This is a genomic window from Micromonospora sp. MA102 (genome assembly GCF_025460765.1).
Classification (GTDB): Bacteria; Actinomycetota; Actinomycetes; order Mycobacteriales; family Micromonosporaceae; genus Micromonospora; species Micromonospora halotolerans.
Map to the genome: position 1 here is coordinate 224,780 of NZ_JAMWEG010000003.1, position 55,009 is coordinate 279,788.

Annotated in this window: 54 protein-coding genes, 1 pseudogene and 2 riboswitches (1 of these 57 only partly in view); of the genes and pseudogenes, 32 read left to right on the forward strand and 23 right to left on the reverse strand. The window is 74.9% G+C overall.

All coding sequences use genetic code 11. From position 1 onward, the window contains the following. Nucleotides 1-1,182, reverse strand: the 5' portion of a protein-coding gene (locus NFX44_RS07585) for an APC family permease (protein WP_262282789.1). Its footprint begins 60 nt before the window's first position; 1,182 of the gene's 1,242 nt are visible here — the first part of the coding sequence; the start codon lies at nt 1,180-1,182; its stop codon lies off the left edge, out of view. A gap of 9 nt (nt 1,183-1,191) precedes the next feature. Further along, nucleotides 1,192-1,959, reverse strand: coding sequence for a phosphatase PAP2 family protein (locus NFX44_RS07590; protein WP_262282790.1), 768 nt, complete (start codon nt 1,957-1,959; stop codon nt 1,192-1,194). A gap of 111 nt (nt 1,960-2,070) precedes the next feature. On the opposite strand from NFX44_RS07590, the gene NFX44_RS07595 reads away from it, so the two are divergent. Then, nucleotides 2,071-3,282, forward strand: coding sequence for a DUF4032 domain-containing protein (locus NFX44_RS07595; RefSeq protein WP_262282791.1), 1,212 nt, complete (start codon nt 2,071-2,073; stop codon nt 3,280-3,282). Between the two features lie 15 nt (nt 3,283-3,297). On the opposite strand, the gene nagA is transcribed toward NFX44_RS07595, so the two are convergent. The 3 genes from nagA to NFX44_RS07610 all read right to left on the reverse strand — a co-directional run bounded on the left by nagA (nt 3,298) and on the right by NFX44_RS07610 (nt 6,439). Beyond that, the gene (gene nagA, locus NFX44_RS07600; RefSeq protein ID WP_262282792.1) at nt 3,298-4,407 is read right to left on the reverse strand and encodes an N-acetylglucosamine-6-phosphate deacetylase; all 1,110 of its coding nucleotides are present in this window, start codon (nt 4,405-4,407) and stop codon (nt 3,298-3,300) included. Beyond that, nucleotides 4,404-5,336, reverse strand: coding sequence for an ROK family protein (locus tag NFX44_RS07605; RefSeq protein WP_262282793.1), 933 nt, complete (start codon nt 5,334-5,336; stop codon nt 4,404-4,406). Before NFX44_RS07605 ends, nagA begins: the two co-directional genes overlap by 4 nt. Nucleotides 5,337-5,509: 173 nt before the next feature. Further along, nucleotides 5,510-6,439: an SIS domain-containing protein gene (locus NFX44_RS07610; RefSeq protein ID WP_262282794.1), complete on the reverse strand. Its 930-nt coding sequence runs from the start codon at nt 6,437-6,439 to the stop codon at nt 5,510-5,512. 198 nt (nt 6,440-6,637) lie between these two features. On the opposite strand from NFX44_RS07610, the gene NFX44_RS07615 reads away from it, so the two are divergent. The 4 genes from NFX44_RS07615 to NFX44_RS07630 all read left to right on the forward strand — a co-directional run bounded on the left by NFX44_RS07615 (nt 6,638) and on the right by NFX44_RS07630 (nt 10,086). After that, entirely contained in the window at nt 6,638-7,423 is a 786-nt protein-coding gene (locus NFX44_RS07615; protein ID WP_154228936.1) for a DeoR/GlpR family DNA-binding transcription regulator, read from the forward strand. A 122-nt stretch (nt 7,424-7,545) separates the two neighbouring features. Beyond that, nucleotides 7,546-8,553, forward strand: coding sequence for an ATP-binding cassette domain-containing protein (locus tag NFX44_RS07620; RefSeq protein ID WP_262282795.1), 1,008 nt, complete (start codon nt 7,546-7,548; stop codon nt 8,551-8,553). Continuing rightward, entirely contained in the window at nt 8,550-9,566 is a 1,017-nt protein-coding gene (locus tag NFX44_RS07625; protein ID WP_262282796.1) for an ABC transporter permease subunit, read from the forward strand. Before NFX44_RS07620 ends, NFX44_RS07625 begins: the two co-directional genes overlap by 4 nt. Nucleotides 9,567-9,666: 100 nt before the next feature. After that, complete coding sequence (locus tag NFX44_RS07630) at nt 9,667-10,086, forward strand: DUF3263 domain-containing protein (protein WP_262282797.1); 420 nt, start codon at nt 9,667-9,669, stop codon at nt 10,084-10,086. 5 nt (nt 10,087-10,091) lie between these two features. Here NFX44_RS07630 and NFX44_RS07635 read toward each other — a convergent pair whose 3' ends face one another. Continuing rightward, complete coding sequence (locus NFX44_RS07635) at nt 10,092-10,304, reverse strand: hypothetical protein (RefSeq protein ID WP_189198519.1); 213 nt, start codon at nt 10,302-10,304, stop codon at nt 10,092-10,094. 148 nt (nt 10,305-10,452) lie between these two features. Here NFX44_RS07635 and NFX44_RS07640 point away from each other — a divergent pair, with 148 nt between their 5' ends. From NFX44_RS07640 to NFX44_RS07695, 12 genes and pseudogenes are all read left to right on the forward strand, one after another. Next, on the forward strand, nt 10,453-11,355 hold the full coding sequence (locus NFX44_RS07640; protein WP_262282798.1) for a hypothetical protein: 903 nt from the start codon (nt 10,453-10,455) through the stop codon (nt 11,353-11,355). Nucleotides 11,356-11,506: 151 nt separating this feature from the next. Then, nucleotides 11,507-12,016, forward strand: coding sequence for a GNAT family N-acetyltransferase (locus NFX44_RS07645; RefSeq protein ID WP_262282799.1), 510 nt, complete (start codon nt 11,507-11,509; stop codon nt 12,014-12,016). A 291-nt stretch (nt 12,017-12,307) separates the two neighbouring features. After that, nucleotides 12,308-12,781, forward strand: coding sequence for a hypothetical protein (locus NFX44_RS07650; RefSeq protein WP_262282800.1), 474 nt, complete (start codon nt 12,308-12,310; stop codon nt 12,779-12,781). Between the two features lie 2 nt (nt 12,782-12,783). After that, nucleotides 12,784-14,034, forward strand: a complete 1,251-nt coding sequence (locus tag NFX44_RS07655) for an SRPBCC family protein (RefSeq protein ID WP_262282801.1) — start codon at nt 12,784-12,786, stop codon at nt 14,032-14,034. Between the two features lie 35 nt (nt 14,035-14,069). After that, nucleotides 14,070-14,249: pseudogene (gvpJ, locus tag NFX44_RS33335) on the forward strand (gas vesicle protein GvpJ); the annotation flags it as partial. 208 nt (nt 14,250-14,457) lie between these two features. Further along, nucleotides 14,458-15,213, forward strand: coding sequence for a GvpL/GvpF family gas vesicle protein (locus NFX44_RS07665; protein WP_262282803.1), 756 nt, complete (start codon nt 14,458-14,460; stop codon nt 15,211-15,213). A gap of 3 nt (nt 15,214-15,216) precedes the next feature. After that, nucleotides 15,217-15,561, forward strand: coding sequence for a gas vesicle protein GvpG (locus NFX44_RS07670; protein WP_262282804.1), 345 nt, complete (start codon nt 15,217-15,219; stop codon nt 15,559-15,561). Then, nucleotides 15,558-15,905 carry a gas vesicle protein gene (locus NFX44_RS07675; RefSeq protein ID WP_262282805.1) on the forward strand — a complete coding sequence of 116 codons (348 nt, stop codon included), beginning with the start codon at nt 15,558-15,560 and terminating at the stop codon, nt 15,903-15,905. The genes NFX44_RS07670 and NFX44_RS07675 overlap by 4 nt, the downstream gene beginning before the upstream one ends. A gap of 1 nt (nt 15,906) precedes the next feature. Further along, a complete protein-coding gene (locus NFX44_RS07680) occupies nt 15,907-16,284 on the forward strand; it encodes a gas vesicle protein (protein ID WP_262282806.1) in 378 nt (125 codons plus the stop codon). Next, nucleotides 16,268-17,068 (forward strand): GvpL/GvpF family gas vesicle protein, encoded by an 801-nt coding sequence (locus NFX44_RS07685; protein ID WP_262282807.1) that lies wholly within the window; start codon nt 16,268-16,270, stop codon nt 17,066-17,068. The genes NFX44_RS07680 and NFX44_RS07685 overlap by 17 nt, the downstream gene beginning before the upstream one ends. Beyond that, on the forward strand, nt 17,059-17,280 hold the full coding sequence (locus NFX44_RS07690; RefSeq protein ID WP_262282808.1) for a gas vesicle protein: 222 nt from the start codon (nt 17,059-17,061) through the stop codon (nt 17,278-17,280). The genes NFX44_RS07685 and NFX44_RS07690 overlap by 10 nt, the downstream gene beginning before the upstream one ends. Next, nucleotides 17,277-17,630, forward strand: a complete 354-nt coding sequence (locus tag NFX44_RS07695; RefSeq protein ID WP_262282809.1) for a gas vesicle protein K — start codon at nt 17,277-17,279, stop codon at nt 17,628-17,630. Before NFX44_RS07690 ends, NFX44_RS07695 begins: the two co-directional genes overlap by 4 nt. Nucleotides 17,631-17,642: 12 nt before the next feature. Here NFX44_RS07695 and NFX44_RS07700 read toward each other — a convergent pair whose 3' ends face one another. The 7 genes from NFX44_RS07700 to NFX44_RS07730 are packed head-to-tail and all read right to left on the reverse strand — an operon-like array spanning nt 17,643 to nt 25,930. After that, nucleotides 17,643-19,865, reverse strand: coding sequence for an AAA family ATPase (locus tag NFX44_RS07700; RefSeq protein ID WP_262282810.1), 2,223 nt, complete (start codon nt 19,863-19,865; stop codon nt 17,643-17,645). 43 nt (nt 19,866-19,908) lie between these two features. Beyond that, nucleotides 19,909-20,382, reverse strand: a complete 474-nt coding sequence (locus NFX44_RS07705; protein WP_262283164.1) for a hypothetical protein — start codon at nt 20,380-20,382, stop codon at nt 19,909-19,911. 43 nt (nt 20,383-20,425) lie between these two features. Further along, nucleotides 20,426-21,178, reverse strand: coding sequence for an ATP/GTP-binding protein (locus NFX44_RS07710; RefSeq protein ID WP_262282811.1), 753 nt, complete (start codon nt 21,176-21,178; stop codon nt 20,426-20,428). Further along, nucleotides 21,156-21,605: a DUF742 domain-containing protein gene (locus tag NFX44_RS07715; RefSeq protein WP_262282812.1), complete on the reverse strand. Its 450-nt coding sequence runs from the start codon at nt 21,603-21,605 to the stop codon at nt 21,156-21,158. Before NFX44_RS07715 ends, NFX44_RS07710 begins: the two co-directional genes overlap by 23 nt. Then, a complete protein-coding gene (locus NFX44_RS07720; RefSeq protein ID WP_262282813.1) occupies nt 21,602-22,066 on the reverse strand; it encodes a roadblock/LC7 domain-containing protein in 465 nt (154 codons plus the stop codon). Before NFX44_RS07720 ends, NFX44_RS07715 begins: the two co-directional genes overlap by 4 nt. Further along, a complete protein-coding gene (locus NFX44_RS07725; protein ID WP_262282814.1) occupies nt 22,063-24,768 on the reverse strand; it encodes a nitrate- and nitrite sensing domain-containing protein in 2,706 nt (901 codons plus the stop codon). Before NFX44_RS07725 ends, NFX44_RS07720 begins: the two co-directional genes overlap by 4 nt. Next, on the reverse strand, nt 24,755-25,930 hold the full coding sequence (locus tag NFX44_RS07730; RefSeq protein WP_262282815.1) for a hypothetical protein: 1,176 nt from the start codon (nt 25,928-25,930) through the stop codon (nt 24,755-24,757). Before NFX44_RS07730 ends, NFX44_RS07725 begins: the two co-directional genes overlap by 14 nt. 375 nt (nt 25,931-26,305) lie before the next feature. Here NFX44_RS07730 and NFX44_RS07735 point away from each other — a divergent pair, with 375 nt between their 5' ends. The 3 genes from NFX44_RS07735 (at nt 26,306) to NFX44_RS07745 (ending at nt 30,616) form a co-directional block, all read left to right on the forward strand. Next, complete coding sequence (locus tag NFX44_RS07735) at nt 26,306-29,176, forward strand: alpha/beta fold hydrolase (protein WP_262282816.1); 2,871 nt, start codon at nt 26,306-26,308, stop codon at nt 29,174-29,176. Next, nucleotides 29,176-30,054: an ABC transporter permease gene (locus NFX44_RS07740; protein ID WP_262282817.1), complete on the forward strand. Its 879-nt coding sequence runs from the start codon at nt 29,176-29,178 to the stop codon at nt 30,052-30,054. Before NFX44_RS07735 ends, NFX44_RS07740 begins: the two co-directional genes overlap by 1 nt. Before the next feature lie 118 nt (nt 30,055-30,172). Next, a complete protein-coding gene (locus tag NFX44_RS07745; protein ID WP_262282818.1) occupies nt 30,173-30,616 on the forward strand; it encodes a DoxX family protein in 444 nt (147 codons plus the stop codon). Between the two features lie 81 nt (nt 30,617-30,697). On the opposite strand, the gene NFX44_RS07750 is transcribed toward NFX44_RS07745, so the two are convergent. After that, nucleotides 30,698-31,336, reverse strand: a complete 639-nt coding sequence (locus NFX44_RS07750; protein ID WP_262282819.1) for a DUF4232 domain-containing protein — start codon at nt 31,334-31,336, stop codon at nt 30,698-30,700. Nucleotides 31,337-31,389: 53 nt separating this feature from the next. Next, nucleotides 31,390-31,695: a helix-turn-helix transcriptional regulator gene (locus NFX44_RS07755; RefSeq protein ID WP_262282820.1), complete on the reverse strand. Its 306-nt coding sequence runs from the start codon at nt 31,693-31,695 to the stop codon at nt 31,390-31,392. 90 nt (nt 31,696-31,785) lie between these two features. Between NFX44_RS07755 and NFX44_RS07760 the strand changes: the two genes are divergently transcribed. The 4 genes from NFX44_RS07760 (at nt 31,786) to paaN (ending at nt 37,309) form a co-directional block, all read left to right on the forward strand. Further along, nucleotides 31,786-32,751 (forward strand): DMT family transporter, encoded by a 966-nt coding sequence (locus NFX44_RS07760; protein ID WP_262282821.1) that lies wholly within the window; start codon nt 31,786-31,788, stop codon nt 32,749-32,751. Nucleotides 32,752-32,830: 79 nt separating this feature from the next. After that, nucleotides 32,831-32,963: riboswitch (SAM riboswitch) on the forward strand. 12 nt (nt 32,964-32,975) lie between these two features. Continuing rightward, on the forward strand, nt 32,976-34,265 hold the full coding sequence (gene thrC, locus NFX44_RS07765; RefSeq protein ID WP_262282822.1) for a threonine synthase: 1,290 nt from the start codon (nt 32,976-32,978) through the stop codon (nt 34,263-34,265). Nucleotides 34,266-34,563: 298 nt separating this feature from the next. After that, nucleotides 34,564-35,583 carry a GNAT family N-acetyltransferase gene (locus NFX44_RS07770; RefSeq protein ID WP_262282823.1) on the forward strand — a complete coding sequence of 340 codons (1,020 nt, stop codon included), beginning with the start codon at nt 34,564-34,566 and terminating at the stop codon, nt 35,581-35,583. A gap of 52 nt (nt 35,584-35,635) precedes the next feature. After that, a complete protein-coding gene (gene paaN / locus NFX44_RS07775; RefSeq protein WP_262282824.1) occupies nt 35,636-37,309 on the forward strand; it encodes a phenylacetic acid degradation protein PaaN in 1,674 nt (557 codons plus the stop codon). A gap of 63 nt (nt 37,310-37,372) precedes the next feature. Here the strand turns inward: paaN and NFX44_RS07780 are convergent, their stop codons facing one another. Then, nucleotides 37,373-37,891 carry a GNAT family N-acetyltransferase gene (locus NFX44_RS07780; protein ID WP_262282825.1) on the reverse strand — a complete coding sequence of 173 codons (519 nt, stop codon included), beginning with the start codon at nt 37,889-37,891 and terminating at the stop codon, nt 37,373-37,375. Between the two features lie 225 nt (nt 37,892-38,116). Here NFX44_RS07780 and NFX44_RS07785 point away from each other — a divergent pair, with 225 nt between their 5' ends. The 3 genes from NFX44_RS07785 to groL all read left to right on the forward strand — a co-directional run bounded on the left by NFX44_RS07785 (nt 38,117) and on the right by groL (nt 41,576). Further along, complete coding sequence (locus NFX44_RS07785) at nt 38,117-38,320, forward strand: cold-shock protein (RefSeq protein ID WP_067305333.1); 204 nt, start codon at nt 38,117-38,119, stop codon at nt 38,318-38,320. A 117-nt stretch (nt 38,321-38,437) separates the two neighbouring features. Then, nucleotides 38,438-39,679 carry a hypothetical protein gene (locus tag NFX44_RS07790; RefSeq protein WP_262282826.1) on the forward strand — a complete coding sequence of 414 codons (1,242 nt, stop codon included), beginning with the start codon at nt 38,438-38,440 and terminating at the stop codon, nt 39,677-39,679. A 274-nt stretch (nt 39,680-39,953) separates the two neighbouring features. After that, nucleotides 39,954-41,576 (forward strand): chaperonin GroEL, encoded by a 1,623-nt coding sequence (gene groL / locus NFX44_RS07795; RefSeq protein WP_091317388.1) that lies wholly within the window; start codon nt 39,954-39,956, stop codon nt 41,574-41,576. A gap of 67 nt (nt 41,577-41,643) precedes the next feature. Here groL and NFX44_RS07800 read toward each other — a convergent pair whose 3' ends face one another. From NFX44_RS07800 to NFX44_RS07810, 3 genes are all read right to left on the reverse strand, one after another. Then, a complete protein-coding gene (locus NFX44_RS07800) occupies nt 41,644-41,886 on the reverse strand; it encodes a hypothetical protein (protein ID WP_262282827.1) in 243 nt (80 codons plus the stop codon). A gap of 85 nt (nt 41,887-41,971) precedes the next feature. Beyond that, nucleotides 41,972-42,901: a GNAT family N-acetyltransferase gene (locus NFX44_RS07805; protein WP_262282828.1), complete on the reverse strand. Its 930-nt coding sequence runs from the start codon at nt 42,899-42,901 to the stop codon at nt 41,972-41,974. 42 nt (nt 42,902-42,943) lie between these two features. Next, nucleotides 42,944-45,427 (reverse strand): S8 family serine peptidase, encoded by a 2,484-nt coding sequence (locus NFX44_RS07810; protein ID WP_262282829.1) that lies wholly within the window; start codon nt 45,425-45,427, stop codon nt 42,944-42,946. A gap of 79 nt (nt 45,428-45,506) precedes the next feature. Here NFX44_RS07810 and NFX44_RS07815 point away from each other — a divergent pair, with 79 nt between their 5' ends. Both NFX44_RS07815 and NFX44_RS07820 read left to right on the forward strand, forming a co-directional pair. After that, nucleotides 45,507-47,318: a glycerol-3-phosphate dehydrogenase/oxidase gene (locus NFX44_RS07815; protein ID WP_262283165.1), complete on the forward strand. Its 1,812-nt coding sequence runs from the start codon at nt 45,507-45,509 to the stop codon at nt 47,316-47,318. A gap of 62 nt (nt 47,319-47,380) precedes the next feature. Beyond that, nucleotides 47,381-47,890, forward strand: coding sequence for a hypothetical protein (locus NFX44_RS07820; RefSeq protein ID WP_262282830.1), 510 nt, complete (start codon nt 47,381-47,383; stop codon nt 47,888-47,890). A 3-nt stretch (nt 47,891-47,893) separates the two neighbouring features. Here the strand turns inward: NFX44_RS07820 and NFX44_RS07825 are convergent, their stop codons facing one another. Continuing rightward, nucleotides 47,894-49,294, reverse strand: a complete 1,401-nt coding sequence (locus NFX44_RS07825) for an FAD-binding oxidoreductase (protein ID WP_262282831.1) — start codon at nt 49,292-49,294, stop codon at nt 47,894-47,896. A 57-nt stretch (nt 49,295-49,351) separates the two neighbouring features. Here NFX44_RS07825 and NFX44_RS07830 point away from each other — a divergent pair, with 57 nt between their 5' ends. Then, a complete protein-coding gene (locus tag NFX44_RS07830) occupies nt 49,352-49,720 on the forward strand; it encodes a DUF4031 domain-containing protein (RefSeq protein WP_262282832.1) in 369 nt (122 codons plus the stop codon). Here NFX44_RS07830 and NFX44_RS07835 read toward each other — a convergent pair. After that, a complete protein-coding gene (locus tag NFX44_RS07835; RefSeq protein ID WP_262282833.1) occupies nt 49,692-50,327 on the reverse strand; it encodes a metal-dependent phosphohydrolase in 636 nt (211 codons plus the stop codon). The genes NFX44_RS07830 and NFX44_RS07835 overlap by 29 nt on opposite strands. 74 nt (nt 50,328-50,401) lie before the next feature. Between NFX44_RS07835 and NFX44_RS07840 the strand changes: the two genes are divergently transcribed. Next, the gene (locus NFX44_RS07840; protein ID WP_262283166.1) at nt 50,402-51,661 is read left to right on the forward strand and encodes an aromatic acid exporter family protein; all 1,260 of its coding nucleotides are present in this window, start codon (nt 50,402-50,404) and stop codon (nt 51,659-51,661) included. 202 nt (nt 51,662-51,863) lie between these two features. Here the strand turns inward: NFX44_RS07840 and NFX44_RS07845 are convergent, their stop codons facing one another. Next, a complete protein-coding gene (locus tag NFX44_RS07845) occupies nt 51,864-53,126 on the reverse strand; it encodes an aminotransferase class V-fold PLP-dependent enzyme (RefSeq protein ID WP_262282834.1) in 1,263 nt (420 codons plus the stop codon). Between the two features lie 52 nt (nt 53,127-53,178). Beyond that, nucleotides 53,179-53,299, reverse strand: a riboswitch (SAM riboswitch). Nucleotides 53,300-53,322: 23 nt separating this feature from the next. Between NFX44_RS07845 and NFX44_RS07850 the strand changes: the two genes are divergently transcribed. Beyond that, nucleotides 53,323-54,804, forward strand: a complete 1,482-nt coding sequence (locus NFX44_RS07850; RefSeq protein WP_262282835.1) for a PrsW family intramembrane metalloprotease — start codon at nt 53,323-53,325, stop codon at nt 54,802-54,804. 22 nt (nt 54,805-54,826) lie between these two features. Here NFX44_RS07850 and NFX44_RS07855 read toward each other — a convergent pair whose 3' ends face one another. Then, complete coding sequence (locus NFX44_RS07855) at nt 54,827-54,994, reverse strand: hypothetical protein (protein ID WP_262282836.1); 168 nt, start codon at nt 54,992-54,994, stop codon at nt 54,827-54,829. Nucleotides 54,995-55,009 lie beyond the last annotated feature (15 nt).

The following is a 55,009-nucleotide window of genomic DNA, read 5'->3' on the forward strand; positions in this document are numbered from 1 at the left end:
GAAGCCGGCGAGGGTGCTGGCGGGCGGCAGGTTGACCGCGAGCAGCAGGCAGCCGACCAGCCCCAGCGCGGCGAGCAGCTGCACCGGCAGCTTCCGGGCCGGGTCCCGGCCCAGGGTGAGCGCCGAGGCGTTGGCGATCGCGTAGTAGACCAGCACCGTGCAGCTGGAGAAGCCGATCGCGCCCCGCACGTCGGCCAGGGCCACCACGACGATCACCACGGCGGCCACCGCCAGCTCGGCGCGGTGCGGCACCCGGTACCTCGGGTGCACGGCGGCGAGCACGCCCGGCAGGTCCCGGCGGCGGGCCATCGCCAGCGTGGTCCGGCCGACCCCGGCGAGCAGGGAGAGCAGCACCCCGGTCACCGCCACGGTGGCGCCGGCCCGGACCAGCCAGGCCAGGCCGGGCAGCCCGGCGGCGGTCACCACCTCGGCCAGCGGCGCGGCGGAGGCGGCCAGCCGCTGCTGGCCCAGCACCCCGAGGGCCACCACGGCCAGCACCAGGTAGACGGCCAGCACCACGCCGAGCGCCAGCGGCACCGCGCGCGGGATGGTGTGTTCCGGGTCGCGGACCTCCTCGCCGAGGGTGGCGATCCGGGCGTACCCGGCGAAGGCGAAGAAGAGCAGGCCGGCGGCCGTGAGCACGCCCCGGACGCCGAGGTCGGCGAAACCGGCCAGCCGGTCGGGCGCGACGTGCGGCGCGCCGGTCACCGCCACCACGGCGAGGACGGTGAGGACCACGCCGACCAGCACCCGGGTGGCCGTCGCGGTCTTGCCCACCCCGAGCAGGTTCACGGCGGTCACCGCCACCACCGCGAGGACCGCCACGAGCCGCGCCCGCTCCGGCCAGAGGTACGCCCCGATGGTCAACGCCATGGCCGCGCAGCTCGCCGTCTTGCCGATCACGAAACCCCAGCCGGCGAGGAACCCGGCGAACGGGTGCAGCCGCTCCCGGCCGTAGACGTAGGTGCCGCCGGACTCCGGGTAGCGGGCGGCGAGCCGGGCCGAGCTGGTCGCGTTGCAGAAGGCGATGAGGCCCGCGAGGGCCAGCGCGGCCAGCAGGCCGGCGCCCCCGGCCGCCGCGGCGGCGGGGGCGAAGACCACGAAGACGCCCGCCCCGAGCATCGAACCCAGCCCGATGACGACCGCGTCGCGTACGCCCAGCCGGCGCGCCAGTTCAGCCACGATCGCAGGCTAGGCGGTGGAGGTGAACGGCCGGTCCCGATTGCGCAGCGGGCCGGGCAACGGCAGGTCGTCCCAGGGCACCCGGCGCAGCAGCCGGTCCAGCAGCAGGCCGAGCATCAGACCGGCGACCGAGTCGGTCAGCCAGTGCCAGCCCAGGTAGATGGTGGTGCAGAAGACCACCAGCGGCGGCACCACCCGGACCACGGTGACCAGCCGGGGCGGGACGGTCCGGCCGAAGGTGCGCAGCAGCGGGGCCAGGAGCAGGGCGAGCACGCCGTACCAGACGATCGCGTTGGCCACGTGCCCGGACGGGTAGGACTGGGCGAAGCGCACCGGCAGGTCCTGCTGGAACAGCGGCAGGGTCTGGTCGGGCGCCAGGAACGGCTCCTTCACGCTGGCGCTCGGCGCGGGCCGCGCGGTCCACACCTTCAACGGCCCGATGGTCAGGTAGGTGAGCACGAACGCGGTCACCGGCGGCAGCACCGGGCGGACCGAGCGGAGCCGGACCGCCAGGAGCACGCCCAGCCCGGCCGCGAGCAGGGTCAGCGGGGTGCCCTGGCCGAGCAGGTTGAGCCCCATGGCGGCCCACCGGGCGGCGGTCGGCCGGTGCGCGGCGGACCAGTCGGCGACGGCCCGGTCGAGCCCGAAGAGGTGCCCCTCGGCCAGCGCCACGGTGAGCGCCACCAGGGCGGCGAGCAGCAGCGCGTCCCACCACCAGCCGGCCGGCCGGACCGGCCGGAGGCGCGGCTGCCGGCGTACCCCGGTTGTCTCCCGCACGCGACCACGCTACCGGTCGCCCGCGGCGCCGGACCGGCGCGGGCATCGGCGGCTGTGGGCCCAACCACGAAGGGAAGCGCTGCCCGGGGGTCAGCGGTCACACTTGTCCCCGTGCGGATCACCTCGGCCCTCGTCGACCCGGCGCTGCTCGACCTTCCCTGGTCGACCCCGCTGGAGGAGTGGCCTGCCGAACACCTGGTGGCGCTTCCCCAGGGCATCTCGCGCCACATCGTGCGCTTCGTCCGGCTCGGCGGCTACGTCTACGCGGTCAAGGAGACCGGCGAGCGGGTCGCCGAACGGGAGTACGACCTGCTCCGGGCGCTGGAGCGGATCGACTTCCCGTCGGTCGAGGCGATCGCGATCGTGGCCGACCGGCAGACCGACGACGGCGAGCCGCTCGACCCGGTGCTGATCACCCGGCACCTCCAGTTCTCCCTGCCCTACCGGGCGCTGTTCTCCCGCACGCTGCGGCCGGAGACCATGAACCGGCTGCTCGACGCGCTGGCGGTGCTGCTGGTCCGGATGCACCTGACCGGTTTCTTCTGGGGCGACTGCTCGCTGTCCAACACGCTGTTCCGGCGGGACGCGGGCGCCTTCGCCGCCTACCTGGTCGACGCGGAGACCGGCGCGCTGCACCCCTCGCTCTCCAACGGGCAGCGCGGCGAGGACCTGGAGATCGCCCGGGTCAACATCTTCGGCGAGGCGCTGGACCTCCAGGCCGCCGGCCTGCTGCACGAGTCGATCGACCCGGAGGAGGTCTGCGAGCAGGTCGTGCAGCGCTACGAGCGGCTCTGGCACGAGATCACCTACGAGCAGCAGATCGAGCGGGAGGCCCGGCACGACATCGAGGGCCGGATCCGCCGCCTCAACGAACTGGGCTTCGACGTCGCCGAGGTGGCCATGTCGACCGTCGACAACGGGCGCTACCTGGTCCGGCCCAAGGTCGTCGACGCCGGCTACCACACCCGGCGGCTGCTCCGGCTGACCGGCCTGGACGCCGAGGAGAACCAGGCCCGCAAGCTCCTCAACGACCTGGACGCGTACCGGGTGGAGAGCGACCTGACCGACGAGCAGCAGGCCGCGCACCGCTGGCTCACCGAGGTGTTCGAGCCGGTGGTCCGTGCGGTACCCGCGCACCTGCGCCGCAAGCTGGAGCCGCAGGAGCTGTTCGCCCAGATCATCGAGCACAAGTGGCTGCTCTCCGAGCGGGCCGGCCGGGACGTCGGGATGCGCCAGGCCGTGCAGTCCTACCTGGCCGACGTGCTGGTGCACCGCCCGGACGAGCAGGCGGTGCTCGGCGTCGAGGTGCCCGCCGCGGGCTGAGCGCAGCCCGCCGCGTCACTCCACCCAGGCGCCGGCGCGCATCACCCGTACCACGTTGAGGTCGTCGTCGAGGACGACCAGGTCGGCCCGGAGGCCGGTCTGGAGCGCGCCCACCCGGTCGCCCAGCCCGATGGCCCGGGCCGGCGTGGTGGCGACCATCCGGCAGGCGTCCGGCAGGGCGATCCCCGCGTCGACGGCGTGCCGCAGCGCGGCGTCCATGGTCAGCGTGCTGCCGGCGATCGCGCCGTCCCGGCTGAGCCGGGCCACCCCGTCGGCCACCGTGACGGCCTGGCCGCCCAGCTCGTACTCGCCGTCGGGCATGCCGGCGGCGGCCATCGCGTCGGTGATCAGGGCGGCCCGCTCCGGGCCGGCCACCGAGGTGGCGAAGCCGAGCATGCCGTCGTGCAGGTGCACCCCGTCGGCGACCAGCTCGCACACCACGTTCGGGGCGTCCAGCAGGGCCACCACCGGGCCGGGCTCGCGGTGGTGCACCGGGCGCATCCCGTTGAACAGGTGGGTGCCGACGCTCGCGCCGGCCGCCACGGCCGCCCGGGTCTGCTCCCAGGTGGCGTCGGTGTGCCCCACGGCCGCCACCACGCCCCGCCCGACCAGCAGCTTGATCGCCTCCAGCGCGCCGTCGCGCTCGGGGGCCAGGGTGACCATCCGGACCGCCCCGCCGCCCAGCTCGATCAGCTCGGCCAGCTCCTCGGTGGACGGGTCGCGGAGGAACTCCGGGTTCTGCGCCCCGCACCGGGCCGCGGACAGGTATGGGCCCTCGAAGTGGACGCCGGCCAGCACCCCGGACTCGACGAGCGGCCGGTAGGCGGCGGTGGCGTCGCGCATCAGCGGGAACGGGGAGCTGACCAGGCTGGCCAGCAGCGTGGTGGTGCCGTGCCCGAGGTGGAAGTCGGCGGCCTGCCGGGCCGACTCCGCGTCGCCCGTGGTGAAGGTGTGCCCGCCCCCGCCGTGGGTGTGCATGTCCACGAAGCCCGGCACGATCCAGTGCCCGTCGCGCACCGTCGGGTACTCGGCGACGGCCCGGATCCGGTCGCCGGCGATCTCCACGCAACCCTGCCGGAGCACGCCGTTCGGGGTCACCACCTTGCCGGTCACGCGCAGGGTCATCGGCTCTCCTTCGCCAGGGTGTCCAGGGCCAGCAGGGCGGCGCCGAGGCAGCCGGCCTCGTCGCCGAGCGCCGCCGCGACCAGGCGCGGCTCGCGGTGGAAGGTAAGGCGTTCGCGCAACGCCGTGCGCAGCGGGTCGAACAGTCTGGGGCCGGCCTGGGCCAGCCCGCCGCCGATCACGATGGTCGCCACGTCGAAGAGCGCCTGGCCGGTGGCCAGGCCGTCGGCGAGCGCCTCGACCGCCTCCCGCCAGACCCGGCCGGCCAGCGGTTCACCCGCCGCCGCCCGGTCGGCCACCTCGGCGGCGGTGGCCAGGGTGCCGGCCAGCTCGGCGTACCGGCGGCCGATCGCCGAGGCCGACGACACCGCCTCCAGGCAGCCGGGGCGGCCGCAGCCGCAGCGCGGGCCGTCGGGGCGTACCAGGATGTGGCCGATCTCCCCGGCGGCGCCGTGCGCGCCGACGGCGGCCGACCCGTCGACCACGTGGGCGGCGGCGATGCCGGTGCCGATGGCGACGAAGAGCACGTGGCCGGCGTCCCGCCCGGCACCGAGGCGCGCCTCGGCCAGGCCGCCCACCCGCACGTCGTGGCCGAGCGCCGTGGGCAGGCCGAGCCGCGTCCGCGCCAGCTCCCGCAGGGGTACGTCCCGGAAGCCCACATTCGCCGACCAGACCGCCACCCCGCGGACCTCGTCGACCACGCCGGGCACGGCGATGCCGCACGCCACCGGGATGAGGCCGTCGGCGCGGGCCTTGCCGGCGAGCCCCTCGGCCACGTCGAGGATCGTGCCGACCACCGCCTCCGGGCCGCGCGCCGCGTCGGTGGCGTGCCGTTCGGCGTGCGCGGTCGTGCCGTCCGCACGGACCAGGGCGCACTTCATTCCGGTGCCGCCCACGTCGAGCGCGACGACGACCTCGCCGCCTGGGGTCACCGTTTCTCCTGTGTTCGCGACTGCGGGGCTCGCAAACCCGGCTCACTCCTCGCACTCACCGCGCCACCTTCGTTCGCGACTGCGGGGCTCGCAACCCCGGCTCACTCCTCGCGCTCACCGCGCCACCTTCGTTCGCGACTGCGGGGCTCGCAACCCCGGCTCACTCCTCGCGCTCACGCCAGCACCACGGAGCGGGTCAGGTGCCGGGGCGCGTCGGGGTCGAGGCCGCGGCTCGTGGCGAGGGCGACGGCGAAGCGCTGGGCGAGGATCAGGTCGGCCATCGGGTCGACCGGGTTGCGTCCGGCCGCCCAACTCGTCAGCACGGTGTGGCAGCCGTGCGTGCGGCTGTGCACGAAGGTGGCGCCGGTGGCGGCCACGTCCTCGGGCAGGCCCTCCGGGATGCCGCCGAACGCCCAGACCAGCCGCCCCGGGGCGGCGATCGAGATGGGGCCGTGCCGGTAGTCCATGGCCGGGTACGCCTCGGCCCAGAAGGTGGCCGCCTCGCGGCACTTCAGCGCGGCCTCCTCGGCCAGCCCGACCGTCCAGCCGCGGCCGAGGAAGGTGACCTGCTCGATGGTCGCCGGGTCGATCGGCAGCGGGGCCCGGACGGCCACCTCGGCGTCGGCGGCGAGCCGGCCCAGGTCCTCGCCGAGGTGGGCGCGGAGCAGCGCGAGCGCGGTGGTGGCGAAGCGGGTCTGCACCACCGAGCGCTCGTCGGCGAAGGGCAGGGGCACCGCCGCGTCGGCCAGCTCGACGGCCGGTGCGGCCGGGTCGCCGATGATGACCGTGGTGGGCAGCTGCCCGCGCAGCGCGGCGAGCAGGTCGAGCACCTCGGTGGTGGTGCCGGAGCGGGTGATCGCGATGACCCGGTCGTAGCGGCGGCCGGTGGGAAACTCGCTGGCCTGGAAGGCGTCGGTCTCGCCCTGGCCGGCGCCCTCGCGGAGGCCGGCGTACGCGGCCGCCATGAACCAGGACGTGCCGCACCCGACAACGGCGACCCGCTCGCCGGGGCGCGGCAGGCGGTCGGCGACGGTCGGGGCGAGTCGCGCCGCCTCCCGCCAGCAGTCGGGCTGGCTCGCGATCTCCGCGTGCACGTACGCCATCACCACTCCTCGCCCAGGGGAGACCTTGCGCAATACGGCGCGATATGGCCGTCTTTCGCGCGTCATTCTGCGCGATTCCGGTCGGCTGTGGCAACCGCCTCCCACATCGCGCAGGACAGGGTTTTGCGCCTTGCCAGTTTCGCGCACTACTGTGCACGCAATCAATCACCGTTCGTGCAGAGTCAGTGGAGGCCCCGCGTGGACCGCTACGCCAGATGGAACGCGCTGCTCGAGATGCTGACCGACAGCGGCCGGGTCAGCGTCGAGGAGGCGGCGGGGCGCCTGGACGTCTCCCAGGCCACCATCCGGCGTGACTTCGACCAGCTCGCCCAGCAGCAGATGATCACGCGGACGCGGGGCGGCGCCGTCGCGAACGGCGTCTCCTACGACCTGCCACTGCGCTACAAGACGGCCAAGCACTCGGCCGAGAAGCAGCGGATCGGCGCGGCCGCCGCCGCGCTCGTCTCCCCGGGCACGGTGGTCGGTCTCAACGGCGGCACCACCAGCACCGAGGTGGCCCGGGCCCTCGCGGTCCGGCCCGACCTCAATACCAGCGCCGAGGGCGCCCAGCTCACCGTGGTCACCAACGCCCTGAACATCGCCAACGAGCTGCTGGTGCGCTCGCGGATGAAGGTGGTGGTGGCCGGCGGTGTGGTCCGGCCCAAGTCGTTCGAGCTGGTCGGCCCGCTGGGCGGGGCGCTGCTGCGCGAGGTCACCCTGGATGTGGCGCTGCTCGGCGTGGACGCCATCGACCCGCAGCTCGGCGCGGCCGCCCACCACGAGGGCGAGGCGGCCATGAACAGCCTCATGGTGGCCCGGGCCAAGCGGGTCGTGGTCATCGCCGACTCGTCCAAGCTGGGCGGACACGCGTTCGCGCGGATCTGCCCGGTGGACCGGGTGGAGACGCTGGTGACCGACTCCGGCGCGTCCCCCGCCGTGGTGCAGGCGTTCCGCGACGCGGGCGTGCACGTCGTCTGCGCCTGACCGGACTCTCCGGCGCGCCTGACCCCGAAATCTGGGAAAACCCCGATGCATACCGGGTATTGTCTCCGGCTGCATACCGCGTATGGTGTCGACCTGACACCTACTTATCGGGGGAGGTCAGCTTGTCGGCTGTCCTGGAGATCGAAGGTCTCCGCAAGACGTACCGGAGCCGGAAACGCGGGGTCCGCCACGCGCTCGACGGCTTCGACATGCGGGTCGAGGCCGGCCAGGTGCACGGCTTCCTCGGCCCCAACGGCTCGGGCAAGACCACCACGCTGCGCACGCTGCTCGGCCTGATCCGGGCCAACGGCGGCCGGATGTCCATCCTCGGCCAGGAGGTGCCGCAGGCGCTGCCCGCGGTCGCCGGCCAGGTCGGCGCCATCGTGGAGAGTCCGCAGTTCTTTCCGCACTTCTCCGCCCGGGACACCCTCGGGCTCCTCGCCCAGGCCGGTGAGCTGCCCCGGCAGCGGGTCGACGAGGTGCTGGAGCTGGTCGGGCTGCGCGACCGGGCCGGTGAGCGGGTGAAGACCTACTCGCTCGGCATGAAGCAGCGGCTCGCCGTCGCCTCCGCGCTGCTGAAGAACCCGAAGCTGCTGATCCTGGACGAGCCGGCCAACGGCCTCGACCCGGGCGGCATCCGGGAGATGCGCGGGCTCATGCGCGACCTCGCCGGCGCCGGGATGACCGTGGTGCTCTCCAGCCACATCCTCGGCGAGATCCAGCTCATCTGCGACTCGGTCACCATCATCTCGCTGGGCCGGCGGGTCGCGTTCGGGCCGGTCGACGAGGTGCTCGCCGCACACTCGCAGGGCGCGGTGCGGGTCCGCCTGGAGGCGGTGACCGACCTGCCGCAGGCGGCCGAGACGCTGACCCGGGCCGGGATCCGCGTCGCCGCCGAGCCCGACCACCTCATGCTGTCCGGCGTCGACAAGCCGGCCTCGGTCAGCCGCGTCCTGGCCGAGCAGGGCCTCTACGTCAGCGAGCTGACCCCCGTCGCGGTGGATCTGGAGAGCGTCTTCCTCGAACTGACCGCCACCGCGCCGGTCCCCGGCCAGCACCGGCAGGTCGACCAGTCCACGAAGGTCGGTGAGCCGGGCAGCGGCGTCACCGGAGGAGGTTGGGGCGCATGAGCCTCTACGTGACCGAACTGCGCCGGCTCAGCAAGCGGCGGATCACCCGGCTGCTGCTGGTCCTGCTGCTGCTCGGGCTGGCCACGGTGGCCACCGCCTTCAGCTTCTCCAGCCACCAGCTCTCCAAGGAGACGGTGGCGGCCGCCCAGGCCGAGTCGGAGGTCCAGTACCAGCGGGCCGTGGCGGACTGGAAGCGGAGCGTCGCCGACTGCGACGCCGCCAAGGCCCGCGGCGACCAGGACACCGACGAGCGGTACGGCCCGAACTGCGGCCGGGACTGGCAGCCGCAGCCGGAGATGTTCGACCCGAAGTGGAACCTGCCCTACCAGTTCGACTTCCGGGCCGAGTTCCCCACGTTCATCGCGGTCTTCGCCGGGGCGGTGGCGCTCTTCGCGTTCATCGTCGGCGCCTCGTACGTGGGTGCCGAGTGGAGCACCGGCGGGATGATGAACCTCCTGCTCTGGCGGCCGAAACGGCTCGCCGTGCTGGGCACCAAGCTGGCCGCGCTGCTCACCACCGTGCTCGGGGTGAGCCTGGTTCTCGGTGCCTTCTGGACGGTCGCCTTCTGGCTCATCGGCCGCTACCGGGGGACCACCGCCAAGGTGACCGCCGGGGTGTGGCAGTCCATCGGCCTCGACGGCCTGCGGGCGGTCGGGCTCATCCTGCTCGTCGGTGCGGTGGCCTTCGCGCTGGCCTCGCTGGGGCGGCACACCGCGATGGCGCTCGGCGCGGCCGTGGCGGTCTTCGCGATCAGCGAGATCGGCATCCGGATCGCGGTGAACGTGCTCTCCGTCCCGTTCGGCGACCGGTACGTCCTTTCCACGTACGCCCAGTCGTGGTTCATGAAGCAGGCCGAGCTCTTCGACTACGACACCTGCCAGTTCGCCAAGGGCGCGTGCGAACCGGCCAAGCTGGTGGTCACGTGGCAGCAGTCGGCGCTGGTGTTCGGGGTGGGCGCCGCCGCCGTGCTGATCGGCGCGTTCTGGTCGATGCGCCGGCGGGACATCGCCTGACCGGACCTCGCGTCCGATGCGGGCCGGGCGGACCCTGGTTAGGCTGGGGTCCCCCGGCCGGCGTCGTCGCGCCGGTCGCCCCGTCCTGCTGAGGAGCGCCATGCCCGCCGACGCCACGGAGCGGGCCGTCACCGACGACCGGCCCGAGCCGTCCGGGACCACCGACGTCGCGCGCCGGGAGGCCGGCGTCACCGTCCCGCCACCCCGCTCCGCCCCCGCGGTCGAGGCCGCGCCGCCGGACGACGGGCCGGCGGATCCGGCTCCCGCCCCGGAGGCGTCCGGCGCGGCCGGCGGGCTCACCGAGCGGGAGCGGCAGATCCTCGCCTTCGAGCAGCAGTGGTGGAAGTACGCGGGCGCCAAGGAACAGGCCATCCGGGACACCTTCGGGCTCTCCGCGACCCGCTACTACCAACTGCTCAACGCGCTGCTCGACCAGCCCGCCGCGCTCGCCGCCGAGCCGGTGCTGGTCGGCCGGCTGCGTCGGCTGCGCTCGTCCCGGGCCCGGAACCGGCGGCGCTGACCGGGCTACTTCTCGTACGTCCGCAGCCCGTTGCCGATGGCGAAGAAGGTCGGTGCCCACTCGCCGATGAAGATGCCCCAGCGGTCCGCCCGCGCCACCCCGGCGCGCTCCAGATTCTTGGAGAGGAACCAACTGGTGAAGGAGAGCCCGATGCTCACGAAACCGGCCAGGTAGGCGTGTTCCGCTCTGATCCCCGACTCGTGCAACCGCTCCAACATGCCATCCCCCTGGCGCTAGTCCGGTTCCGTGCCCACCCGACGCTACCGGTGGTGGTGTCGACGTGACGGTCGGTTGCTCAGAAGTTCATCCCGGCATGGGCTCCGGCGCTCCGGGTAGGCGGCGGGCGGCGACGGAGGGAGCAGACGGATGGGGGCACCAGACCGCCGGTACCCGATCGGCAGCCGGCCGGCCCGGCCGGTCGGGACGGCGCCGATGATGCGGGTACGCTCCGCCTCCGATCCGGCCCCCGGCCGGCTGGAGAACGAGGACCTGGTCTTCCGGATCGGCCCGCTGGTCGGCCTCCTCGACGGGGCGACCGTGCCGGAGGGCTTCGACACCGGCTGCGTGCACGGCCCCGCGTGGTACGTCCGGCACCTGGCCGCCCGGATCGGCCTGGCCGTCGCGGCCCGCCCCGCGGCGACCCTGATGAGCAGCCTGGCGGCGGCGATCCTGGCCGTCCGGGCGGACCATGGTGGGGAGTGCGACCTGGACCACCCGGGCACCCCGTCCTCGACCGTCTGCCTGCTGCGGGAGGGCGGCGACCAGGCGGACTACCTGGTCCTCTGCGACAGCCCGCTCGTGCTCGACACCGGGGACCGGATCGACGTGGTCTCGGACGACCGGCTGGACGCGGCGCTGGCGGACCTGCGCCGGACCGCCGCCGCGCTGCCGGACGGGGACGTCGACGCGGCGACCCGGTTCCGCCGGGCGGTGACCGTGCAGCGGACCCGGATGAACCGGACGCACGGCTACTGGGCGGCCGCCAGCGACCCGGACGCGGCGTACCACGCGGTGACCGGCACGCTGCCGCTGCGCGGGCCGGGGGCGCTGCGACGGGCCGCGCTGCTCAGCGACGGCGCCTCCTGCGCGGTCGAGCAGTTTGGCCTTTTCGACTGGGCCGGCCTGCTCGACGTGACGGCGGGCGAGGGTCCGGAGGGGCTCATCGACCGGGTCCGGGCGGCCGAGCGGGACCATCCCGACCGGTTGCGTCGGCGCAAGCGCACGGACGACGCCTCGGTGGTGCTCTGCGAGTTCGTCCCGGCGGCGTGAGCACCCTCACCGTCGAAACGGACCGGTCGGCTGACAACGGAGCGTGAGGCGGAACACCCCGGGGGTACGACCGGCCGACCCCCTCCGCCGGACCGGCAGTCCGAGTCCAAAGGGGTGGACTTGGGTCGGTACGACCGGCAGACTGCGGCTCGTGATGGGTGCGGTACGGCTGGAGCCGGTGGACGAGCGAAACCTGGAGCCGTTGCTCTCCGTAGCGGCTGCCGAGGCGGAACCGGAAGACGTCATGCCCCCGGTCGAGGCCCCGGCCGGATGGTCGCTGGCCCGCCGCGAGGCCTTCCGCGAGTTCCACCGGGCGAGCTTCGGCGGGCTGGACGGCCCCACCCGCACCCTGATGTACGCGATCGTGGCCGGCGGCGAGGTCGTCGGCATGGTCCGCATGACGCGTTGCGACCAGCCGGGGACGGTGGAGACCGGGATGTGGCTGGGCCGCTCGGCGCGCGGCCAGGGGCTCGGCGCCGCGGCCCTGCGGGAACTGCTCCACGCCGCGGCGGCGGCCGGCATGCGCACCGTCGTGGCCGAGACGACACCGGACAACCACGGCGCTGTCTCGGTCCTCCGGAAATGCGGCGCGGAATTGCGCGAGAAGGACGGGAAGCTCCGCGCGGAAATGTGTCTCGATTCCGCCCTGCCGACCCATTAGGTTTTTTGCCCGCCTCCGCGCAAGCTTCGACTTCTCCCTGCTCTGCTGGGCTTCTCTGACCGGTTTGCGCCTTCCTTTCCGCTCCTGACCCGCCTATCCAATTGGGCGTCGGCACGCGCCACGGCAATTCCGCGGAAATGTTTTGCGCATGGGGTGACGGGTACTGCCCGCCGGGTCCGCTGATACGGGACGCCGGTCGCAGGCCCTTTCCCGCTGATCCCCGGTAGCTGCTTTCCCGGGCCTGCTCCACGCATGAGGTGTCCGCTTCCACCGGGGAGCGAAGGAGAACTGATGAAGAGCGGAGCACGGGTGGCGCTGGCGGTGGGCTTCGGCTACCTCCTCGGGCGCCGGAAGAAGATGCGGGCGGCCCTCACCCTGGCCGCGGCCGTGGCGGCCGGAAGGGCCAGCCAGCGACCGGGCGGGCTGAAGCAGCTCGGCACGGACCTGATGAACGCGAACCCCCAGCTCGGCGGCCTCGGCAAGCTGAGTGCCCCGCTGGCCACCGCCGGCCGGGCCGCGGCGACCGCCGCGGCGGGCAGCGGCATCGACGCGATCAGCGGCAAGCTGCGCGGCGGCGCCGACGCGTTGCGCCGGAAGACGGCCGGTGGCCGGCCGGACGAGGAGCCGACGGGCGACGAGCGATCGGCGGACGACCGGCGCTCGGCCCCCGACGACGAGGAGGAACTCGACGAGCAGCCGGCGGCGGGCGACGAGACGGACCGGGGCGGGCGCCCGGCCGTCGCGCGACGGCAGCGGGGGCGGTGACCATGGCAACCGGCAACCTCACGGACCGAGCCCGGGACCAGATCGGTGGCGAGCTGCGGAACCTCGCCTCGGCCATCGGCGAGCGTGCCGTGCACGCGGTCACCGAGCGGATCACCGGCGCCACCGGACGGCTCAGCGAGTACGCGAAGCAGGGCGGTGGCCCCGGCCTGGTCGCCGCCGCCACCGGCGCGCAGAAGCTCGCCGAGGGCCACTCCCCGGTCAAGGCCATGTTCCAGGCCGGCCTGGCCGGCGGTAAGGAGAAGTTGATGTCGGCGTTCGGTGGTGGCAAGGGCGGCAAGGGCGGCGGCAAGAAGCTCAAGGTCACCAACATCGTCGAGACCATCGAGGTCGGCGTGCCGGTCCGAATCGCGTACAACCAGTGGACGCAGTTCGGTGACTTCCCGAGCTTCATGAAGAAGGTCGAGCAGGCCGACTGCGACTCCGACGAGAAGATGACCTGGAAGGCGCAGGTCTTCTGGTCGCACCGTACCTGGGAGTCGACGATCGTCCGGCAGATCCCGGACCGGCTCATCCACTGGCGGTCCAAGGGCGAGAAGGGCTCCGTCGACGGCACGGTCAGCTTCCACGAGGTCGGCCCCGAGCTGACCAGGATCCTGGTGGTGCTGGAGTACCACCCGCAGGGCCTCTTCGAGCACACCGGCAACCTGTGGCGCGCCCAGGGCCGCCGGGTCCGGCTGGAGCTGAAGCACTTCGTCCGGCACGTCATGACCCAGACCGTGCTCGACCCCGACTCGGTCGAGGGCTGGCGCGGTGAGATCGAGGACTCCCAGGTGGTCAAGGACCACGAGACCGCGCTCCGCGAGGAGCAGGAGGCCCGCCAGGAGCGGGAGGGCGAGGAGCGGCAGGGTCGCGGCGAACGACCGGGCCGTGGGGAGCAGCGGGGCCGCGCCGAGGAGCCCGAGGAGGAGCCCGAGGAGGAGCCCGAGGAGGAGGCGGAAGAGGAGGGCCGGCCCGCCGGCCGCCGCCGGCCGTCGCCGCCGCGCCGCCGCCCCAGCCCGTACGAGGAGGAGTACGCCGACTACGACGAGGGCGACGACTTCGACGACGACGAGTACGCCGAGGAGCCCGAGGAGGAGGAGCCGCCGCGCCGCCGCGCCCCCGAGCGGGCGCGCCGCCCCCAGCCGCGCGAGGAACGGGAGGCGCGCCCCGAGCGGCCGCGCCCCGTCCGGAGGGCCCCCGAGACACCACGACGGCCGGTGGTGCGTCGCCGGCGAGAGGAGCGTGAGGAATGACCGTGTCCACCACGACGGGACAGCCGGGCAGCGCCCTGGAACGCACCGGCGGTGGCGGAGGCACCCTCGCCGACGTCGTGGAGACCGTGCTCGACAAGGGCGTCGTGATCGACGCACAGGTGTCGGTCGCCGTGGTCGGCATCCAGCTTCTGGAGATCAACGCCCGGGTGGTGATCGCGAGCGTCGAGACGTACCTCCGGTTCGCCGAGGCGGTCGACCGGCTGAGCATCGTGCCGAAGGACCAGAAGGGCCTGCCGGACCTGGTCGGTGACGCGGCCGGCGCGGCCACCAAGGGCAAGGCGGTCTCCGGGCTCGGCAAGGCGGCCCAGGAGATCAGCGGCGCGGTGGCCGACTCGCTCCGGGACCGCGGGTCCGAGCCGGAGCGGGAGCGGCCGCGCCGGCGCCGGGACAGGGAGCGCTGAGATGGCACAGGAGAACGGGCTGTTCATCTACGGCATCGTGCCGTCCGACGTCGAGCCGACCCCCGAGGCCGAGGGGGTCGGCTCCCCGCCCGGCGAGGTGACCGCCATCCGGCACGGTGAGCTTGCCGCGCTGGTCAGCGAGGTCGGGCTGGAGGAGCCGCTGGGCCGGCCGGCGGACCTGACCGCGTACGAGCGGCTGCTGGACGGGACGGCGGTGGTCGCGCCGGTGCTGCCGGTCCGGTTCGGCACGGTGGTGACCGGCGAGGACGCGGTCGACGACCTGCTCGCCGCGCACCACGACCGGTTCGCCGCCGCCCTCGACGAGTTCGAGGACCGGCTCCAGTACACCGTGCACGGGCGCTTCGACGAGCAGGAGTTCATCGCCGGGTTCCTGGCGGAGAACGCCGCCGCCGGTGCCCTCGCCGACGAGGTGCGGGGCCGGCCGGAGGTCGAGAGCCGGGAGCAGCGGATCCGGCTCGGCGAGATGATCAGTCAGGCGGTGGAGCTGCGGCGGGAGGCCGAGAACCGGGACCTCATCGACGCGGCGGGCCGGTACGCGGTGGCCGACGCGCCCCTCCCGCCCAGCAACGAGCTGGACGCGGTGCGCGTCTCCTTCCTCGTGGCCGGCGACGCCGAGGACGAGTTCGTCCAGGCCGTGGAGGACTTCGCCGAGCGGCGGCGCGACCTGATCCGGATGCGCCTGCGCGGCCCGCTGGCCCCGTACGACTTCGTCAGCGCGCACCAGCTGGTGGAGTGACGCGTGGACATCCTGTGGACGCTGCTGACCCTGCCGTACGCGCCGGTGCGCGGGCTCACCGCACTGGTCAAGGTGGTGGCGCGGGAGGCGGAGTCACAGCAGCACAACCCGGTCAACATCCGGCGCGAGCTGGAGGAGCTGGACGAGGCGGCGGCGGCCGGTGACATCACGCCGGAGGAGCGGGACCGGGGGCAGCAGCAGGTGCTGGACCGGCTGACCGGGCCCGCCGCCGGCTCCGGGCGGGTCCCGCCGGGGCGTAACGGCGCGCCCCGGCGGCCGGCGCCCGCCGGGCGGGAGACCGGCGGTCGCCGTGGCGCGCCGCGCCGCGGACGAGGGGGAGGGCGATGACGACACGGATCCGGGGTGACGGCGACCGTGAGCGGTGGCGCGACCGGGGGGGCCGGGCGGAGGAGCGGTATCTCGACGAGGACGACGAGGAGGCGGTCAGCGCGGCCGAGGCGGCCCGGGAGGGGCTGCGTCAGATCGTCGCGCTGACCGGCCGGGACGCGCTCGGGATCACCTCCATCCAGCCCACCGACGACGGCTGGCGGGTCGGGGTGGAGGTGGTCGAGGACCACCGCATCCCGGCGTCGACCGACCTGCTCGGCCTCTACGAGGTCGAGCTGGACATGACCGGCAGCCTGCTCGGCTACCGGCGGACGCGCCGCTACCAGCGCGGCAAGGGGGACTGAGATGACCATTGGGCGGGCTCCGTCGGTCGTGCAGAACTCCGGTCAGGTGCTGCCGGCCGGCCACGAGCCGGCGAACCTCGGCGACATCCTGGAACGGGTGCTCGACCGGGGCATCGTGATCGCCGGTGACATCCGGGTCAGCCTGCTCGACATCGAGCTGCTGACCCTCAAGCTGCGGCTGGTCATCGCCTCGGTGGACACCGCGCGGCAGATCGGCATCGACTGGTGGGAGCACGACCCGTGGCTCAGCTCCCGGGCGCGGCCGCCGGTCGAGCCGGGCCCGCGCGACCCGGAGGAGGTCGAGGCGTCCCGCCGGCCCCGGGTGGCGGCCCGCGCCGAGCGGGACCGGAGGGAGGGCTGGCATGACCACGACCTCTGACCCCACCCGGGCCACCGGGACCGCGGTCTGGCTGCACGGCGTGGTCGCCGGGACGGCCACGCCCGCCGGGCTCCCCGGCATCGCCGGCACCCCGGTCCGGGCGGTGGCCGCCGCCGGCCTGGTCGCCGTGGTCAGCGACGCCCCGCTCAGCGAGTACGGCGAGGCCGCGCTGCGCCGCAACCTGGAGGACCTGGCCTGGCTGGAGCGGGCCGCCCGGGCCCACCACGCCGTGGTCGACGCGCTGTCCCGATCCGGCGCGGTGGTGCCCGCCCGGCTCGCCACCGTCCACCGTGACGACGACCGGGTGGCCCGGGTGCTGGTCGAGCGGCACGACGAGCTGGCCGGCACGCTGGCCCGGCTCGACGGCCGCGCGGAGTGGGGCGTCAAGGGGTACGTGGTGCCCGGCGCCACCCCGCGGGTCGAGGAACCCGACGGCGGGGGCGGGGCCGGCGCGGCGTACCTGCGGCGGCGCCGGGCCCAGCTCACCGCCCGGGAGGAGGGGCAGCGCGTCGCCGCCGACGGTGCCGCCGCCGTGCACGCCGCCCTCGCCGGGTACGCGGTCGCCGCCCGCCGGCACGCCCCGCAGGACCGGCGGCTCTCCGGCGCGCCCACGGCCATGGTGCTCAACGGGGCGTACCTGGTCGACCGGGACCGCTGGGACGGCTTCGCCGGGCTGGCCCGGGAGGTGGCCGAACGGCACCCGGAGCTGCGGTTGGAGCTGACCGGCCCCTGGCCGCCGTACTCCTTCGTGGCCGAACCGGAGGCGGAGCCGGCATGGGCGTGACCACGCTGGCGCCGAGCAGCGCCGACGATCCGCTGACCTACCGGCCGGTGGCTCTGGTCGACCTGCTCGACCGGGTGCTCGCCACCGGCGTGGTGATCACCGGGGACATCACCCTGGCCATCGCGGACGTCGACCTGGTCCGCATCTCGCTGCGCGCGCTCATCGCCTCGGTCGGCGCGCTCGCCCCGCCCGAGCCGGAGGCCACGCCGTGACCGGCCGCGACGAGGCGGCCGACCTGGCGGCGGCGCTGGGCGAGCCGGCGTGGACGGCGCCCCGGGTCCGGCCGCTGGACCGCCGGCTCGCCGTGGACCAGGACTCCGTCGAGCGGGGGCTGGCCAGCCTGGTGCTCACCGTGATCGAGCTGCTCCGGCAGCTCATGGAACGGCAGGCGCTGCGCCGGGTCGACCTGGGCGACCTGACCGAGGAGCAGGTCGAACGGGTCGGCGCCACGCTGATGGCGCTGGAGGAGCAGATGACCCGGCTCCGCGAGTACTTCGGCCTGGCTCCCGAGGATCTCAACCTCGACCTCGGCCCGCTCGGCCCGCTGCTGCCCACCGACTGACCCGGTGCCGGCTCACCGCCGGGTGGCGGCGTAGGCCTCCAGGTGGGCGAGCTGGACCGGGTCCAGCGAGGGGCGGACGCGGGCGCGGGCCGCCTCGACGTGCGCGGCCGTGACCGTGCTGGCCGCCAGCGACTCGCGCATCGCGGCGAGGGCCGCCTCCCGGATCAGCGCGGCGCAGTCGGCCGCGGAGAAGGCGTCCAGCTCCGCGCCGAGCGCGGTGAGGTCCACGTCGGGCGCGAGCGGGACGTGCCGGGCGGCCGCGTGGAGGATCTCGGCGCGGGCCGGGCCGTCCGGCGGCGGCACGTACACGAGGCGTTCCAGCCGGCCGGGGCGGAGCAGCGCCGGGTCGACCAGCTCGGGGCGGTTGGTCGCGCCGACCACCACCACGTTGCGCAGTGCCTCCACCCCGTCCAGCTCGGTGAGCAGGGCGGCGACCACCCGGTCGGTGGTGCCGGCGTCGCCGGCCTGGCCCCGGACCGGGGCGAGGGCGTCCACCTCGTCGAGGAAGACCAGCGTGGGGGCCGCCTCGCGGGCCCGGCGGAACAGCTCGCGGACGGCGCGTTCGCTCTCACCGACCCACTTGGAGAGCAGCTCCGCGCCCTTCACCGACAGCACGTTGGCCCGGCCCGAACCGGCCAGCGCGGTGACCAGGTAGGTCTTGCCGCAGCCGGGCGGCCCGTAGAGCAGCACCCCGCGCGGCGGCGTCACGCCCAGCCGGGCGAAGGTGTCCGGGTAGGTCAGCGGCCAGAGCACCGATTCGGTCAACGTCTGCCGGACCTCGTGCAGGCCACCGACGTCGTCCAGGGTCACCGAGGCCAGCTCCAGGGTGGACGCGGCCATCGTGGTCGGCCGCACCACCTCCAGGGCGGCGGTGAAGTCGGCCATCGCCACGGTCGGCGTCTCCGCCGCCTTCTGCCGCAGCGCCGCCCGCACCCCGGCCTCCCGGACCAGCGCGGCCAGGTCGGCGGCGACGAACCCCGGCGTACGCCCGGCCACCTCGTCCAGCCGGACGTCCTCGGCCAGCGGCACCTGCCGGGTGAGCACGGTCAGCTGCTCCCGGCGCAGCGCCGCGTCGGGCAGCGGCACGGTGATCCGCAGCGAGAGCAGGTCCGGGGCGCGCAGCGCCGGATCCACCGCCTCGGGCCGCCCGGTCGTGCAGACGACCGCCGCCCCGGACCGGACCGTCTCGGCGACCACCTGCCGGAACACCGTGGCCAGCGGACCGGGCTCGTCGGCCGGGGCGACCGCCTCCACGTCGGTCACCAGCAGCACGGCCGGGCCGTCGGCCCGGACCGCGTCGGCGGCCTCGCGCAGCCGGCGGGCGGCGGCGTCGTTGCCCAGCGCGGCCAGTTCCGGGCCCCACAGCGGGCGGACCCGGGCGCGGACCCGGGCGGCGACCGCGCGGACCAGCGCCGACTTGCCCGAGCCGGCGGGGCCGCTGACGAGCACGCCGAGCGAGACCGTGGTGCCGAGCCGGCCCAGCACCTCCCGGTGGTGGAAGCCCAGGTCGAGCAGTTCGGTCAGCTCCTCGGCCTGGGCCCGCAGCCCGGGCAGCTCGTCCACGTCCGGGGCGTCCTCGGGCCCGAGCAGGCCGTCGGCCGGCGCGGAGGTGGCCGGGGCCGCCGGGCCCGCCTCGCCGGCCGGGCCGGAGCCGCGGGTGGCCGGGCCGTGCTCCCAGCCGACCACGGTGTCCATGGTGACCAGCGCGCCGGTCGGCGGCTCGGCCGCCACCACGGTGAGCAGGGTGCTGGTCCAGGCGTACCCCACGGTGGTGGCCAGGCTGCGCCGGGCGGCCTCGACCAGACCGCGCAGCGCGGCGTCGGGAAGCACGTCCTGGGGCAGCAGCGAGACGTCGTCGCCGGCGGTGACCACCTTGCCGAGCAGGGCGAGCCGGAGCATCTCCGGGGAGACCGCGGCGACCACGCCGACCGGGCCGGCCAGGGTGAGCCGGCGCGCCGGGGCCGCCGGCAGCGGGCTCACCGTGACCTGCCCGCCGTCGCGCAGGCCCAGGTTGCCCAGCAGCAGGTCGTCGGCGTAGAGCAGGGCGCTGCTCGCGCCCGGTTCGGCCGGCGCGGCGATGCCGGCGGTCACCCGGCGGCCGGCCAGCCGCACCGGGTCGCCGGGGCGCAGCGCCAGCGCCGTGAGCACCTCGGGGTGCAGGCGGACGACGCCCCGCCGGGCGTCCAGCGCCGCCGGCCGCAGGGTCGCGATCAGGGTCAGGTCGGGTTCCGCCACCCGCCCGACAGTAGCCGCCGGTACCCCGTCGTGCCGGCGGGCCTCAGAGCGGGCCGGTGTCCTCCAGCAGCGAGGGATCGCGCCGGATCATCTCGGCCAGCCGGGCCGCCGGGTCGGTGACCAGCCCGTCGTGCCCCGGGGCCGGCACCGTCTTCACCGACATCGGCCAGGCCGGCGGGGGCGCCGGCGCGGACGCCGCGCCGACCGTCACCTCCGGGCCGGACCAGGCGACCCGCAACGGGTACGCCTGCCCGCCCAGCTCCACCCGCACGACGACGGCCAGCCCGGGGTGCTCGGCGACCACCCGGCGGACCGCCTCGGCCACCTCCTCGACCGGGTCCCGCCGCTCCGGCCGGTCGCCCCCACGCAACCGGTACGCACCGTGCCCCGCCCGCCCGTCCACCGGCCGGTCGTGCTCGGCCTCCTCGTCCGCCTCACCGGGCAGCGGCGTCCGGCGGCGCTGCGCCTCCTCGCGCCGGGCCAGCCGGGCCAGGGTCTCGTCCAGGTCACCTCTCATCACGTCCACCCCTTCCGTGATACGGGTCGAACCGGCGCCCGGTTCAGGCCCCCTTCTCCCGGGTCGCCCGGTCCAGCGCCCGGTCCAGGACGACCAGCAGCGCGTCCCGTACGGAGAGCCGGTCCCGGGCGTCGAACTGCACCAGCGGCACGTGTTCGCCGATCGCCAGCGCCCAGCGGATCGACGGCAGGTCGAGGGCCAGCCGGCCGTCGAAGGCGTTCACCCCCACGGCGAACGGCAGCCCGGCCCGCTCGAAGAAGTCGATCGCCGGATAGCAGTCGTCGAGCCGGGCGCTGTCGACCACCACGAGCGCGCCCAGCGCACCCCGGGCCAGGTCGTCCCACATGAAGCCGAAGCGGGCCTGGCCGGGCGTGCCGAAGAGGTAGAGCTTGAGGCTGCGGTCGATGGTGACGCAGCCGAAGTCCATGGCCACCGTGGTGGTGGTCTTGTCCGAGGCCGCGCCCGGGTCGTCGACGCCGATCCCGGCGGTGGTCATCTCCGCCTCGGTGGTCAGCGGGGCGATCTCGGAGATCGCGCCCACCGTGGTGGTCTTGCCCACCCCGAAGCCACCGGCGATGAGGATCTTCACCGGGACCGGTGGGCGCGGCGCGGACACCCGGCTGACCGTCGGGGCGGCCACCTCGGGCGGCCGGTACGGCGGCGGCGGAGCCGGCGTGGCGGGCCGGTCGGCCGGCGGGACGGTGGTGGGCGGGGCGCCGTACCGGGTGGCGGCGCTGTTCGCGACGGGCCCGCCCGCCGCGGCCGCCGGCCATTCAGGAGATCGCACGGAGTCCATCAATCACTCGCAGGATGAGGTCGGGGTCGAGGGCGTCGTCGGCGTCCCCGAGGTGCACGTCGAGATGCCCGGCGGCGCGGAGGTCGCCGACGAGCACCCGGGTCACGCCGAAGTGCATCCGCGTCCGGGCGGAGATCTCGGCCACCGAGATCGGCTCCGCGCAGAGGGCCACGATCGTCGCCAGTTCCGGGGCCAGCCGGGCGATCACCGCCCACGAGCCGCTCTCCGGCCGGGCGGTCACCTGGGTCTCCAGGCCGATCGCCGGATCGCCGTCCACCCGCCCGGCGGTCAGCACGAACGGACGCGGACCGGTGGGCTCCCCGTCGCCCGCGTCCGGCCCGGGGCCGGGGGACGGCGCGCGCAGGAAGGGGCGGATCCGGGTGCCGGGCTCCGGCTCCGGGTCCTCGCCGGCCGCCTCCGGGGTCATTGCTGGACGGCGTTCTTCAGTTCGGCGATCAACCGGGGGCTCAGGGCGCCGCCGGCCCGGCCGGCGAAGAGCGTCATCTCGTACGCCACGGTGCCCAGGTTGGCCGAGCGGTCGGCGACCACGCCGAGCACCGAGCCGCTGCTGATCGCGCTGATCAGCAGATAGCCCTCGGCCATGTCGACGATCACCCGGTTCAACCCGCCGAGGGCGTACCAGCTGGCCGCGCCTCCGGCGAGGCTGGTCATCCCGGAGACGACGGCGGCCAGCCGCTCCGCGTTGGACCGGTCCTTGATGGCGGACATGGCCATCAGCAGCCCGTCCGAGGAGACCGCGATAGCCTCCATCACCCCGGCCGTGCTGGAGGTGAACGAGTCGAGCAGCCAGTTGAAGGTGCGCGCCTCGGGGCTGAGGCCGCCGGCGGTGGTCTGGTCGGCGTTGTCGTGCAGGAACGGGCTGGTCACCGTGATGCGTCCTCTTCGTAGCGGCGGTCTGGACCGACTTCGCGCAGAGCACGGGCGACGCCCGCCTCGAAGTCGGTGATGAGGTCGCGGACCTCGGCCGGGTCCCCCGGCGGCGGGCTTGCCGGCGGGGTGGTCTGGGCCGGGGACCCGGCCAGGTTCGCCCCGGGCACGCGCCGGCTGAGCCGGGGCCGGTCGGGGGTGGGCACGGCGGGAGCGGCGTCGTCCTCGGCCCGGCGTACGCCGTCCTGGAACGCCTCGACCAGGGCCCGGACCGTGGCCGCGTCGGCGGTGTCGGCGGTGTCGGCGACGACCGGTCCCGGCGCGGGCTCGCCGGGCGGCAGGGTCGCCCCGGGCACCCGCTGCCGGATCAGCGGCTGGGACCAGGCCGGCCCGGCGGGCGGGGACGCGAGGGCCGGCCCGGCGGGCGGGAGGCCGGTCGCCCGCCCGGCGGCCGGGGGCGCGGCCGGGGCCGGGGCGCCGACCGGGGTCGGCGGGTCCGGGGTGCCGGGACCGGGGGTCGCCGGCACCGTGGTGGCGGGCGCCACGAGGGGCGGCCAGGCGGTCGGCGGCGCGCCGAGGTCGGCGGTCGTGCCGAAGTCGGCGACCGGACCGGGGCCGGCGGTCGTGCGGAAGTCGGCGACCGCGCCGGGGCCGGTGACCGTGCTCGGGTCGGCGGCCGGGTTGCCGAAGGCGTTCCAGGACTCACCGGCCTCGATGCTCCGCGTGGCCCGGCTCAGCAGCGCCACGTCGAAGCCGGCCGGTTCGTCGGCGGCCGGGGTCCGGGCGGGCTCGGGCAGCGTGCGCCGCTCCCGGGACGGCACCGAGGCGCGCGCCACGGCCGCACCGGCCCGCTCGGGACGACGGACCACCAGCAGGGCGGCCGGGATGTCCAGGTGGGCGGTCACCCCGCCGCCGGCGGTCGCGGCCAGCCGGACGCTCCAGCCGTGCCGGCGGGCCAGCCGGCCCACCACGAATAGCCCTAGCACCTCGGTCGGCGCCAGGTCGAGCCGCTCCCGGCGGGTGAGCCGCGCGTTCTCGGCGGCGAGGCGCTCCTCGGTCATGCCGATGCCCCGGTCCACCACGGTGAGCCGGGCGCCGTCGTCGGTCTGCTCGCCGGCCACCAGCACCCGGGTGTGCGGCGGGGAGAAGGCCGTGGCGTTCTCCATCAGCTCGGCCAGCGCGAGCACCAGGTCACCGGCGGCCGCGGGTCCCGCCGACACCCCGGACGGGACCTGCACGTCCACCCGGGTGTAGTCCTCGATCTCACCGAGCGCGAGCCGGACCAGGTCGGCCAGCGGGACCGGGGCGACGTGCCCGTCCGACCCGGTCGCGCCGGAGAGCACCACCAGGCTGCCGGCGTTGCGGCGCAGCCGGCTGGAGATGTGGTCGAGGCGGTACAGGTGTTCCAGCCGTCCGGGGTCGGTCTCCTGCCGCTCCAGCCGGTCGATCAGGGCGATCTGCCGGCCGACCAGGTTCTGCGTACGCCGGCCCACGTGGCCGAACATCTGCGCCACGTTGCGCCGGCCGGCCACCTGCCGCTCGACCAGCCGGGCGGCGGTGCGCTGCACCCGCTCGAACGCCCGGGCCAGGTCGCCGATTTCGTCCCGGGACCCGACGTCGACCGGGTCGAGGCGGACCGGCGGCACGGTCTCGGACTCGTCGTCGACCACCCGGGTCAGCTCCGCCTCGGCGACCCGGGCGACCCGGTCCGCGGAGCGGGTGAGCCGGGTCAGCGGCCGGGCCACCGTGCGGGCCACCGCCATGCCGAGCAGCACCACGCTCAGCAGGATCAGGGCGGCCGCCGCGCTGACCAGCCAGGCGGCGGCGAGCGCATCCCGGTGTTCCTCGCGGGTCTCGGCGATGACGTCCGCGACGATCTTCTTCTCCACGAACTGGCCGAGGGTGATCATCGAGCGGACCGAGGGGAACAGCGCGTCGATGGGCACCGCCGCGATCGCCGTCACCGGGTCCTTGACGCTGTCCACCAGGAAGGTGGGGCTGGTCCGGGCGGCGACCGCCGCGTCGTCCAGCATGGCGAGCCGGTACTGCTCCGGCGTGATCAGGCTGCGGAACCGCTGGTTGTCGACGTTGAGGGCGGCCATGCAGGCGATGTACGAGCCCGCCACCTTCGGATCGCCCGTCGTCTTGACCAGCACGATGAGCGTGGCGCAGGCGCCCAGCCCCTCGTCGGCGCGCAGTAGCGCGTCCAGCGCCAGCACCTGCCGCCCGGCCGAGGTGCCGGTGTCCACCTGGAACGGCAGCCGCAGCGCCTCGATCAACGCCATGTCGACGGTGCGGAACGCGCTCATGATCTCGTCCGGCGTGGCCTTGCCGGCGAGCACGGCGGTACGCAGGTCGCCCAGCGTGCGTACCCCGTCGAGGGCCGCCTGGACCGGCGTCGGCAGCGACTCGGCCCGCAGGTCGGCGACCCGGTCGTCCACCGTGGCGGATTTCTGGATCAGCTCGGTACGGGTCACCCGGCCGAGCAGCGACCCCACCGAGAGCAGCCGTTCCTGCTGGAGATCCTGCACGAGGCTGCCGATGCGGCTGGCCACCCGGACGGTGTCGGCGATGTCGGCGGCCCGCTGGGCGGCGGCGACCCGGTCGAGGACCACCGGCACGGCCAGCCCGACCATGCTGAGCAGCGGGATGATCACCAGCAGGGCGAGCCTGCCCCGGATCCGGAGCCTACCGAGCAGCATCGAACGGCCTCCACCGCTCGGAGTCGCCGCGTCCGCCGCCGACGGGCAGGAGTTCGCCGTTCCCGGCGAAGGCCGGCGGGTCGGGGTGGAGGGTGACCGGCGGCGGGCCGGCCTCGGCGGGCTCGCGGTCCGCCTCGGCGGCCCGGCGGCGGGCGCGCCGCAGCGCGGAGAGCAGCACCCCGGCCAGCACGGCGAGCAGCACCCCGGCCGCCGCGAGGGCGCCCCGGGCCAGCCAGCGGTCCCGGTCGAGCCGGTCGAGCCGTTCCACCAGCAGCGCGTCGAGCTGGTCGAGGATGACCTGCCGGAGCTGGGTGGCGGCCGACTGCGCGCCGCGCCGCGCGGCGCCGAGCTGGACCGGGTCGGGCCCGGCCGCTCCGGCCGGCGCCGAGAACGCGGCAAGCGCCTCCACCGAGCGCTGGTAGGTGTCCAGGGGGGTGAGCACGGTCGGGCCCAGGTCGGTGCTCTCCGAGCTGCCCACGGCCGCCCGGAGGTCGTCCACCAGGTCGGTGGCGGGCCCGAGCGCGGCGACCCGGAGTTCGGCCAGCTCGGCGACGGTCTTCGGGCGGTCCGCCGCGGACCGGTCCGGGGCGAGGGTGGCCACGTCGGCGAGGCGGCCGGCGGCGACCATGGCCGCGGGCAGGTCGGCGCCGACGGCGTCCTGCACGAAGAACGAGTCGGAGCGCGGGTCGCGGACCAGGCCGGAGGCCTCCCGGACCTTCCGGTGCAGGGCCAGCAGCAGGTCGGCGACCTCGCCGTACGCCTGGAGGGCCGCCTCCCGGTCGGCGAGCCCGCGTTCCGGCAGCGCCTCCAGCTTGGCCCGCACCCCCGCCCAGCGTTCCCGGGTGCGGAGCTTGTCGCCGACCGCGCCGTCCACCTCCGCCGCCTGCTCGACGGCCGCGGTGAGCGCCGCCCGGGAGACCGGCCGGCCGGCGACCGCCGTGGTCTGCGCGTCGATCAGCGCGTCGGTGACCGGCCCGAGCGCGCGCAGGTAGCGGACGCCGAGCCGTTCCCGGGCGGCCAGGTCGTGGTCGTCGCCGGTGTGCCCGTCGGTCTGGGCGAAGAGCAGCCCCAGCGGGGCCAGCAGCGCCAGCACGAGCAGCAGGGGCACGGTGCGGCCCGGTACGGAGGGCCGCCGACGGGTCCGCGGCGCGGGGACGGTCATGGTCTGTCTCCTCCGGCGACGGCGGGGGACGGTCCGGAGCCGGGAGGTCGCCGTACGCAGTCCCGTGCACCGGACCGGAAAAGTAATCGAACCGGGCGAGGGTGGGAGCCTGCTCCGCGAGTCGGCTTCACGTCACTTCGGGTCGCGTCACGTCCGGTTGACCTTGCACCTACGGAGCGTCCGATATGGGCGGGAGGAAGGTGGCATCGGCGGCATTTGCGAGCGTAGATGTGAATTCACGGGATCAGAATTCATCCCGCTGGGACGCTCTGGACCTTCCTCGGTCGACGGAACCCGGACAACGAACGGTGCAACCGGACGGACGTACGGCGGATCTCAGGGAATGCTCAGCCGGCGGGCCGTACCGTGTGCCGCATGAGATCACCGCTGCCTGTCGCGCGGATCCGGCGCGCCCTGGCCGGCCGCCCGCGCCGGCTCGTCGCCGCGGTGGTGGTGGTCGTCCTGGTCGCCGCCGCCCTGGTCTGGGCGGCGCGCCCGGACCGCCCCGGCTTCCGCACCGAGTCGGCACCGGTGACCGTCCGTTCCGGACCGGCCGGCGACCAGCCGGTCGACCTCGACACCACGCTCTACCTGCCGGACGACGCCTCGGCCCGGCACCGCGTCCCGGCGGTGCTGCTGGCACACGGCTTCGGCGGCACCAAGGAGTCGGTCCGCTCCGACGCGGAGGACCTGGCCGCCCGGGGTTACGCGGTGCTCACCTGGACCGCCCGCGGCTTCGGCCGCAGCGGCGGCGAGATCCACCTGGACAGCCCCGACTACGAGGTGCGGGACGCCGAGCGCCTGCTCGACCGGCTCGCCGCCCGCCCGGACGTCCGCCTCGACGCGGCCGGGGACCCCCGGGTCGGCGTGGTCGGCGGCTCGTACGGTGGCGGCCTCGCCCTGCTGCTGGCCGCGCAGGACCGCCGGGTCGACGCGATCGTCCCGATGATCACCTGGAACGACCTGTCCCGCGCCTTCCTGCCGGAGAGCACCGGCAAGGCGCCCACCGAGGGCGTGTTCAAGAAGGGCTGGGCCGGCATCTTCTTCGGCGGTGGCGGCAACGCCGGCTCCGGCCCGGCCGGTCTCTCCGGCACCGGCGCGGCCCAGCCGGAGGGCGCCCCGGCGTCGGCCGGCGCGCCCAGCCCGCAGCCCGGCGCCGGTCCGGGCGCCGGCCCCGGTCGCGCCCCGGCCGGCGCCGCCGACCCGTCCTGCGGCCGGTTCGCCGCCGACGTCTGCGCCGCGTACCTGCGGATCGCCACCACCGGGCGGGCCGACGCCCAGGCCGTCGACCTGCTGCGCCGCTCCTCCCCGGCCGGGGTGCTCGACCGGATCACGGCGCCCACCCTGCTGGTGCAGGGCGAGGCGGACACCCTCTTCCCGCTCACCGAGGCGGACGCCAACGCCCGGGGCATCGCCGCCGCCGGCACCCCGGTGCGGGTCGCCTGGTTCACCGGCGGCCACGACGGCGGCGCCGGACCGACCTCCGACTCCGACCGGGTGAAGTACCTGACCGCGCAGTGGCTCGACCACTACGTCAAGGGCGACGGCGAGGCGCCCGGCGACAGCTTCACCTTCTCCCGGATCGCCGGCTTCGACGCGCTCGACCGGGGCCTGGTGGCCACCGGCTTCCGCACCGCCGACTACCCGGGCGTGACCGGGCAGGGCCGCCGCGAGGTGACGCTGGCCGGGCCGGCCCAGCCGGTCGCCAACCCGCCCAACGGCAACCCGGCGGCGATCTCGTCGGTGCCGTTCGCCGGGGCGCTCGGCTCCTTGCTGGACGGGGTGGCCGGCGACATCCCCGGCCAGCACGCCCGGTTCGAGTCCGCGCCGCTGGCCGACCCGGTCGACGTGGTCGGCGCGCCGACCGTTCGCGTCCGGGCCGCCTCCGCGACCGGCGAGGCGGTGCTCTTCGTGAAGCTCTACGACGTCGACCCGCAGGGCGCGGCCACGCTGCCGGACGGACTGGTCGCGCCGGTTCGGCTGACCGGCCTGCCGCGGGCCGTCGAGGCGGCGCAGCCGGTCACGGTCACGCTGCCGGCGATCGTCCGGCGGATCGAGGCCGGCCACCGGCTGCGGGTCGTGGTGGCCACCTCCGACCAGGCGTACGCCACGCCGGCCGAGCCGGCCGTGTACACGGTGGCGCTCGGCGACGGCCCGCTGGTGCTGCCCACGGTCGACGCCACGCCCATCCCCACCACCGCCACGGTCTGGCGCTGGGTGCTCGCCGGCCTGCTCGCCGCGATCGCGGTCGGGCTCGTCGTGGTCGTCCTGCTCGCCCGCCGCCGGCACCGCCGCCAGGACAGCTCGGTCCACCCGGCGTACGCGGGCGTCCCGCTCGCCGTCCGCAACCTGCGCAAGGAGTACGCGGACGGCTTCGTCGCCGTCTCCGACGTGGACTTCGAGGTGCACCCCGGCCAGGTGGTCGGCCTGCTCGGGCCGAACGGCGCCGGCAAGACCACCACGCTGCGGGTGCTCATGGGGCTGACCCAGCCCACCGCCGGCGAGATCTACGTCTTCGGGCACCGGCTGGTGCCCGGCTCGCCGGTGCTCTCCCGGATCGGCGCGCTGGTCGAGGGGCCGGGCTTCCTGCCGCACCTGTCCGGGCTGGAGAACCTGCGGGCGTACTGGCGGGCGACCGGCCGGCCGTGGGCGGACGCGCACTTCGACGAGGCGCTGGAGATCGCCGGGTTGGGGGACTCGGTGCACCGGCGGACGAAGAACTACAGCCACGGCATGCGCCAGCGGCTGGCCATCGCGCAGGCCATGCTGGGCCTGCCCGAACTGCTGGTGCTCGACGAGCCGACGGACGGGCTCGACCCGCCGCAGATCGCCGAGATGCGCCGGGTGCTCCAGCGCTACGCCACCGACGGCCGGGCGGTGCTGGTCTCCAGCCACCTGCTCGCCGAGGTGGAGCAGACCTGCACGCACGCCGTGGTGGTGAACAAGGGGCGGATCGTGGCGTCCGGCCCGGTCGAGGAGATCGTCGGGGAGTCGCCCAGTGTGCTGTTCGACGTGAGCGACCCGGACGCGGCGCGCGGTGTGCTCGACCGGCTGGCCGGCGTACGGGTGCTGCCCGACGGCGACGGCGGGCTGGTGGTGGACACCAACGGCACCGCCCGCAGCGAGGTGGTGGCCGAACTGGTCCGGGCCGGCATCGGGGTGGACCGGGTGGTGCCCCGGCGGCGCCTGGAGGACGCGTTCCTCGCCCTGGTCGGCGAGAACTCTCGGGGAAGCGGGGACCGGTGATGGCTCAGTCGTCTTCTGTCGGACCGGTCGGTGCGGCCGTGGGTTACCGGCCGTCGGCCACCCTGCCGTTCCTGGCGGAGTTCCGCCGGCAGGCGTCGCGGCGGCGTACCCAGCTCGCGCTCGGGTTCATGGTGCTGCTGCCGCTGATCATCCTGATCGCGTTCCAGTTCGACTCGGGCGGTGACGACGACAACGGGCGGGGCGAGTTCGCCAGCCTGGTCGACCTGGCCACCTCGGGCGGGCTGAACTTCACCCTCTTCTCGATCTTCGTCTCGTCGTCCTTCCTGCTGGTCGTCGTGGTGGCGCTGTTCTGCGGTGACACGGTGGCCAGCGAGGCGAGCTGGGGCAGCCTGCGCTACCTGCTGGCCATTCCGGTGCCCCGGGCCCGGCTGCTCACGGTGAAGCTGGTGGTCGCGCTCGTGTACTCGGCGCTGGCGCTGGTGCTGCTCGCCGGCACCGCCCTGCTCGCCGGCACCCTCCGGTACGGCTGGTCGCCGCTGCGCAGCCAGGTCTCCGCCGAGCTGGCCCCGGGTGAGGGCCTGGTCCGCCTGCTCGGCGTGCTCGGCTACCTGACGGTGGTCCTGCTGGTGGTGGCCGGCCTGGCGTTCCTGCTCTCGGTGACCACGGACGCCGCGCTCGGCGCGGTCGGCGGTGCGGTGCTGCTCTGGATCCTCTCCAGCATCCTCGACCAGATCACCGCGCTGGGCGGGCTGCGGGCGTTCCTGCCCACCCACTTCAGCAGCGCCTGGCTCGGGCTGCTGTCCACGCCGGTGCAGACCGACGACGTGGTACGCGGCACGATCTCGGCGGTCGCCTACGCCACCCTGTTCTGGGGTCTGGCCTTCTGGCGGTTCACCCGCAAGGACGTCACGAGCTGACCCGCCGGGATACGATGGGAGCGTTCCCAAAAAGTCTTCCCAACCCTAAGGAATCAGTAACGGCCGATGCCTGACTGCCTCATGCTGGGGATATCCATCCCTATCTATGGAGGCCCCGATGGTCCCGGCGCGACTGAACGGTCCCGTGCTCTCCCTGTTCCGCATGGTCACCGGCCTGCTTTTCCTCTGCCACGGCGCGGCGTCCCTCTTCGGCGTCCTGGGCGGCAACCCGATGACCGGCAGGGCGGTCCCGATCGGCGAGTGGCCGGGCTGGTGGGCCGCGCTGATCCAGCTCGTCTGCGGCGCGCTGGTCCTCGTCGGCCTGCTCACCCGGCCCGCGGCGCTGCTCGCCTCCGGCTCGATGGCGTACGCGTACTTCGTGGTGCACCAGCCGGACGGCCCGCTGCCGCTGCGCAACGGCGGCGAGCCGGCCGCGCTCTTCTGCTGGTCGTTCCTGCTCGTCGCCGTGCTCGGCCCGGGCAGCTGGGCGCTGGACGCGCTGCTCTCCCGGCCCCGTGAGGTGGCGACCGAACCCGCCGCCCGCCCCTCGGTCGCGGCTTGACCGAACTCTTCGCCGAGATCCTGGTGGGAAGTGGCCCTTCGGGGGGCCGTTTCCTACCAGGATCTTTGTCGGGGGTGACCTTCAGAGGCGGCTGTCCGGGGTGGGTTCGGTGGAGGGCAGGTCGCTCGGGTCGGGTGGCTTCGTCGCCGACGGGCCGTCGTAGCGTTTCCAGGCGCTCACCCCGAGCCGGCCGGTGTTGCCCAGGTCGATCGGCCCGTCCAGCTCGACGGGGTGGGCGGGCCGGCCCGGCAGTGGGGCGACGTCGAGGTGGGCCCCGTTGCTCGCCACCACCGAGGCGTCGGTGACCAGGTTGCGCCAGAGCAGTGCGGCGCCGGCCCGCTCGCCGGGGCGCAGGATGAGCCGGGCGGGCGGCTGGTCGAAGCCGGAGGTGATCGGGCGGGCGCCGGGAATGATCTGGACCGCGATCGGGTCCCCGTCGGCGTCCCGGAGGCGGGGTGCCGGATAACCGCGCAGCTCGTACGGGCGGTCACCGCAGTTGACCAGCTCCAGGCCCATGGCCCGCAGGCCCATGGCGGCGCTCACCCCGAGTTCGGTGATGCGGATCCCGTCGGGCGGGCAGGCGGGCGGGGGCGGTGACGTGCGGGGCGCCGGGGTGGGCGGGGCCGGTGCGGAGACGGGATGGGGCGTCGGCGCGGGGGCGCAGGCGGCGACCAGCGCCACGCCCGCCAGGGCTCCGATCCGTGCCGCCGCCGTCCGCATCCGGCGATCATTCCAGCCGGTGGCCGACCGGTGTGGCCCGGGCCAGGGGAGGGTCAGGCGCGGGCGGGTGCGGCGAGGACCGCGTCGAGCAGCCCCGGGTAGAGGCGCTCCAGCTCCTCGCGGCGGAGCCGGACGTAGCGGCTGGTGCCGGCGACCCGGGTCCGGGTGAGGCCGGCCTCGCGCAGCACCTTGAGGTGGTGGCTGCGGGTCGCCTTGGAGACGCCGAACTCGAAGGTGCCGCAGGCGTGCTCCCCGCCCTCGGCCAGGGCGCGCACGATCTGCAGCCGGACGTCGTCGGCCAGGGCGGCCAGCACGGCGGTGACGGGCACCTCGCGCAGCTCGGGTTCGTGCAGCTCCATGTGACCAGCGTAACCTATGTTCGACATCGGTCGAACAACCTCCTAGAGTCGGCTCCGTTGGTTCGACGATACTCGAACATTGGAGCCGCGATGCGTTCCCGTTCCGCCGCCTTCCCGCTCTTCGCCGTGGTGAGCTGGGGCGTCATGTTTCCCGTGCTGGCCAGCGCGCTCACCCGGGTGGACGCCCTCAACCTGACCACCGCCCGGTACCTGCTCGCCGCCGCCGTGCTGCTGACCCTGCTGCTGGCCCGCGAAGGGATCACCGCCCTGCGGACGCAGCGTCGCGCCACCGAGGTGGTGCTGCTGGGGGTGCTCGGCTTCGCCGGCTTCAACGTGCTGACCAACCTGGCCCTCGGCCACGCCACCCCGCAGCAGATCGCCCTCTTCGCCTCCAGCACCCCGCTGGTCACCCAGCTCGTCCGCTGGGCGCGCGACGGGGTACGTCCCCGGCCGGCGTTGCTCGGCCTCTCCCTGGTCGCGCTGCTCGGCGTCGGGCTGGTGATCACCCGGGGCCGGCTCGACGGGCTGGACCAGTTCGGGGTGGGCGGGCTGCTCATGATCGGCGCGGTGCTCGGTTGGGCCTTCTACACGCACGGCGCGAGCCGGTTCACCGAGTGGTCGCCGCTGCGCTACACCACGCTGACCTCCGTCGCCGGCCTGCTCGCCATGCTCGCGGCCAGCGCCGTCGCCGACGTCACCGGCCTCCAGCACGCGCCCGCCGCCGCCGACCTCGTCGCGGTCGCCCCGCAACTGGCGTACGCCGTGGTGGTCGCCGCCGTCCTCGCGGTGCTCGCCTGGAACACCGGGATCCGCCGGCTCGGCGTGGCCGACGCGGCGCTGTTCATGAACCTGGTCCCGGTCACCACGTTCGCGGTGCAGATCCTGCGCGGCTACCGGCCCGGCGCGGTGGAGCTGGTCGGCGCCGCGCTGACCATCGCCGCCCTCGTCGCCGCGAACCTGGCCACCCGTACCCGGAAGGCGCCCGCCACCCCGGCGGCCGTCGCCGTGACCGACCACCCTGCGGTGATCGAGCCGGTCGCGGTCGTCGCGCGCTGACCCGGGCCGCGGTTCACACCGTGGGAACCCGGCTCGGCATCGCCCCGGCGCCCGCATAGACTCGGCGGCACAACTGCATACCTCATCCAGAGGGGCTGAGGGATACGGCCCGATGACGCCCCGGCAACCACCCGCGCGCTCGACGACGAGCGACCGCGGGCAGGTGCCAATTCCGTCCCCGCCGCACCCGGCGATGCGGGGAAAGATGAGAGGAAACCCTCGACATGACGTCGACGATCCCCGCCGCCTCCGGCATCGACACCAGCCTCAGCCCGGCCCGCGCCCTGGTCTGCCGCGCCTGTTCCGCGCGCTACCCGCTGGCCGCCCAGCACGCCTGTTACGAGTGCTTCGGCCCGCTGGAGGTCGACTACGACACCACGGCCCTGGCCGCCGTCACCCGCGAGCAGATCGAGGCCGGGCCGAAGAACCTCTGGCGGTACGCCGCCCTGCTCCCCGCCGGCCAGGACCCGGCCACCCGGGTGACCCTCGACCCGGGGCTGACCCCGCTGGTCGCCGCCCCGCACCTCGCCGCCGAACTGGGCCTGACCGCCCCCCTCTGGGTCAAGGACGACAGCGGCAACCCGACCCACTCGTTCAAGGACCGCGTCGTCTCCGTGGCGCTGACGGCGGCCCGGGCGCTCGGCTTCACCCGCTACGCCTGCGCCTCCACCGGCAACCTGGCCAACTCGGTGGCCGCCCACGCGGCCCGGGCCGGGGTGCCCTCGGTGGTCTTCATCCCCAGCGACCTGGAGCAGGGCAAGGTGGTGACCACCGCCGTCTACGGCGGCGACCTGGTCGCCATCGACGGCTCGTACGACGACGTGAACCGGCTCTGCGGCGAGCTGGTGGAGACCGACGAGTTCGAGGACACGGCGTTCGTCAACGTGAACGTGCGGCCCTACTACGCGGAGGGCTCGAAGACCCTCGGCTACGAGGTGGCCGAGCAGCTCGGCTGGCGGATCCCGGCCCAGGTGGTGATCCCGATGGCCAGCGGCGAGCTGCTCACGAAGATCGACAAGGCGTTCCAGGAGCTGGTCGAGATCGGGCTGGTCGAGGCACCGGCCGGCGGCTGGAAGGTGTTCGGCGCCCAGTCCGCCGGCTGCAACCCGATCGCCACCGCGCTGCACGCCGACAGCGACACGATCATCCCGGTGAAGCCGACCGGCATCGCCAAGTCGCTGAACATCGGCGACCCGGCCGCCGGCCTCTACGCCCTGGAGGCGGTGCGTCGCACGGGCGGCTGGATGGAGTACGCGGACGACGACGAGATCCGCGCCGGCATCCGGCTGCTCGCCCGCACCACCGGCGTCTTCGCCGAGACGGCCGGCGGCGTCACCGTGGCGGTGCTGCGCAAGCTCGTCGAGTCCGGCCGGCTCGACCCGGCGGCGGAGACCGTCGTCTTCAACACCGGCGAGGGCCTCAAGACCATCGACGCGGTCGCTCCCGAGGTCGGGCCCACCCACCGGATCCGGCCCAGCCTCCGCGCCGCCCGGGACGCCGGACTCCTGTCCTGACCCCCGTCCCCCGAGTCATCCGGGCGGGGGATGGGGGGATCGCCCGGGCGGGGGATTGGGGTGATCCGTTGGGTAACTGGCTTTTCGCTGTGAGTGCGGAAAACGCGCCGACAAGGACTTGACGGCAGGAATTGGACGGCGCAAGATGCTCCGTGCGGGAGGGCATCCGCCGGAGACTTTTCAAGTTCTTGCGACCCAACGCCGGAGGCGTTGTGCGGACGTCCCTCCCGACCAACGTCCGAAGGGGCCGGCGGAAAACCGCTGGCCCCTTCGCTGTGCGGGGGCCACGCTCACGGGCATGGGCATCTCGGTCTCCCTCCTCGATCCCGCCGAACAGGCGACCCTGGACGCCGTCTACCGGACGGCCGTCGCGGCTCAGGCCGTGGACGAGCCGGACCTCCCGCCGCTGTGCCGGCGGCGGTTCGAGGCGCCGCTGCGACACCCGATGCCCGGCGTCGACACCCGCTGGTGCGTGGCCCGCCTCGACGGCGTGCCCGCCGGGTGGGTCCGCCTGTTCCTGCACACCCTCGACAACACCGAGAACGCCAGCGTCGAGCTGGTGGTGGACCCGGCGTACCGGCGGCGCGGGGTCGGCCGCGCCCTGCACGAGCACGGCCTGCGGCTGCTCCGGGAACACGGCGGCAAGCGGCTGGTCGGCTCGACGGTCACCCCGCTGCCGGGGGAGGAGGGCCGGGAACTGCCCGGTGCCGCCTTCGCCGCCGCCGTCGGCGCGAAGCCGGCGCTCGCCGACGTGCGCCGCCGACTGGACGTCACCGCGCTCGACCGGCCGCGCCTGGCCGGCCTGCTCGCCGAGGCCCGCACGGCCGCCGCCGGCTACCGCACGGTCCGCTGGTCGGACCGCACCCCCGAGGAGTACGTCGGCGACGTCGCCTACCTGGAGGGCCGGCTGCTGGTGGACGCGCCCCTCGGTGACCTCGAATGGGAACAGGAGAAGGTCGACGCCGAGCGGATCCGCGGCACGGAGCGGGCGCTCGACGCGCGCGGCGTCCGCCGCTACCACGTCGGTGCGGTGCACGAGGCGTCCGGCCGGCTGGTCGCGTGGAGCATGGTCAGCCTGGCCGCCAACACCACCTGGCACGCCTGGCAGCAGATCACCATCGTGGCGCCGGAGCACCGTGGCCACCGGCTCGGGCTGCTCACCAAGATCGAGAACCTGGACCACGCGCTGGCGCGCGAACCGGAGCTGCGCGTGATCGACACCTTCAACGCGGCGGCGAACACCCACATGATCGCGATCAACGAGCAGCTCGGCTACCGGCCGGCGGCCGGCTCGACCGACTGGCAGCTGACGATCTGACTTGTGACACGCCACTACTGATCTGGTGGCAAGCTGTTGCATGATGGCGGGCATGACGGAGACCCCGCACCCCCTGTACGACAGGCACGCCGAGACCCTCAACCGGGCGCTGACCGCGATCACGGAGCGCGGGTACTGGTCCGCCTATCCCGAGTCGCCCAGCCCCCGGGTGTACGGCGAGACCGCCGCCGCCGACGGCAAGGCCGCCTTCGAGGCGTACCTGGGCGGCGACTTCCCGCTCGACCAGCCGGGCGACGGCGGCACCGTCGCCACCGAGGTCAGCCCGTTCGGCGTGGCGCTCGACGTGCGCTACCCGCACGCCACCGCCGACCAGCTCGTGACCGCCGCCACCGCCGCCCTGCCGGCCTGGCGCGACGCCGGCCCGCAGGCCCGGGTGGGCGTCTGCCTGGAGATCCTCGACCGGCTGCACCGGAACATCTTCGAGCTGGCCAACGCGGTGCAGTTCACCAGCGGCCAGGCGTTCGTGATGGCCTTCCAGGCCGGCGGCGCGCACGCGCTCGACCGGGCGCTGGAGGCGATCGCCTACGCGTACGCCGAGATGACCCGGCACCCGGGCACGGCCGGCTGGGAGAAGGCCGCCGGCAAGGGCGACCCGCTGCGGATGAGCAAGACCTTCCACGTGGTGCCCCGCGGCGTGGCGCTGGTCATCGGCTGCAACACCTTCCCGACCTGGAACTCGTACCCGGGCTTGTTCGCCTCGCTGGCCACCGGCAACCCGGTGGTCGTGAAGCCGCACCCGCGCGCGGTGCTGCCGCTCGCCATCACCGTGAAGTACGCCCGCCAGGTGCTCGCCGAGGCCGGCTTCGACCCCAACCTGGTGCAGCTCGCCCCCGAGGCGGCCGACGAGAAGCTCGCCTCGACGCTGGCCCTGCACCCGGCCGTCAAGATCGTCGACTTCACCGGCTCCACCGAGTACGGCGACTGGCTGGAGGCCAACGCCCGGCAGGCCGCCGTCTACACCGAGAAGGCCGGCCTCAACACGGTGGTGATCGACTCCACCGACGACTTCGCCGGGCTGTGCCGCAACCTGGGCTTCACGCTGACCCTCTACAGCGGCCAGATGTGCACCACCTCGCAGAACCTGCTGATCCCCCGGGACGGCATCGAGACCGACCAGGGGCACAAGAGCTTCGACGAGGTGGCGGCCGGCATCGCCGGCGCGGTCGCCAAGCTCACCGCCGACCCGGCCCGCGGCGTCGAGCTGACCGGCGCGATCGTCAACGACGGCGTGCTGGAGCGGCTGGAGGAGGTCACCAAGGTCGGCGAGCCGGTGCTGGAGTCGCGGACCGTGGCGCACCCGTCCTTCCCCGACGCCGTGGTGCGGACGCCCACCGTCGTGAAGCTCGACGCGGCCGACACCGCGACCTACTCCCGGGAGTGGTTCGGCCCGATCTCGTTCGCGATCGCGACCGACTCGACCGCGCACAGCCTGGAGATCCTCCGCTCGACCGTCGGCGAGAAGGGCGCCCTGACCGCCGGCGTCTACTCGACCGACGAGGCGGTGCTGGACGCGGCCGAGGCGGCCGCCGTCGACGCCGGCGTGCACCTGTCCTGCAACCTGACCGGCGGGGTGTTCGTCAACCAGTCGGCGGCGTTCTCCGACTTCCACGGCTCGGGTGCGAACCCGGCGGCGAACTCGGCGCTGACCGACGGCGCGTACGTGGCGAACCGGTTCCGCATCGTGCAGAGCCGCCGCCACGTGTGATCTTGCGGTTCGGGTGCGTTTGTTGTTGCCGGGGCGACAACAAACGCACCCGGACGGGGGCGGTCAGGCGGGCCGGCGCATCTGGAGTTCGTGCAGCGTCGGGATCCTCGGGTGCGGGACGCGCACCCCGGTGTCCACGAAGCCCAGCTTCTCGTACGCCCGGCAGGCGCGGCCGTTGCCGACCACCACCTCCAGCATGAGCTCGGGCCGGCCGCACGCCCGGGACCAGGCGGCCACCTCGTCCACCAGCGCGCCGAGCAGCCCGCTGCCCCGCCACGCGGGCGTGACGTAGACGGCGTAGATCAAGGTCAGCCCCGGCTCGTCCGGGGCGACCGTGCCGCCGGCGTGGCCGACCAGCCGGCCGCCCGGGTCGGCGACGAACTGGGCGGTCTGTTCGCCCCGCGCGACCGCGGCGATCCGGGCCGCGTACTCGGCGTGCGGCCGGGCGGCGGCCTCGGCCACGGTCTCCAGGAACGCCAGCGGGGAGTCGGCCAGCATCTCCAGCCGGAGCGCCCGCATCCGGGCGGCGTCGGCCGGGCGGACCCGGCGGACGGTGGTGGTCGTGGTGGGCGCGCTGGTCATGTCGCATGCATACCGGAAGGGCCGTCACCCACGCCCGACCGGGGCCCGAACCGTGCCCGGAATATGCCCGATTTGTGGTCGTGCGCGGTCGTCACGCCTCGTGTAGCGTGCGATTTCGGTCACCCGATTCAGCGGCCGTCGCCGATCGCCGAACCGGTGGCTCGCCGGTGCCGGTCCGCCGGTTTCCGGGCTCGTGGAACGCCGCGCAGAGTGAGGAAGTGCACCGTGGCACAGGGCACCGTGAAGTGGTTCAACTCCGAAAAGGGCTACGGCTTCATCGCCGTCGACGGCGGGCAGGACGTCTTCGTCCACTTCTCCGCGATCGAGATGGACGGCTACAAGGCGTTGGACGACGGCCAGCGGGTCGAGTTCGAGATCGCCCAGGGCCAGAAGGGGCCGCAGGCCGAGCGGGTCCGCGTCATCGCCTGATCCTCCGTGGCCGCCGCCCGATCGGCGGCCACGTCACCCCGACGAGGGGGGCTGCGGCGCAGGCCCGCGCCGTGGAAGATCATGAGCCGTTCCAGCCGTCGCTGCTGAGGAGGGTTCATGTCCGACCTGTCCCCGTCGGGTTCCGCCGAGCCGGTGCCCCCGGCATCGCCCGGTGCCCCGGCCGACCCGACCCGGCTCACGTCGCCGGCCGCGCCGGGGCATGCGGTCGACCCCACCGCGCCCGGGTCGCCCACCCCGACGGACCGCGTCCGGCCGGTTGCCCCGGCCGACCCTCCGGTGCCGGCGCAACCCGGCCCGTTCGCACCGCCCGGCTCGCAGGTCAGCCCCGGTGCGTTCGCCGCACCCGGCCAGCCCGGGACCGGCGGTCAGCCCTGGGAGCCGTACCCGGCCGGGCCACCGCAGGGCTGGGCCTGGCCGGCCGGTGGGGCGCCGATGCCCGGCGCGGCCTACCCCGGCTACCCGCTGCCCGGCCAGCCCTATGGCTGGCATCCGGGTCTCGACCCGCAGGATCCGCTGGTCACCCCGCCGCACGCGGGCGTCGGCGGCTGGTTCAGCCGGTGCGGTGGTGCGCTGCGGCGCGGCTGGCGGCAGCTCCTGCCGATCATGTTGCTCACCCAGACCGTCCCGGCGACGGTGATCGCGGTCATCTCGCTCGCCCTCGCGCCGACCGAGCAGCCGGTCACCGGCGCGGACGGCACGCCGGCGCTGCCCAGCGGCTACTTCGAGCACGTGTTCGCCTTCTACGGCGCGGTGCTCCTGGCCGCCCTGATCTTCGGCCCGCTGCAGAGCGCCGGCTGGGCCGCCGGCACCTGGGTGGTCGCCCGCCAGGCGGCCGGGGAGCCGGTCGGGGTCGGGGCGGCGCTCCGCTACGGGCTGCGGCGCGCCCTCGGCCTCTGGGGCTGGACCATCGTGACCTCGCTGCTGATCACGGTCGGTGCCTGCTTCTGCCTGCTGCCCGGCCTCTACGCGGCGTTCGCTTTCGCCCTGTTCGGGCCGATCTACCTGTTCGAGCGGCAGGAGCCCATCGGCCGGGCCTGGCGGATGTTCCACCAGCGGTTCGGCATGGTGCTGGGCCGGGTGGCGCTGGTCATGTGCGCGCTGATCGCCGCCGCCGTGGTCGACGGCGTACTCGGGCTGGTCAACCAGCTCGCCTTCGGGGTGGACCCGCTGGCCGCCCCGGGCACCGCCGTGGGCGCCGTGGCGCTGGCCGTGGTGGGCGCGGTGCTGGCGACCCCGGCCTACCTGGCGCAGCTCGTCGGGCTGGTCGCCACGTACGCCGAACAGCGGGCCCACGAAGGCCCGGTGAACGCCGCCCGGCTGGCCGCGGAACTCGGCTGAGCGGGGGCAGCGTGCTTGCACTCGGCTAGGGAGAGTGCTAAACAAGTCATTGGCACTCGCGTACGGTGAGTGCCAATGGTCGGGGCGGTAGGGCAACGGCCGTGCCGGTGTCGAAATGACGCCGGAGCGGCACGGGGCCGGTCGTCGCGGGCTGTCCGGCCCGACCGAGGAGACGTCGTCGTCGCCAGGTGGCGACGTCCCCAAGGTGCGTACACCAGACGGCCCATCCGGGAACCCTCGGGTGGCCCGTGAGTGTCCAGGAGGACAACGCCGTATGGCCAAGATGATCGCGTTCGACGAAGAGGCGCGCCGCGGCCTCGAGCGGGGCATGAACCAGCTCGCCGACGCCGTGAAGGTGACGCTCGGCCCCAAGGGCCGCAACGTCGTGCTCGAGAAGAAGTGGGGTGCCCCCACCATCACCAACGATGGTGTGAGCATCGCCAAGGAGATCGAGCTCGAGGACCCCTACGAGAAGATCGGCGCCGAGCTGGTCAAGGAGGTCGCGAAGAAGACCGACGACGTGGCCGGTGACGGCACGACGACGGCGACCGTCCTGGCCCAGGCCCTGGTCCGTGAGGGTCTGCGCAACGTGGCCGCCGGCGCCAACCCGATGGCCCTGAAGCGGGGCATCGAGGCCGCCGTGGCCAACGTCTCGGAGGAGCTATTGAAGCTCGCCAAGGACGTGGAGACCAAGGAGCAGATCGCCTCCACCGCCTCCATCTCCGCCGCTGACCCCAGCGTCGGTGAGATCATCGCCGAGGCGATGGACAAGGTGGGCAAGGAAGGCGTCATCACCGTCGAGGAGAGCAACACCTTCGGCCTCGAGCTCGAGCTCACCGAGGGCATGCGCTTCGACAAGGGCTACATCTCCGCCTACTTCATGACCGACCCGGAGCGTATGGAGGCCGTCTTCGACGACCCGTACCTCCTGATCGTCAACAGCAAGATCTCGTCGGTGAAGGACCTGCTCCCGATCCTGGAGAAGGTCATGCAGTCGGGCAAGCCGCTGCTGATCATCTCCGAGGACATCGAGGGCGAGGCCCTGGCGACCCTGGTGGTCAACAAGGTCCGCGGCACCTTCAAGTCGGTCGCCGTCAAGGCGCCGGGCTTCGGTGACCGTCGCAAGGCCATGCTGGCCGACATCGCCATCCTCACCGGTGGTCAGGTCATCAGCGAGGAGGTCGGCCTCAAGCTCGACGCCGTCAGCCTCGACATGCTGGGCCGCGCCCGCAAGGTCGTGGTGACCAAGGACGAGACCACCATCGTCGACGGTGCCGGCGACGCCGACCAGATCCAGGGCCGGGTCAACCAGATCCGGGCCGAGATCGAGAAGAGCGACTCCGACTACGACCGCGAGAAGCTGCAGGAGCGCCTGGCCAAGCTGGCCGGCGGTGTTGCGGTGATCAAGGTCGGCGCGGCCACCGAGGTCGAGCTGAAGGAGCGCAAGCACCGCATCGAGGACGCCGTCCGCAACGCGAAGGCCGCCGTCGAGGAGGGCATCGTCCCGGGTGGTGGCGTCGCGCTGGTGCAGGCCGGCAAGACCGCCTTCGACAAGCTGGACCTGGCCGGCGACGAGGCGACCGGCGCGCAGATCGTCAAGATCGCGCTGGACGCCCCGCTGCGGCAGATCGCCGTCAACGCCGGCCTCGAGGGTGGCGTCGTCGTCGAGCGGGTCCGCAACCTCGACCCGGGTCACGGCCTCAACGCCGCGACCGGCGAGTACGTGGACCTGCTGGCCGCGGGCATCATCGACCCGGCCAAGGTGACGCGTTCCGCCCTGCAGAACGCCGCCTCGATCGCCGCGCTGTTCCTCACCACCGAGGCCGTCGTGGCGGACAAGCCGGAGAAGACCCCGGCCGCCCCGGCTGGCCCGGGTGGCGGGGAGATGGACTTCTGAGTCCAGCTCCACCCAGCTCGCCGAAAGGGGGCGGGCCGCGTCAGCGGTCCGCCCCCTTTCGTATGTCTCAGGTCGGCAGTGGTCGTTGGTTGCGTCGCTTGTGCGCCCGGTCGTAGGGCGGTGTGAGCCGGATCGGTTCGTCCACCGGTTGCAGTGGTTCCTCGCCGGAGGGTCCGTCGGCCCCGGTCATCTCCGCGAGCTGCTCGGCGTCGCCGAAGTCGAGCCGGTCGAACGGCAGCTGGCCGGGAAGCTCGCCGACCGGTCGCCAGCTCGCCGGCTGGTCATCGGTCCGTTCGTCGTCCGTGGTCATGCCCGCCTCCTCTAATCCCCGACCGTAGGGGCCGGTCGATGACCGGGGAGGACGAACGGCGTTATTGCCGTCTATGTAACTTTAGTTACTTCTGTCCGTTCAGTGCCTTCCGGTACAGGAAGAACACCCGCTCGATCCGCGCGCCCGCCGCCCCCGAGTAGAACGGCACCGGGCCCACCCAGCCGATCTGCGCCGCCTCGATCCCGGCTGCCGCCTGGTCGCGCAGGCAGCGGCGGAGCAGCACCCCGCCGATCCCCGAGCCCTCGGCCGCCGGGGCGGTACCCATCGGCCCGAACCAGCTCGGCCGCGACGACCCGTAGGCGGCGAAGCCGAGGATCTCACCGTCCCGCTCGGCCAGGTGCGCGCCCGCGTCCGGCCGGCCGACCGAGCCGGCCAGCTCGCCGTCCCAGGCGCCGCCGAAGGTGCTGACGGCGAACTCGGCCAGCGCCGGCAGGTCGGCCGGCTCGGCCCGGCGTACCGTCACGCCCCGCCCGGCCAGCCGTTGCTCGGCGGCCTCGGTGGAGCGCAGCGCCGCCGAGCCCTCGCCCAGGTCGGCCGTCATGTTCCAGGCGGTCCGGTCCTGCCGGTAACCGAGCCGCAGCGCGGCGCAGACCGCCGGCGTGTAGCGCACGTCGATGCCGGGCCAGGCGTAGTGCGGCGGGTTCCCGGCCAGCAGCAGCTCGGCCGCGCCGAGCCCGCCGAGCCGGGCCTCCGCCTCCGCCAGCAACGACCCGCCGATCCCCTGGCGGCGCTCCTCCGGCGCCACCGCCACGAGGTCGACGTGACCGACCCGCGGATCCCGCGCGGACAGCGAGCCGACCAGCACCCCGACCAGCGTGCCGTCGCGGACCGCGCCGAGCCGCAGCACCGGACGGTCGGCCGCCGCGCGGTCGGCGAGGGTGGCCACGATCTCCGGCGCCTCGGCGGCGTCCTCCGGCAGGTCCAGGGCGTGCCGGCAGAGGTCGACGACCTCGGCCAGGCGGTCGGGCCCCAGCTCGATGATCTCCACGTCCATGGACGCGACCCTAGGTCATCCGCCGGCCAATGGACAGGGTTGTTAACCGAGGTCGGTGGCCCGCGCGGCGCGGACCGCCGCGTACGCGTCGACCAGGCCCGCGCCGACCAGGTTCCGGGTGCCGCCGCAGGGCGCGTCGGCGGGCGCCCCGGCCGGCGTGGCCGTCTCGGTCAGGATGCGCCGGGTGCGGTCCAGGTCGCCGACCAGCGCCGGGTTGGCCGACCACATGAGCGCCACCACGCCGGCCACCTGCGGGGTCGCCATCGAGGTGCCGTCCAGGGTGGCGTAACCGCCCCCGGGGAACGCCGACGGCACCCCTGCGCCCGGCGCCACCAGGTCCGGCTTGGCGGCGCCCCCGACCGCCGGCCCCCGGCTGGAGAACTCGGTGAGCCGGCGGGCCCGGTCGACCGCACCGACCGTGAGCACGTCCGCGTACGGCGCCGGCGGGTCGGCTATCGAGCCGCAGTACGGGCCGCTGTTGCCGGCGGCGGCCACCACCAGGATGCCGGCCGCGGCCAGCGCGGCGGTCGCCGGGCGCAGCGCCCCCGGGTCGCAGCCCTCTACCGGCGGGCAGCCCCACGAGTTGGTCAGCACGTCCGGGGCCCGGTGCGGCCGCCCGTCGGTGAGCGGGTTCCCGCCCGGCGGGAACGGCGCCAGCATGAACTGGAGGCAGTCCAGGTAGCGCGCCGGGCTGCCCAGGTTGCGGTCGAGGTTGACGCAGCCGACCCAGCTCGCGCCGGGGGCCACCCCGATCCCGTTCCGGCCCACCGCGCTGCCCACCGTGTGCGTGCCGTGGCCGCCCCGGTCGGCCGGCGCCGGGCGGTGCTCCCAGGGGTCGTACCAGGAGTCGTCGCCGCCCCGGAAACCGGCGGCCAGCGCCGGGTGCCGGCCGTCCACACCGGAGTCCGAGCTGCCCACCACCACGCCGGCGCCGGTCACGCCCAGCTCCGACCAGACCCGGTCCGCGCCGATCAGCGAGACGTTCCAGGTGGGGCCGGTCGGCGCCGGCACGTCGCCCCGGGTCGGGGGCGCCGCCGCGGGCAACGGGCGCAGCCGCTGGCTGACCAGCACCCGGGCCACCTCCGGTCGACCGGCGAGCCAGGCCCGGACGTCCGGCCCGCCGTCCGTCTCGATGGCGTTGACCAGGTAGTACGGCGTCGGGTGCAGGTGCAGCCGGTCCAGCTCGCGGCGCAGGTCGCCCTGGCTGCGTCCGGCCGTGGCCACCAACCGCCGGTAGACCTCGGCCGCCCGGGCGTCCCGGCCGGCCCGACCGGGCGCCCCGGCGGGGATGCCGGTCAGGTCGGCCTGCTCGCGGAGCACCACGAGCAGGCGTTCGCCGTGCAGGCCGGGCTGGCCGGGGACGGCGTACACCACGACGAGGGCGGCGAGCAGGGCTCCGGCGGTCAGCCCGGCCACGCCGCGCCGGGGCGCGCGGGCGCGGGGCCGGGCGAGCAGCACGCCGTACCCGACGGCGAGCAGGACCGCGACGGCGAACGCGACGCCGGTCGCGACCGCGACCCAGAAGGGGACGTCGCGGGTGGTCGCCAGCAGGACGGTGATCTCCTCCGGGTCGGTGAACGCCAGCGGGCCGAGCAGCGCGAGGCCGACCAGCCAGCGCACCGGCCGGGGCCCGGCCGGCCGGCCCGCGTGCCGGGCCGCCGCCTCCAGCGCGCCCAGCACGAAGCCGAGCGGGGGCAGCAGGAGCAGCCCCGGCAGGTGCGCGCCGGACTGGCCGGCCCCCGCGGCCAGCAGCGCCAGGGTCACCCCGGCGACCAGCCCGCCGACGAGCACCAGCCGGGCCGGCCGGGGTGGCGTGCCGACCGTGAACGCGGCCCAGAACGCGGGGCCGAGGAGCACACCGGCGAGCGCGCCGAGCGCGGCGGCGGCCAGCCCGGCGAGCAGGGTCTCCAGCGCGCCACCCAGCGCGCCCACCCAGGCCCACGGCAGAAGCGACGCCAGCCCGGCGGCCACCGCCAGCAGCGTCACCGGTCCGAACCGTCCCGCCCGGCCGCCCGTCCCCGCCGCGCCGTCCTCGGGCCCGGCCGGCGCGCCGAGCGAGGCCGGCGGAGCGGGCACCGGCGGGGCGGACGGACGGCGGCGGGCGAGCCGGGCGAGGGCCAGGGCGAGCAGCGCCGCGGCCGCGGCCAGCGCGGCCAGGTACGCCTCGTGGTGCACCGGCGGCAGCGCGCGGAGCAGCGTCAGCGCGCCGAGCACGAGCGTGCCGGCCAGCCAGGCCCGGCCGGTAGCCCGAACCGCGGGTGAGCGGGGGAGCAGCGCGAGCGCCAGCGTGGGCGCGCCCACCAGCAGCACGGTGACCAGCGCGACCACCGGCCAGACGGCCACCGCGCGGTCCACGCCGGAGACCAGCACCAGCTGGTCGACCACCCAGCCGGCGAGCTGGCCGGGCAGCGTGACCAGCACGGCCCAGACGCCGGTCGCCGCCGCGGCGACCACCGGCCACGGCCCGGTCTCCGGGCGCGGGGGTGGAAACGGAGGGACGGGAGCGGTGGGTGGGCCGGCCTGCATGGCCCTCACCGTACGGCCCGACGGGTGCCTGCCGCCGGAGTGCGGCGCCGGTTACCGTGGACAGGTGCGCGACCCTAATGTGTCCCGATCCGCGGCCGGTCAGCTCTCCGTCGAGCGCCGCGCCGATGACCTGCGCCGACTCCGCGGAGAGCGGTTCGACGTGCTGGTCATCGGTGGTGGCGTGACCGGTGCGGGCGCCGCGCTCGACGCCGCGTCGCGCGGCCTGAAGGTGGCCCTGGTGGAGGCGCGCGACCATGCCGCCGGCACCTCCAGCCGGTCCAGCAAGCTGATCCACGGCGGCCTGCGCTACCTGGAGCAGCTGGAGTTCCACCTGGTGCACGAGGCGCTGACCGAGCGCGGGCTGCTCGCCACCCGGCTGGCCCCGCACCTGGTGCGCCCGGTGCCGATCCTGGTCCCGCTCCCCGCCGAGGGCGGGGTGCGCGACCTGCCCCGCCGGTTCTTCCGCCGCTCCTACTACGGGGCCGGCGTGGCCGCCTACGACATCTTCGCCGGGCTGTTCGGCGGCGGGCGGGGCATGCCGCTGCACCGGCACCTGACCCGGGAGGGCGCCCACCGCATCTTCCCGAGCCTGCGGCCCGACAGGTTGGCCGGCGCGATCCGCTACTACGACGGCCAGGTCGACGACGCCCGCCTGGTGGTGACCCTGGCCCGCACCGCGGCGAGCCTCGGCGCGACCGTGGTGACCAGCGCCCGGGCGGTCGGCCTCATCCGGCAGGCCCGGGAGGTCACCGGGGTCCGGGTCCGCGACCTGGAGGCGCCCGCCAGCTCGCCGGACGCCGAGTTCGAGGTGCACGCCCGCACGGTGATCGCCGCGACCGGCGTGTGGAGCGACGACATGTCGCGGATGCTCAACGACGTGGGGCTGCGCCCCGGCTTCCGCGTCCGGGCCTCCAAGGGCGTGCACCTGGTGGTGCCCCGCTCGGCGATCACCGGCGAGGCCGGCCTGATCCTGCGCACCGCCACCAGCGTGCTTTTCGTCATCCCGTGGGGCGGCCACTGGATCATCGGCACCACCGACACCGACTGGCGGCTGGACCGGTCCCACCCGGCGGCCACCGCCAAGGACATCGACTACCTGCTGGAGCAGGTCAACGCGGTGCTGGACCGCCCGCTCACCACCGCCGACATCGAGGGCGTCTACGCCGGGCTGCGCCCGCTACTGGCCGGCGAGGCCGACTCCACCTCCAAGCTCTCCCGGGAGCACGCGGTCATCGAGCCGATGCTCGGGCTGCTGCTGGTGGCCGGCGGCAAGTACACGACGTACCGGGTGATGGCCTCCGACGTGGTCGACCGGGCGGTGCACCGGCTGGGCTGGACCCGGCCGTCGCGCACGGCCGACCTGCCGCTGCTGGGGGCCGACGGGTACGCGGCCATGTGGCGGGACCGGGCCGACCTGGCCCGCCGGCACGGGGTGCCGGTCGGGGTGGTCGAGCACCTGCTGGAGCGCTACGGCACCCTCACCCTCGACCTGCTCGCCCTGGTCGACGCCGATCCGCTGCTCGGCTCCCCGCTGGCCGGCGCACCGGAATACCTGGCTGCCGAGGTGACGTACGCGGCCCGCGCCGAGGGTGCGCTGCACCTGGAGGACGTGCTGACCCGGCGTACCCGGATCTCCATCGAGACCAGCCACCGCGGCCTGGAGTCGGCGGAGCACGCCGCGGAGCTGATGGGCGCGGTGCTCGGCTGGGACGAGGAGACCCGCGCCCGTGAGGTGGCCCACTACCGGGCCCGGGTGGAGGCCGAGCGGCAGTCGCAGCTGATGGCGGACGACGTGGCGGCCGACGCGGCCCGGCTGGGCGCGCCGGACGTGCGCGGCTTCGCGGCGGACCGGGGCGGCGACGGCGACAGCGTCGAACTGCCGTCGCGGTGACCCGCCGGTAACGTCGGTCCGGAGGGTTCCGGCCTTACCTACGGAAGTGTAGGTTTCCCCGCGTGGTTCGCCCATCCTGGTCGCGCGTCCGCGCTTTGTCCGTCGGCGTCCTCCTGGCGGTCGTCCTGTCCGGCTGCTCGCTGTTCGGTCGTGCCGAGGGTGCCACCACACCGGGCGAGGCGGGCCACCCTTCGCCGACGCCGGACGGTCGGCGGGTCTCCCTGGTGCAGCAGGTCGGGCCGGGCGGGCCGCCGCGCACCCTGGACGTGGAGCCGTCCGGGCGGTGGCAGTGCCGCGACTGCGCGGGCGACGGGGTCGACTCGACCGGGGCGCTCACTCCCGAGCAGACGCAGCGGTTGCAGCGGATGCTCGCCGACCCGGCCCTGGCGCAGGAGACCGACGAGGCACGGCACTACAAGCAGGGCTGCATCGACGCGCTGACCTCGACGCTGCTGATCCCGCCGGGGCTCACCATCACCATCCAGGACTGCCCGGGCGAGCCGAAGCCCCCGGTGGCCTACCAGGTCCTGCTGCTGATCACCCAGGCCACCCCGGCCGAGGACAAGGGCTGAGCCTCAGCACACCTTGCCGGGGTTGAACAGCCCCGCCGGGTCCAGCGCGGCCCTGATCGCCTGGTGCACCCGCACGCCCACCGGGCCGATCTCCCGGGCCAGCCAGTCCCGCTTGAGCAGGCCGACGCCGTGCTCGCCAGTGCAGGTGCCGCCCAGCTCCAGCCCGAGCCGCATGATCTCGTCGAAGGCCCGCCGCCCGCGCGCCAGGCTCGCCGGGTCGGCCCGGTCGACCACGATGTTGGGGTGCATGTTGCCGTCGCCGGCGTGCCCCACCACGCCGATCGGCACGGCGCACTCCTCGGCGATCCGGGCCACCCCGTCCAGTAGGGCCGCCAGCGCGCCCCGCGGCACCGCCACGTCGTCGATGACCAGGCCGCCGTTGCCGCCGGGGAAGGCGTCCGCGGCGAATTTCTCCATGGCCGGGTGGGCCAGCCGCCGGGCCTGGAGCAGGGCGGCCGCCTCGGCCGCGTCGGTGGCGGCGTAGACCTCGTCGGCCCCGGCCGCCGTGCACACCTCGGCGAGCCGGGCCAGGTCGTCGGCCGCCCGGGAGCCGGTGTCCACGGCCGCCAGCAGCAGCGCCTGCGCATCGGTCCGCAGGCCCATCGGCCGGTACGCCTCGATGGCCCGCAGGTGGGTGCGGTCCAGCAGCTCCAGCAGGCTCGGGGTGAGCCCGCGGGCGGCGATCCCCGCCACGGCCGTGCCGGCCGCCGCCGTGGTGGGGAAGACCGCCACCAGAGTCAGCGACTCCTCGGGCGCCGGCCGTAGCGCCACGGTCACCTCGGTGATCACGCCGAGGGTGCCCTCCGAGCCGACGAACAGCCGGGTCAGGTCGTAGCCGGCGACGCCCTTGGCGGTGCGCCGGCCGGTGCGCAGCACCTCGCCGGAGGCGAGCACCACCTCCAGGCCGAGCACGTACTCGGTGGTCACGCCGTACTTCACGCAGCACATGCCCCCGGCGTTGGTGGCCACGTTGCCGCCGATGGTGGACGACTCCCAGGAGCCGGGGTCGGGCGGATACCAGAGGCCGTGCTGGCGGACCGCCCCGGCCAGCGTCGCGTTGACCACGCCGGGCTGCACCACGGCGATCCGGCTGACCGGGTCGACCTCCCGGATCCGGTCCATGGCCACGGTGCTCAGCACCACCGCGCCGTCCACCGCGTTCGCCGCGCCGGCCAGCCCGGTCCGCGCCCCCTGCGGCACCACGGGTACGCCGCGCCGGGCCGCCGCACGGACCACCGCCACGACTTCCGCCGTGTCGCGCGGGCGGACCACCACCAGCGGGGTGCCCGCCTCGCACAGGTCGGCCTCGTCCCGCGCGTGGGTCGCCAGCAGGTCGGGGTCGGTCAGCACGGCGGCGTCACCGAGAGCGGTTCGCAGGTCGTCGAGGAGCGGATGGGCGGCCATGCCGGGAAGGCTAGGTCGTGCCGGCGGGGATGACCAACCGGCGTACCGTTGGTCGTCATGCTCTACCTGGACCCGCCCGCGGTGCCCTGGCGGGGGCGGCTCTGGTCGCACCTGGTCAGCGATGTCTCGTACGCCGAGCTGCACGCCTTCGCCGAGGCGCTGGGCCTGCCCCGGCGCGGCTTCGACCGGGACCACTACGACCTCCCGGCCGAACGCGTCCCGATGGCCGTCTGGCTGGGCGCCCGGCTCGTCCCGTCCCGCGAGATCGTCCGCCTCCTCCGCGCCGCCGACCTGCGCCGCCCCAAGCCCCGTGCGGTCCCCGCGCCCGGCGCTCCGGTGGCCCCACGGGGCCCCGGGGCCAGCGCGGGCTCGCCGGGGGCGCCGCGGAGCCCCGGGATCAGCGCAGGGTCGCCAGTTCCCTCGTGAGGTTGGCGCGGGCGCGGGGCTCCCAGCGGGTGTGCGGCTCGGGAAGCCGGTAGAGCGCCGGGAGGGCCAGCAGACCGGTCAGCACGGCGGCCCGGCCGGCGCGGAAGTCCGGGTCGGGGACGTGGGCGTACTCCCGGCGGACCGCGGCGGCGTAGCGGTCGTAGTCGGCGGGCGGGGCGGCCAGGACCGCCAGGTCGGCGTCGCAGAGCAGGGTCCCGTCCGGGTCGTCCGGCCCGACCGCGTGGCCGGCGGTGAGCAGCACCAGCCGGCGTACCCCGGTCACCGCGTCCGTGGGCAGCCCGGCGGCGGTGAGGAGCTCCCCGGCCAGCTCGGCGCTGGCCCGCTCGTTGGCGTCGCCGCCGGCCCGCGGGTCGTAGACCGCGTCGTGGCACCACGCCGCGAGCCGGACCAGGTCCGGGCGACGGGCCGACCCGGCGTACGCGTCGACCACGTCGAGCACGGCCCGCAGGTGGGTCACCGTGTGGTAGTGCCGGTGGGGTTCCCGCCAGCCCGCCAGCAGCCGAGCCACGGCCCGCTCGACACCGGCCGGATCGGTCGCCCCCGCCGCCCGGGTCGCGTCCCGCCACCGGTCGATCAGCTCGTCCACGCCGTGCAGTCTGCCCCACCCCGGCCGGCGCCGAGGATTCAGCGCAGACGGGACGGGTAGTACCGGCCATGGCCGTGGCCCGGGACCGTCGACCGCAGTTCCTCCGGCGTACCCCGTTGCGTGAGGGCCTGGTCGACGTCGACGGCGCGCGGATCTCCGAGGCCGTGGAGCAGCTCCGGCACCGGGGCAGGGCCACACTGCACGACCGGCTGCACCGGGTGCGCACGGCGGCCGGCCTGGCGGTCCAGGCGGGCCTCGCGGCCGGGCTGGCCTACCTGATCTCCCACCGGCTGCTGAACAATCCGCAGCCGGTGTTCGCACCGATCTCGGCGGTGGGCACCCTGGCCGCCTCGGTCGGCCAGCGGTTCCGCCGCACCATCGAGCTGATCGTCGGGGTGGCGGTCGGGGTCGGCGTCGGCGACCTGCTGATCTACTTCCTGGGTACCGGCGCCTGGCAGCTCGGCCTGGTGGTCACCGCGGCGATCCTGCTGACCGTGTTCGCCGGGGCGAGTGTGGCCATCGTGATCCAGGCGGCGGCCACCGCCGTGCTGATCGTGACGCTCAGCCCGTCCACCCAGAACCTGGAGATCCCCCGCTTCGTCGACGCGTTCCTCGGCGGCGGCATCGCGCTGCTGGTCACCGCGATCCTGCTGCCGCTCAACCCGCTACGGGTGATCAACCGGGCGGCCCGCCCGGCGCTGGACCTGCTCGCCGGGCAGCTCGACATCTGCGCGGACGCGCTGCGCAGCCGGGACCGGGGCACGGCCCAGCAGGCGCTGTTCCGGCTTCGGGAGAACAAGGAGGAACTGGCCGCGCTCTCCGAGGCGATCGAGGGCGCCAAGGAGACCATCACCATCTCACCGGCCCGCTGGCACCGGCGGGACGAACTGACCCACTACGCCGAGGCGGCGGAACCGATCGACCGGGCCATGCGGAACAGCGGCACCCTCATCCGCCGCTCGGTCACCATGATCGAGGACGAGGAGCCGATCCCGGAGCCGATGCCCGACTCGATCGCCCACCTGGCCGAGTCGGTCCGCCTGCTGCGGCACGAGTTCGCCGTCGGCGAGGAGCCGGAGAAGGCCCGGGAGCGGTCGCTGCGCGCGGTCAGCGAGGCCGGCCGGGCGTACGCCGAGGGGGTGGGATTCTCCGGCAGCGTGGTGGTCGCCCAGGTGCGGACCACGGCGAGCGACCTCCTGGTGGCCTCCGGCATCGACCAGGAGGACGCCAACCGCCTGGTCCGCCAGTCGTTCGGCGACCGGGAGCAGCGCTCCGGCGAAACCACCGAGCAGGAACCCGCCCCCAAACCCCCCACCGCACCCCCGGTCGGCTGACCCGACCCCACCCGGCCGCCCGCCCCACTTCCCCCGCCTCGCCCCGTTGATCATGAAGTTAGCGGCACTGGAAAGCGCCTTCCCTGGCGCTAACTTCATGATCACCGGGGAGAGCGCGGGGAGAGCGCGGGTCGGGCGGGCAGCGGGGAGGGCGGGCGCCTCCGGGAGAGGGGGCCGGGGGCGGGTGGTCGGGGGCGGGTGGTCAGGACAGGGTGGCCAGGGCTGCCAGGAGGGCGTCCACGTCGGATCTTGTGGTGCCGAGGCCGAGGCTGGCGCGGAGGGCGGTTGAGGGTAGGTCCCGGCGGCCGCTGCGGGTCGCCGCCTCGGTGAGCAGGCGGCGGGCGAGCGGGTGGGCGCAGAACAGGCCGTCCCGGACGCCGATGCGGTGCGCGGTGGCCAGGTGGGCGGCCACCTCGGCGGAGTCCCGGCCGGCGACCACGAAGCTGACGATGCCCACCCGCGGCGTGTCCGGGCCGAAGGTGCGCAGCTCCACCACGTGCGGCAGGGCCGCGATGCCCGTCCGGAGCCGGGCCACCAGCGCCTGCTCACGGGCGTGCAGCGCGTCCCGGTCGGCGCCGGCCAGCGCTTCGCAGACGGCCGCCAGGGCCACCGCGCCGAGCAGGTTCGGGGTGCCCGCCTCGTGCCGGGCCGGGCCGGTGGCCCACCGCACCTCGTGGGTGGCCGCCCCGACGTGGCTGGTAGCCCCGCCGCCGGCCAGGTACGGCGGGGCCGCGTCCAGCCAGTCCGCCCGGCCGACCAGCACGCCGGCGCCGAATGGGGCGTACAGCTTGTGGCCGGAGAGCGCCAGGTAGTCGACGTCCAGCACGGCGAGGTCCACGGGGGCGTGCGGCGCGAGCTGCGCGGCGTCCACGAGGATCCGGGCGCCGTGCCGGTGGGCCACCCGGGCCAGGTCGGCGATCGGCCAGCGCTCCCCGGTCACGTTGCTGGCGCCGGTGACCGCGACCAGCACGGGCAGGCCGGGCCGGGCGTCGCGGGACAGTTCGCTCAGGGCGGCGTCGAGGGAGCGGACCGCGCCGCCCGGGCCGTCCGGCACCGGGAGCCGGACCGAGCCGCGCGGCCAGGGCAGCAGGTTCGCGTGGTGTTCGCCGGCGAAGGTGACCACCGTGGTGCCGGCGGGCAGCGCCCGGGCCAGGAGGTTCAGCGCGTCGGTGGTGTTCCGGGTGAAGATCACGTGGTCGTCGGGGCGGGCGCCGAGGAAGTCGCCGACCGTCTGCCGGGCCCGCTCGTAGGCCAGCGTGCAGCGCCGCGACAGCGCGCCGGCGCCGCGGTGCACGCTCGCGTACCAGGGCAGCAGCTCGGCCACCGCGTCGGACGCGGCGCGCGCGCACGGCGCGCTGGCCGCGTAGTCCAGGTTGATCTCCCCCGGTACGCCGAGCACGCCGAGCGGGTCCGGCCGGCTCGGGGTGACGAGCGTGGGCAGCGAGGGTACGAGGGTGACGGTCATGCCGGAGCCTCCCGGGTCCAGGGGGACCCCGGGTGGGTGGGCACCGGGACGGGGTCCGCGCTTGCCCAGCACGCGGATCGGGCTGGGCCCGGTCATCACCCGGGGCACCCCACCGCGAACTCGACGAGGGTTGCCGGCCAGCAAGCCGGGGCTTGACGCTGGCACTCGTGACCTGTCCGGGAGCATAGCGGTCGCGATGCGACCGGACCAGTGGGTCGCGGGTGACTACGCTGACCGCATGGCCGTCACCCCGCCCGGCGGAGCCCTGCCGCCGCCGCCGACCGCGCCCGCCGTTCCGCCCGGCACGCCGGCTCCCCGGATGCCGCTGCGCCGGCTCGGCTGGCGGCGGTTCCTGGCGCTGGCCGGGGTGGTGCTGCTGATCGCGGCCGGCGCGGTCTTCATGGTCTTCACGCTGGGCGAGAGCCTCGGCGCGCAGGCGCTGCTGGTCGGCGTCATCGCGGCGATCCTGCCGGTGCCGGTGCTGGTCTCCTGCTTCCTCTGGCTCGACCGGTACGAGCCGGAGCCGCTGAAATATCTGATCTTCTGCTTCGCCTGGGGCGCGTTCGTCTCCACCGCCATCTCGCTGCTGGTCAACGAGACCGGTGCCCGGCTGTTCGACCGCTGGGGGCTGCCCTCGGCGCTGACCGCCGTGCTGGTCGCCCCGTTCATCGAGGAGCTGACGAAGGCGGCCGGCCCGCTGCTGCTGCTGATCTTCCGGCGCCGGGAGTTCTCCGGGATCACCGACGGCCTGGTCTACTGCGGGCTCTCCGCGGTCGGCTTCGCCATGGTGGAGAACATCCTCTACCTGGGCGGCTACGGCTACCGCACGGGCGTCGAGGAGTACGGCCCGGCGACCGGCGCGCGCCAGGTGATCGCCATCTTCATCGTGCGGATCCTGCTCTTCGGCTTCGCCCACCCGCTGTTCACCTCGATGACCGGTGTGGGGCTGGGCGTCGCCGCGCGGACCGCCGACCGGCGGGTGCGCTTCCTCGCCCCGATCGCCGGCCTGCTGCTGGCCATGATGCTGCACGGCACCTGGAACCTGCTGCCCTCGCTGGCCGCCGCCACCGGGCAGCCGCTGATCGCCCTCTACGGCTACATCGGCGTGATGGTGCCGATCTTCTTCGGCATGGTCGGGCTGGCCGTGTGGCTGCGTGCCTGGGAGGGGCGGCTCACCGAGCGGACCCTGCCGGACTACGTCCGGGCCGGCTGGCTCAGCCCACCGGAGGTGGCCGCGCTCGGGAGCCTGGGGCGGCGGCACGCGGCCCGGACCTGGGCCCGGCGGGTGGCCGGCGACGGTGGGGTGAGGGCGATGCGCGGCTACCAGTTCGCCGCCACCCGGCTGGCCCTGCTGCGCGACGGGATGCGCCGGGGCCTGGACCGCAAGCCCGCCGAGCGGGACCGGACGGCACGGGAGGAGCGGGAGCTGCTGGACGCGATCGGGGCGTACCGGGCGTTCTTCGTGGGCCGGGACCCGCAGGCGCCGGTCGGGGTCTGGGACGGGCAGCGCTACCACCTGCGTTTCCCGGACGGTTCGCGGCGTCCGGTCGAGGCCCCGGACGAGCCGGTGGTGCCGATCCCGGTGGTGCTGGCCCCGCCGCCGCCGGCCTTCCCGCCGGGTTACGGGCCGTCCGGCTGGCACGGTCACCGCTCGTCGGCCCCCTGGCCCCCGGCCTGACTCCCGGCCGGAGCGGGTCGGGTCAGGTCATCAGGCCGGTGAGGAAGTCGCCGAGGCCCTGCGCGATGGCCATCAGGGCCACCCCGATCCCCTTGAACAGCTGGGCCGCGCCGTCCGGCCGGAAGGCCATGAAGTAGATCAGGAACGCGAGGAATCCCCAGGCAAGAATCTTCTTCACGACTACCGGCATGGTCCCTCCCCAGGG

Bases quoted from the DNA above. Each gene is read 5' to 3' on its own strand.
- nagA (WP_262282792.1), bottom strand. From the start codon at position 4,407: ATGACCCTGCGCGTGACCGGCAAGGTGGTGACCCCGAACGGCGTGCTC.
- NFX44_RS07610 (WP_262282794.1), bottom strand. From the start codon at position 6,439: ATGGCGTACGTGCACGCGGAGATCGCGAGCCAGCCCGACTGCTGGCGG.
- NFX44_RS07625 (WP_262282796.1), top strand. From the start codon at position 8,550: ATGAGCCTCTACGTGACCGAACTGCGCCGGCTCAGCAAGCGGCGGATC.
- NFX44_RS07630 (WP_262282797.1), top strand. From the start codon at position 9,667: ATGCCCGCCGACGCCACGGAGCGGGCCGTCACCGACGACCGGCCCGAG.
- NFX44_RS07635 (WP_189198519.1), bottom strand. From the start codon at position 10,304: ATGTTGGAGCGGTTGCACGAGTCGGGGATCAGAGCGGAACACGCCTAC.
- NFX44_RS07640 (WP_262282798.1), top strand. From the start codon at position 10,453: ATGGGGGCACCAGACCGCCGGTACCCGATCGGCAGCCGGCCGGCCCGG.
- NFX44_RS07650 (WP_262282800.1), top strand. From the start codon at position 12,308: ATGAAGAGCGGAGCACGGGTGGCGCTGGCGGTGGGCTTCGGCTACCTC.
- NFX44_RS07655 (WP_262282801.1), top strand. From the start codon at position 12,784: ATGGCAACCGGCAACCTCACGGACCGAGCCCGGGACCAGATCGGTGGC.
- NFX44_RS07665 (WP_262282803.1), top strand. From the start codon at position 14,458: ATGGCACAGGAGAACGGGCTGTTCATCTACGGCATCGTGCCGTCCGAC.
- NFX44_RS07675 (WP_262282805.1), top strand. From the start codon at position 15,558: ATGACGACACGGATCCGGGGTGACGGCGACCGTGAGCGGTGGCGCGAC.
- NFX44_RS07680 (WP_262282806.1), top strand. From the start codon at position 15,907: ATGACCATTGGGCGGGCTCCGTCGGTCGTGCAGAACTCCGGTCAGGTG.
- NFX44_RS07685 (WP_262282807.1), top strand. From the start codon at position 16,268: ATGACCACGACCTCTGACCCCACCCGGGCCACCGGGACCGCGGTCTGG.
- NFX44_RS07690 (WP_262282808.1), top strand. From the start codon at position 17,059: ATGGGCGTGACCACGCTGGCGCCGAGCAGCGCCGACGATCCGCTGACC.
- NFX44_RS07705 (WP_262283164.1), bottom strand. From the start codon at position 20,382: ATGAGAGGTGACCTGGACGAGACCCTGGCCCGGCTGGCCCGGCGCGAG.
- NFX44_RS07710 (WP_262282811.1), bottom strand. From the start codon at position 21,178: ATGGACTCCGTGCGATCTCCTGAATGGCCGGCGGCCGCGGCGGGCGGG.
- NFX44_RS07715 (WP_262282812.1), bottom strand. From the start codon at position 21,605: ATGACCCCGGAGGCGGCCGGCGAGGACCCGGAGCCGGAGCCCGGCACC.
- NFX44_RS07725 (WP_262282814.1), bottom strand. From the start codon at position 24,768: ATGCTGCTCGGTAGGCTCCGGATCCGGGGCAGGCTCGCCCTGCTGGTG.
- NFX44_RS07730 (WP_262282815.1), bottom strand. From the start codon at position 25,930: ATGACCGTCCCCGCGCCGCGGACCCGTCGGCGGCCCTCCGTACCGGGC.
- NFX44_RS07735 (WP_262282816.1), top strand. From the start codon at position 26,306: ATGAGATCACCGCTGCCTGTCGCGCGGATCCGGCGCGCCCTGGCCGGC.
- NFX44_RS07740 (WP_262282817.1), top strand. From the start codon at position 29,176: ATGGCTCAGTCGTCTTCTGTCGGACCGGTCGGTGCGGCCGTGGGTTAC.
- NFX44_RS07745 (WP_262282818.1), top strand. From the start codon at position 30,173: ATGGTCCCGGCGCGACTGAACGGTCCCGTGCTCTCCCTGTTCCGCATG.
- NFX44_RS07750 (WP_262282819.1), bottom strand. From the start codon at position 31,336: ATGCGGACGGCGGCGGCACGGATCGGAGCCCTGGCGGGCGTGGCGCTG.
- NFX44_RS07755 (WP_262282820.1), bottom strand. From the start codon at position 31,695: ATGGAGCTGCACGAACCCGAGCTGCGCGAGGTGCCCGTCACCGCCGTG.
- NFX44_RS07760 (WP_262282821.1), top strand. From the start codon at position 31,786: ATGCGTTCCCGTTCCGCCGCCTTCCCGCTCTTCGCCGTGGTGAGCTGG.
- thrC (WP_262282822.1), top strand. From the start codon at position 32,976: ATGACGTCGACGATCCCCGCCGCCTCCGGCATCGACACCAGCCTCAGC.
- NFX44_RS07770 (WP_262282823.1), top strand. From the start codon at position 34,564: ATGGGCATCTCGGTCTCCCTCCTCGATCCCGCCGAACAGGCGACCCTG.
- paaN (WP_262282824.1), top strand. From the start codon at position 35,636: ATGACGGAGACCCCGCACCCCCTGTACGACAGGCACGCCGAGACCCTC.
- NFX44_RS07780 (WP_262282825.1), bottom strand. From the start codon at position 37,891: ATGACCAGCGCGCCCACCACGACCACCACCGTCCGCCGGGTCCGCCCG.
- NFX44_RS07790 (WP_262282826.1), top strand. From the start codon at position 38,438: ATGTCCGACCTGTCCCCGTCGGGTTCCGCCGAGCCGGTGCCCCCGGCA.
- groL (WP_091317388.1), top strand. From the start codon at position 39,954: ATGGCCAAGATGATCGCGTTCGACGAAGAGGCGCGCCGCGGCCTCGAG.
- NFX44_RS07800 (WP_262282827.1), bottom strand. From the start codon at position 41,886: ATGACCACGGACGACGAACGGACCGATGACCAGCCGGCGAGCTGGCGA.
- NFX44_RS07805 (WP_262282828.1), bottom strand. From the start codon at position 42,901: ATGGACGTGGAGATCATCGAGCTGGGGCCCGACCGCCTGGCCGAGGTC.
- NFX44_RS07810 (WP_262282829.1), bottom strand. From the start codon at position 45,427: ATGCAGGCCGGCCCACCCACCGCTCCCGTCCCTCCGTTTCCACCCCCG.
- NFX44_RS07825 (WP_262282831.1), bottom strand. From the start codon at position 49,294: ATGGCCGCCCATCCGCTCCTCGACGACCTGCGAACCGCTCTCGGTGAC.
- NFX44_RS07830 (WP_262282832.1), top strand. From the start codon at position 49,352: ATGCTCTACCTGGACCCGCCCGCGGTGCCCTGGCGGGGGCGGCTCTGG.
- NFX44_RS07845 (WP_262282834.1), bottom strand. From the start codon at position 53,126: ATGACCGTCACCCTCGTACCCTCGCTGCCCACGCTCGTCACCCCGAGC.
- NFX44_RS07850 (WP_262282835.1), top strand. From the start codon at position 53,323: ATGCGACCGGACCAGTGGGTCGCGGGTGACTACGCTGACCGCATGGCC.
- NFX44_RS07855 (WP_262282836.1), bottom strand. From the start codon at position 54,994: ATGCCGGTAGTCGTGAAGAAGATTCTTGCCTGGGGATTCCTCGCGTTC.